The following is a 55,299-nucleotide window of genomic DNA, read 5'->3' as shown; positions in this document are numbered from 1 at the left end:
TTCTACGGCTCGGGTTTGTCGGAGATCCGCCTCGGTGAAGCACTGAAACAATACAAGCGCGACGACTATGTGCTGAGCAGCAAAGTCGGCCGGGTGATTCTCGATGAAGTCGAAGACGCCGCTGCCCGCGATCTGGGCGAGAAGAGCGGGGTGTTCGAACACGGTCGCCCGAACAAGATCGTCAACGACTACAGCGCCGACGCGACCCTGCGTTCAATCGAGGACAGCCTCAATCGCCTGCAAACCGACCGTCTCGACATCGTCTGGGTGCACGACATTGCTCAGGACTTCTACGGCGATCAATGGCTGGAATATTTCAATCAGGCCCGCACCGGCGCGTTCAAAGTGCTGACCCGTTTGCGTGAAGAAGGCGTGATCAAGGGCTGGGGCCTGGGCGTGAACAAGGTCGAGCCGTGCGAGTTGACGCTGGATCTGACCGAGGCGCAGCCGGACGGTTTCCTGCTCGCGGGGCGCTACACGCTGCTCGACCACGAACGTCCATTGCAACGCCTGATGGAGGCGGCGCTGGCGCAAAACGTTGAAATCGTCGTTGGCGGCCCTTACAGCTCAGGCATCCTGGCCGGTGGCGCGCACTTCGAATACCAGAAGGCCAACCCTGAAATCGTCGCCCGGGTTGAACAGATCAAACGCATCGCTGCGGCTTACAACGTTGATGTGAAAGCCGCTGCCCTGCAATTTTCGCTGGCTCATCCAGCGGTTGCAGCGGTGATTCCCGGTGCGAGCAAACCGGGTCGCATCGCCGAAGACGTGGCCGCACTGTCGGCGACCATTCCTGCTGGTTTCTGGCAGGCCATGCGTGACGCACAACTGGTGTCCGAACGTGCACCATTGCCAATCGATGAGGTGAAAGCATGAAGATTGATCTGAGTGGAAAACTCGCCATTGTCAGCGGCAGCACCGCTGGTATCGGTTTGGGCATCAGCCAGTCGCTGGCTGAATCCGGCGCTACGGTGGTGGTGATCGGCCGCGACACGGCCAAGGTCGAGCAGGCACTGGCGAGCATTCGCCAGAAGGTGCCTGGCGCCCAGTTGCGCGGTTTGACGGCGGATCTGGGCACCGCCGAAGGCGCGGAGAAACTCTTCGCCGCAGAACCGAAAGCCGACATTCTGGTGAATAACCTCGGCATCTTTAATGACGTCGACTTCTTCGACGCGCCGGACAGCGAGTGGGCGCGCTTCTATGAGGTCAACGTGATTTCCGGTGTGCGTCTGTCGCGGCATTATGTGCCGGCGATGGTCGAGCAGGGCTGGGGCCGGGTGATTTTCCTGTCTTCGGAATCCGGGGTGGCGACGCCGGCCGACATGATCAATTATGGCGTGACCAAAAGCGCCAATCTGGCGGTGTCCCATGGCTTGGCTAAACGTCTGGCTGGCACTGGCGTGACGGTCAATGCGATTCTGCCGGGGCCGACCTTCACCGATGGCCTGGAGGAGATGCTCAAGGACGCCGCTGCCGAGTCCGGCCGCAACCTGCGCGATGAGGCCGATGCCTTTGTGCGCAAGGCGCGTCCGACCTCGATCATCCAGCGCGTGGCCGATGTCGAAGAGGTCGCACATCTGGTGACCTACATCGCTTCACCGCTGTCCTCGGCCACGACCGGCGCCGCCTTGCGGGTCGACGGTGGTGTGGTCGACAGCCTGACAATCTGAATTCCTTACGAGAGACGTTTTTATGGCAACTGCATCCGCAACCATCGACATCCCGGCTTCGGCCGATCAGGTCTGGCAATTGATCGGCGGCTTCAACACGCTGCCGGACTGGCTGCCGTTCATTCCCAACAGCGAACTCAGCGACGGCGGGCGTGTACGCACCCTGCAAACCGCCGATGGTGCCGTGGTGATTGAACGTCTGCAAACGTTCGACAACGCCGCCAGGACCTACAGCTATTCGATTGAACAGGCACCGTTCCCGGCCACCGATTACCTGGCGACGATCAAGGTTGAAGCCCAAGGGCAGGGCGCACGGGTCACGTGGTCGGGGCGTTTCACCGCCAAAGGCGTGAGCGATGAGGAAGTGGTGGCGTTGTTCAGCGGCATCTACCAGGGCGGCCTAGAGGCCCTTCGGGCCAATTACCCGGCCTGAAGAACGCCACAATCCAATGTAGGAGCGAGCCTGCTCGCGATGGCGCATGGTCAGTCGATATCTTCTTTGACTGATACACCGTTATCGCGAGCAGGCTCACTCCTACAGGGATTGCATTCCAAGGTAGCGGTCAGGTGTTGGCGATCAGGCTCTGCCGACAATCCAGCACCAGTTTCGCCCCACCCAAGTCACTGCTGCGCACTTCCAGGCTGAAGCCGTGCAAGCTGACAATCGCCGCGACAATCGACAATCCCAGGCCAAAACCACCTTGCGGCTGCCCGCCCTCGGCACGATAGAAACGCTGGAACACCGCCTCGCGTTCGGCTTCGGGAATCCCCGGGCCTGAGTCGTGTACTTCAATCCGCGTGTGCCCGGCATCATTCACCCCACGCAAAATCACCGTGCCGCCGGCGGGCGTGAATTTGATCGAGTTGCTCAGCAGATTCGCCAAGGCCTCGAACAACAACGCCCGATCACCATTGAGCGGCGGCAAGGTCTCCGGCATGTTCAGTTCGAAGCGCAGCTCGCCTTCCTCGGCCAGCGGCAGGTAAAACTCGTGAAGTTCTTCGAGCAGCAACACGGGGTCCAGTTCGACAAACCCTGAACGGCGCTGACGATCCTCCAGCTCGGAAATCCGCAACAACCCCCGAAACCGCGCCATCAGCGTATCCGCCTCGGCCAGCACCAGATCCAGTTGCGCGGCTTCCTGGGAACCTTCACCGGCCTGTTGCTGCATGCGATATAACTGCGCGCGCAAGCGGGTGAGCGGGGTACGCAGATCATGGGCGATGTTGTCGCAGACGCCTTTGACCTCATTCATCAGGCGCTCGATGCGCTCCAGCATCGCGTTGACGATGGCGGCGAGCATGTCCAGTTCATCGCGGCGGTTGGATAGCGGCAAACGCTGGGTCAGGTCGCCGGCCACAATGGCTTGCGCGCGATCCTGAATCGCACGAATGCGCCGCAACGGGCGGCGCCGCAGCAGGTGCCAACCGGCGATCCCCGGAAGAATGGTCAGCGACACGCCCCAGAACAACGCATGCAAAATGATCCGCGTCACGGCGAACAGCGAGCCGTTATCGCGCAGCAGCACCAGCCAGCGACCATCGCGGGTTTGCGTCGCGACGGCATCGCAGCTGTCGGCGGGCAGGGTCGGATCGTCGGAGTCGGCGCATTCGGAAAGCATGTGGATCTTGCCGTCCAGCGGCAGGCCTTCCGGCAGTTGTTGCAAGGCGCCACCGAGGTAGCGGCCCTCGGCGTCGAACAGACCGTAAGCGTCGATGCCGCGAATATCGAAGGTCATGCTCGCGGCGAGCGCTTCATCGAGTTGCTGGCCGCGAAAGTGCGAAAACAGGTGCTGACGTTGCATCAGCGAATGTTTGGCGAGGTTGTCGAGGTAGCCGGAAACCTCGTAGTACATGACCCCCATGAGGATCGCGCTCCACGCCACGAACAGCGAACTGTACAGCGCCAGCAAGCGGCTGCTGGAGGAGCGCCAGCCGTCAGACGGGTTCGGCAATGACATAACCCGAGCCCCGTACCGTGCGGATCAGCGGAACGTTGCCCGCCGCGTCGATCTTCTTGCGCAAACGGCCGATGTGCACGTCGATCAGGTTGGTGCCGGGGTCGAAGTGATAACCCCAGACTTCTTCGAAAATCATCATCCGCGACAGAATCTGTCCGCTGTTGCGCATCAGGAATTCCAGCAATTTGTATTCGGTCGGCAGCAGCGTCAGCACCTGCTCGGCGCGGCGTGCTTCGTGGCTGATCAGATCCAGCTCAAGATCCGCCACCCGCAACGTCGTCGCTTGAGTGGCGCCGCTGTTCTGCCGGCGCAGCAACACTTCGACCCGCGCGGCCATCTCGTCGGTGGCGAAGGGTTTGGTCAGGTAATCGTCGCCACCGGCACGCAAGCCGCGCACGCGCTCGTCGACATCGGAGAGGGCGCTGATCATCAGGATCGGCGTCGCCACGCCCATGGTGCGCAGGGTGGTGACGATGGCCAGACCATCGAGCTCCGGCAGCATGCGGTCGAGGGTAATCAGGTCGTAGTTGCCGCTCACGGCACGGTCGAGGCCTTCGCGGCCATTGTCGACCCAGTCAACGTCGAGGCCGTGGCTGCTGAGTTCGGCGACGATTTCCCGGGCGGTCACGGCGTCGTCTTCGATGGTCAATATGCGAGTCATAGGGCAGGCCTTGATCGGTTCAAACGGAATGGCAGCATTTTGCCAAGAATTTTCCGCGGCGCTTTAAATTAACTTTCATCTTCGGGCTATGGCACATGCAAATGTCGACGCCTGCTGCAATCGATGCCAATGCATAAAACCCGCTGAAATCGGCTGCACTTTGCAAATTGCAACGTCCTAAGAAGTTCATCTTTTATAACTTGTTGAAATTTAATGACTTATTAATTCTTGGCGAATGGCACGGTCACTGCAATTCATGTTTCGACGAGTTGTAACACCATTTTTCATGCCTGGAGCACTACAACAATGAATAGATCCTCTGATGGGTTTTATCCTGCCTACGAAGGAGAGTCGAGCAACGTCTCAGGCGTGTCCTGGGGGGCGATCTTCGCCGGTGCGGCGGCGGCCGCAGCACTGTCGATGATTTTGGTGCTGCTCGGCTTCGGTTTGGGATTCTCTGCGGTTTCACCATGGGCCGGTGAGGGCATCAGCGCCAAGGGCTTGGGTATTACGACGATTGTCTGGCTGGCGGCGACGCAAATCATTGCTTCCGGTCTGGGTGGCTATATTGCCGGTCGTCTGCGAGTGAAATGGGCGAACATGCACGGTGACGAAGTGTATTTCCGCGACACCGCTCATGGGTTCCTGGCGTGGTGCGTGGCCACACTGGTGACTGCGATTCTGGTGGTCGGCTCGGTCAGCAGCGTGATCAGCGGTGGCGTTCAGGCCGGTGCCAGTGTGGTCGGTGGTGCGGCAAGCGCCGTGACCCAAGCGGCCGGAAATGCAGCGGCAAACACTGACAGCAACCAGTACGGTTATTACATCGACAACCTGTTCCGCGATGACCGTCCAGCTTCTGTCAGTGATGACGCTGCACATGGCGCAGTGGCGCGAATCTTTACCCAAAGCCTGGCCAACGGTCAGCTCAGCGCCGAAGACCGCACCTACCTCGCGCAACTGGTAGCGCAACGTACCAACCTGAGTCAGGCGGACGCTGAGCGTCGTGTCGACGAAGTGTATGCCCGCACCCAGAAAGCCATCGCCGACGCCAAGCTGAAAGCCCAACAAGCTGCCGACACCGCCGCCAAAGTCGCAGCCTTGACCTCGCTGTGGATGTTCATCGCGCTGCTGGCCGGTGCCTTCTTCGCCAGTCTAGCGGCAACCTACGGCGGTCGTCGTCGGGATGCGGTCGAGTACGTTGAAGTCGATACCTACACCACTACCACCACTGTGCCTCCAGTCCGTTAAAAAGGGAGAATCACCATGCGCTCATTACTGCTGTTTTTCCTCGGCATACCGATCCCGATCATTATTCTGATCGCCCTGTTCGTGCACTGATTGCTCTATTGGGGCTTTTGCCTCGGCCGCTACTACCCTCGGGTGGTAGCGGCTTTTTGCTTTCTGCGGGGCCAGCGGCGAGAATCGCCGGCGGCAACGGGTCGGCCGTTGCTCGCACGTTTAAGGATGAATGAGTTGAACAAGCGGGAAATCAAGCGGCAACTAATCGAGATGCTCGACGCCGGCCGGTCCAAGACTGAAACCTTCAACGCGCTGTCCGGTGGCAAGGTCAAGGATCGAGTGTTGGCGGCGTGGATCGGGGGGCGCCCGGACCCGACCCTTAGAAAACGACATTCAGGCAAAGTGACCTTCCTGGTGGTGCTGACGGGCATTCTGGGGCTGATCGGTATGCTGGCTGGATTTGTTCAAATCAACGATGGTGGCATCGCTATGGCTTTGGCCATGATGCTGATTATCGGCGTCATTCCGCTGTTGTTTGCGTGGGGCTTCTACAAGGGGATCGCGGTGGTTTACACGATCTATGTCACTTTCACGATCAGCCAGGTTCCGCGCATGTTTGTAGGCTACAGCGAAGAGCCGGTGTCGACTGTGCTCGGCGTGGTTTTCACGCTGGCTATGATGTTCTACGCCGCCTGGGTCAAATCGCTGCTGTTCCCGGATCTCGCCTTGATTGGCGCGAAAAAGATCAAAGGCCAGTTCGTTTTCTCCAACTGATCGTTTAACAATCCGACTGTTTCACTGGCCTGGATCAATATTTCCGTTAGCGCTATCACCTAACGTAAATGTTCCAGGCCTTTGCTGAGGTATGAACTACAGTGCTTCTCGCGCACCTTGTTGCGCTGACGAAGTACCCGCGCCGGCGCGCTAATCACAGTAAAAAATGCGTCGACGAGGTGTAGTGCAGCAAGGAGCTGACACAACCTCAACTGAATCTTCACGGATGAACACCGCAATGCACTGCCTAGAACGAACCTTCGATATCCAGCCCTTGGCGCAGGCGGATATGACCGTCCACATCAACGGTCAACCGGTCACCGCCGCCATCGGCGAAACCGTCCTCAGCGTTATTCAATCCCTCGGTGTGCGCCAGATTGCACGCAACGATCATGACCAGATCAGCGGCGCCTACTGCGGCATGGGCGTGTGCCAGTGCTGCCTGGTGAAAATCAACGGTCGCCACAAACGCCGCGCCTGCCAGACCGTCGTGCGTGACGGCATGCAGATTGAAACCCAGGTCAACCGCGTCGCCGCGCAGGAGGTTGTATGAGCCTGCAACCGGTAATCGTCGGCGGTGGCCCGGCGGGGATGGCGGCGGCCATCGAACTGGCGCGCCACGGCGTACGTTGTACGCTGCTGGAAGAAGCCTCGCGACTCGGCGGCGTGGTCTATCGCGGGCCGTTGCGCGACGGCGTGCAGCTGGATTATCTGGGGCCGCGTTACTCCGAAGCATTGGGCAAACTGCACGGCGAATTCCAGGAGCAATCCGGACTGATCGACGTGCACCTCAACCATCGCGTAGTCGGCGCCGAAGGCACCCGTGCGCTGGTGGTGCTGGACGGCGACGAGCAACTGCACGAGATCGAGTATCCGCAATTGCTGCTGGCTGCCGGTTGCCACGAACGCAGCGTGCCGTTTCCCGGCTGGACCTTGCCGGGGGTGATTCTGCTTGGCGGCCTGCAACTGCAAATCAAGAGTGGCGTGGTCAAGCCGCAAGGGCCGGTGATCATTGCCGGCACCGGGCCGTTACTGCCGCTGGTGGCGACACAACTGCATGCTTCAGGTGTCAAAGTCGCGGGCGTGTATGAGGCCTGCGCGTTCGGCAAGATCGCCCGCGAAAGCCTCGCGCTGCTGAACAAGCCGCAACTGTTCCTCGATGGCTTGAGCATGCTCGCCTACCTGAAACTGCACGGCATCGCGATGAACTACGGCTGGGGCGTGGTCGAAGCCCACGGTGAGGGCGAACTGAAAAGCGTCAGCGTCGCGCCGTACTCGGCCACCTGGGAGCCGGACCTGTCCCGCGTCGAACGCTTTGAAGCGAAGACGCTAGCGGTCGGTTACGGCTTCATTCCGCGCACGCAACTCAGTCAGCAGATGGGCCTGGATCACGGCTTCAGCGATGACGGCTATCTGCGCGCCAATTCGAACATCTGGCAGCAAAGCAACGAGCCGCATGTGCATCTTGCCGGTGACATGGGCGGGATTCGCGGTGGTGAAGCGGCGATGCTCGCGGGCAAGATCGCGGCGACGTCGATCCTGCTGCAACGTGGTGTGCTTGAAGAGGAGCTGGCGCGGGTACGCCGCGACCGGTATCTGGGCAAACTGAAAGCCATCGTGCGTTTCCGCGCGGCAGTCGATCGCTACACCGAACGCGGCATCGGCCAGACTGCATTGCCGGCCGCCGACACGGTGATCTGCCGTTGCGAACACGCGACCCGCGCCGATATCGACCGGGCGCTGGAGCAAGGCGTGCAAGACATCGCCAGCCTGAAAATGCGTACCCGCGTGAGCATGGGCGATTGCCAGGGTCGCATGTGCGTCGGCTATTGCAGCGACCGTTTGCGCCAGGCCACCGGGCGCAAAGATGTCGGTTGGCTGCGCCCGCGCTTCCCGATTGATCCGATCCCTTTTTCCGCGTTCCAGAATGTCGGCACGGAGGCCGCTTCCCATGAGTAAGTTCTACGACGTGATCATCGCCGGCGGCGGTGTGATCGGGGCGTCCTGCGCCTATCAATTGTCCAAACGCAAAGAGCTCAAGGTTGCACTGATCGACGCCAAGCGCCCGGGCAACGCGACCCGTGCGTCGGCCGGTGGGTTATGGGCGATCGGCGAGTCGGTAGGGCTTGGCTGTGGGGTGATTTTCTTTCGCATGATGTCGGCTAACCGCAAGCGTGAAACCCAAGGCGCGGCGGTGGCGGTGGACGCCAGCACACCGCACATTCTGCCGGAGTCGTTTTTCGATTTCGCCTTGCAATCCAACGCGCTGTACCCGGCGCTGCACCGTGAGTTGAAAGACAACCACGGCATGGATTTCAAGTTCGAAAAGACCGGGCTGAAATTCGTGATTTATGACGACGAGGATCGGCTCTACGCCGAGCACATCGTCGGCTGCATTCCGCATCTGGCCGATCAGGTGCGCTGGCTCGATCAAGCCGCGCTGCGCGAAGCCGAACCGAGCGTCAGCCATGAAGCACGCGGGGCGCTGGAGTTTCTCTGCGATCACCAGGTCAGCCCGTTCCGCCTCGCCGATGCCTACATGGAAGGGGCGCGGCAGAATGGCGTCGACATCTTCGTCAACACCAACGTCACCGGCGTGTTGCACCACGGCACGCGTGTGACCGGCGTACAGACCACCGAGGAGGGCGTGTTCCACTGCAAGACGCTGATCAACGCCGGTGGTGCCTGGGCGGCGGATTTGAGCGAGTGGGCCACCGGCATTCGCATTCCGGTGAAGCCGGTGAAAGGCCAGATTCTGCTGACCGAGCGCATGCCGAAAATCCTCAACGGCTGCCTGACCACCAGCGATTGTTACGTGGCGCAAAAGGACAATGGCGAGATCCTGATTGGCAGCACCACCGAAGACAAAGGTTTCGACGTCACCACCACCTACCCGGAAATCGCCGGGCTGGTGCAGGGCGCGGTGCGTTGTCTGCCGGAGCTCAAAGACGTCAACCTGAAACGCACTTGGGCCGGGTTGCGTCCGGGCTCGCCGGATGAGTTGCCGATCCTCGGGCCGATGCGTGGGGTGGAGGGTTATCTGAATGCCTGCGGGCACTTCCGCACCGGGATTCTGACCTCGGCGATTACCGGCGTGTTGCTGGACAAACTGGTCAACGACGAGCCGTTGCCGCTGGACATCACGCCGTTTCTGGCGGATCGGTTTGAGACTGCCCCGGTCAAGCAGGAACTCGAGCTGGAAATGGCCTGACCTGAGTCCACCACCATCCCCTGTGGGAGCGAGCCTGCTCGCGAAGGCAATCTGTCAGTTGTCGAAGTGTTGGCTGACACAGCACTTTCGCGAGCAGGCTCGCTCCCACATTGGGATTTGAGTAAGACTCAGGCCTTGCGCGATTCCTCTTCCAACTGATCCGACTCAAACAACCGCGCCAGTTCCGCCCGGGCTTCCTGGGCGGTTTGCAGGACTTTGGCGGCGTCATCGTAGACCGCGTGTTGTGCCTCCAGCACCTGTTCGTCGTGGTGTTTGAAGCGCTTGATTCGCGCATCGGCCTGCGCCTGGGTCAGGCCGAGGCCGACCAGCGTGCGCCGGCTCATTTCCAGACTGGAGTAATAAGTCTCACGAATCGCTTCAGCGCCGACATCCACCAAGCGGTGAACGTGCTGACGGTTACGTGCCCGGGCGATGATTTTCATGTGCGGGTAAAGCTTGCGGACAATCTCGGCGGTCTTGATGTTGGTCTCCGGATCATCCGTGGCAATCACAAAATATTCCGCCTCGCCGACCTTGGCCGCATTGAGGATTTCCGGGCGCATCGGGTCACCGTAGAACACCGGCACACCGCCGAAGCTGCGCGACAGTTCGATGGTTTCCACCGAGGTGTCCAGTGCCACGAACTTGATGTTCTGCGCGCGCAGAATACGCGCAACGATCTGGCCCATCCGCCCCATGCCGGCGATCACCACGCGCGGGGCGTCGGTGTCGATCTCGCGGAACTTCTCCGGCACTTCCACCGGTTGCACCTTGGGGCTGACCAGTCGCGCGCAGATCAACAGCAACAATGGCGTCACCGCCATCGAGAGAGTGATGGTCAGCACCAGCAAGTCGTACAAACGCGGTTCGAACAGACCCTGATCGCGACCGATCTTGAACACCACAAAGGCAAACTCACCGCCCGCTGCCAACACGATGCCGAGGCGTATGGCACTGATCTTGTTCAGCCCGCCGGCCAGACGCCCCACCAAAAACAACAGCGGCAGCTTCAAGCCAATCAACAGCAGCGTCAGCCCGAGCACGGTGATCGGCGCACTGAGCAACAGACCGAGATTGGCGCCCATGCCGACGCTGATGAAAAACAGCCCGAGCAGCAGGCCTTTGAACGGTTCGATCTGCGCTTCCAGCTCATGGCGATACTCTGAATCCGCCAGCAGCAAACCGGCCAGAAACGCCCCCAGCGCCATTGACACACCGACCAGATCCATCAACCACGCCGTGCCGATCACCACCAGCAACGCCGTGGCGGTCGACACTTCCGGCAAGCCGGTTTTCGCCACCACGCGGAACACCGGACGCAACAGATAGCGCCCGCCGACCACAACCACGGCAATGCCGCCGAGCACCTGCAAACTGTGACGCACATCGTCAGCGGTGCTGGTGTGGTGATCGACACCCGCGAGCATCGGCACCAGCGCGATCAACGGGATCGCAGCGATGTCCTGGAACAGCAGAATCGCGAAGGCCAGGCGTCCGTGGGGGCTGGTCAGTTCCTTGCGTTCGGCCAGGCTTTGCAGGCCGAATGCGGTGGACGACAGCGCCAGACCGAGGCCCAGCACAATCGCACTGTTCAGCGGCTGCCCGAAGACCGACAACGCCAGCACGCCGATCACCGAGGCGGTCAGCAGCACCTGTGCCAGACCCACGCCAAACACCGATTTGCGCATCACCCACAACCGTCGCGGCGACAGCTCAAGGCCGATGATGAACAGCAGCAACACCACGCCCAACTCAGAGATATGCGCCACGCTCTGCGGATTGCCGATCAGGCCCAGCACCGACGGGCCGATGATGACCCCGGCAAACAGATAACCGAGCACAGCGCCCAGTTGCAGACGTTTGGCCAAGGGCACGGTGAGCACGGCGGCGAACAGAAACACGACAGCGGCTTGTAACAGATTGCCTTCATGGGGCATTGATTGACTCCTGACAGCGGTACGGCGGGGGTGACAAGGATAAGGGCGATCTTCATCGAGCCTGTAATAAAATGCATCAATTGGTTACATTTATAGCCTCAGCGAATCAATCTTTCGAGTCTCCGCCATGGCCATCAACTTCGACCTCAACGACCTGCAAGCCTTTCGCGCGGTGGTCGAGCAGGGCAGTTTTCGCAAGGCCGCCGACACCGTGCGCCTGTCGCAGCCAGCACTGAGCCGGCGCATCGAGAAACTCGAAGACGCCCTCGGCGTGAAGCTGTTCGAACGCACCACGCGCAAGGTCAGCCTGACCCAGGCCGGGCGGGGTTTCATGCCGAGTGTCGAGCGCTTGCTGGATGATCTCGACGTGGCGTTGCTCGGTATCAGCGAAGTAGCTTCGACCCGCTTGGGTCACGTCACGGTCGCCTGCGTACCCTCGGCGGCGTACTACTTCATGCCGCGCGTGGTCGCCCATTACCACCGGCAATTCCCGCGGATCAAAGTCAAAGTGCTCGACTCCAGCGCCCACGATGTATTGAGCGCCGTGGTCAATGGCGAGGCGGATTTCGGTTTGAGTTTTTTGGGCACACAGGATGCCAAAGTCGACTTCGAGCCGCTTGTGCAGGAGTGCTACGTCGTCGCGTGCCGCCGTGATCATCCGTTGGCCGGGCGTAGCAGCGTGACGTGGGACGAGTTTTATCAGCAGGATTACATCTCGCTGGACAAAACCTCGGGCAATCGTTTTTTGCTTGATCAGGCGCTGAGCAGCGTGGTGCCGCAGCGCCAGAGCATCTGCGAAACCCGGCATGTGACGACGATGATTGGTCTGGTGGAGGCGGGGTTGGGTGTGGCAGCTGTGCCGCTGATGGCGCTGCCGGGACCGGATCATCCGATCCTGACGCGCGTGCCGCTGACCGATCCGCAAGTGATGCGCAGTGTCGGCATCATCAAGCGCCGGGGTCGCACATTGACCCCGGCGGCATTGGAGCTGGAGCGGCTGGTGGTGGAAATGAAAGTCCAGCCGCCAACGATCAGCGCTTGACCGAATCCAGCCCGGTAGCCTGCACGTCAGCCTGGGCGGCGGGTGCGGCGAGGTAGGCGAGCAACGCTTTGGCTTCGGCTGGATGCTGCGCGCCGACCGGAATCCCGGCAGCGAAGCGCGTCACTGATTGCACCGATTCCGGAATCTTCGAGACAAAACTCACCCCCGGCACCGGCAACAATTCGCTGACCTGTTGGAAGCCCAATTGATAATCACCGGTGGCGACCACCGAACCCACCGGGATTTTCGCGATCATCTTGGCCTTCGGCTTGAGTTGATCTTCGATCCCGAGTTTCTTGAACAACTGCTCCTCGATGTACACGCCGCTGGCGCTGTCGGAGTAGGCCACCGACTGCGCGTCGAGCAGGGTTTTCTTCAAGGCTTCGACGTTGCTGATGTCTGGCTTCGGCGTGCCTTCGCGCACCACCAGGCCGATCCGCGAATCAGCTAGCTCAACCCGCGAAGCCGGATCGACTTTGCCTTGCTTGATCAGATCGTCGAGGGCGTAGCCGACCATGATCACCACGTCTGCGTGTTCACCGCGTGCGAGACGATTGGGGATCGCCTCCGGTGCCTTGCCCATCGATGGGCCGAGCTGGGTGTCGAGCGTATTGCCCGTCGCGGCGGCGAATTTCGGCCCGAGGATTTTATAGGCAGCAGTGAAGCCGCCCGAGGTCATCACCCGCACCTCTTCGGCGTGCGCCAAAGCGCTGAAAGCCAAAAGGGCGAGGGCGGTGAGGTTGAATAGTTTTTTCATGTTGAAGGCTCCTTATGCCGCAACGGGTTGCAGACGGCCGCCCGCGCGGCGATAGAGGTACAGCGTGGCGAGCAACGCACACAGCGCACCGATGCTCATCCAGTAACCCGGCGCGGCTTTGTCGCCGGTGTACTGGATCAGGAAAGTCGACATTGCTGGCGTGAACCCGCCGAAAATCGCCGTGGCCAGGCTGTAGGCCAGCGAGAAACCCGCGACCCGGACTTCCACCGGCATGATCTCGGTGAGCGCCGGAATCATCGCGCCGTTGTACAGGCCGTAGATAAACGACAGCCACAGCAACGACAGCAACATGTGGCTGAAGCTCGGCGCCTGCACCAGGTACGACAGCGCCGGGTAAGTCGTGGCCAGCGCCAGCAGCGACATGGCGATCAGCACCGGACGACGGCCGATGCGGTCGGACAACATGCCGCCAATCGGCAACCAGAAGAAGTTCGATACACCGACCAACAGGGTCACCAGCAACGCATCGGACGTGCTCAGGTGCAGCACGGTTTTGCCGAAGGTCGGCGCATACACAGTGATCAGGTAGAACGCCGTGGTGGTCAGCGCGACCATCAACATCCCGCCGAGCACCACGCCCCAGTTTTGACCCAACGTGCGGAACACTTCTTTCATGCTCGGACGATGTTTGCGTGCGGCGAACTCTTCGGTTTCCGCCAGATTCCGGCGCAGGAAAAAAATGAACGGCACAATCATGCAACCGACGAAAAACGGAATGCGCCAGCCCCAATCGGCAACCACCTCTGGCGCCATCCACGCATTCAGCGCGTAGCCCAACGCGGCGGCAACGATGATCGCTACTTGTTGGCTGGCCGACTGCCAAGCAGTGAAAAAGCCTTTGCGACCGGGCGTGGCGATCTCGGAGAGGTAAACCGAAACGCCGCCCAGTTCTGCACCGGCCGAGAAGCCTTGCAGCAAGCGCCCGATCAACACCAACGCCGGGGCTAACAAACCGATGGTTTCGTATCCGGGCACCAGCACAATCAATATCGTGCCGCTGGCCATGATCGACAGGGTGACGATCAAACCCTTGCGTCGACCGACGTCATCGATGTACGCACCCAGCACGATGGCCCCCAGCGGACGCATCAAAAAGCCTGCGCCGAACACTGCAAAAGTCATCATCAGGGAGGCGAATTCACTGCTCGCCGGAAAGAACACCGCCGCGATCTGCGTGGCGTAGAAACCGAACAGAAAGAAGTCGAACTGTTCGAGGAAGTTGCCCGAGGTCACCCGGAAAATGGCGCCGGCCCGCGAGCCGCCGTGTGGGATTGAGGCTGTCATAGAAAAGTACTCCACCGCTTTTATGACGTGCGCTACGGGAGGGCGGCGCACGGTTTTTATTGAGGCGGATGGTGGCGCAGGTGTAACAATATGTTAATTGCATTGTTGGCATGGATTGATGTGCAAAGCGGATCAATCCCTTCAGGCAATTGATAAACCTGTGGGAGCCAGCCTGCCTGCGATGGCGGCGTGGCTGACGACGGCTATCTTCTGATCCACACGCGCAAAAACAAGGAATGTTTCCAGATCTCAGCAGTCGGAGTTCAGGTATCAGCCATCTCAAGAGGTTCACCGATGAACAGCAAAACCCTAATCGCCAGCCTGGCCTTCGTCGCCGGCATTGCCGGGATCAGCCCACTTGTTCAAGCGGCGCAAACCTCAAGCGAACCCGCCGTGCAATCCCCGGTCAGCGACCGTGAGCTGAAGGTCAATGACCGTGCTCCCGACGTTTATCAGCGCAGCGAGAAAGCGTTGAAAAACTGGAAGCAGAAAGGCTTGAAAGCACCGGTCGAACAGGCGCAGTGGGTGCAAATCAACGACAAGTACGTGATGGTGATGATCACCAACGGGACGATTGTCGAGATGCAACCGGTCGAGCGTTAAGTCCGCGATTCAAAAGCCTTGCGCCTTTAAATGCGCAGGGCTTTGCCCTCCCAACCGATACTGATTATTCCCACTGCGCTTGGCCTCATACATTGCCAGATCGGCGATGTGCAAAAGCCTGTCCATGGTCGACGCATGATCGGGAAACATCGCGACGCCCAGACTGGTTCCGATGTGGCGCTGGTCGTTGCCGATGCTGATCGGTGGGGACAGTTCGATGAAGATTTTTTGACAGATACTGCGGGCTTCATCCTGCAGGTCAAGGCCCGGCGTCAGTCCTTGCAGTACCACCACGAATTCGTCGCCGCCGATACGCGCGACGGTGTCGGTCGCACGCAGGATGCGTTGCAGGCGTGTGGCGGTGGTGATCAATACGCGGTCGCCAGCGGCGTGACCGTAGCGGTCGTTGATGTTTTTGAACCCGTTGAGATCGACAAACACCAGCGCCACCCGAGTGCTGCTCTGGCGCGCCTGATCCAGCGCTTCCGACAGCCGCTCCTCCAGCACCAGACGATTGGGCAGGCCGGTCAACGGATCGAAATGGGCTAGATGCTGGAGGTAACTGGCGGAGGCTTTTTCTTCAGTGATGTCGCGCACTACGCCCATCATTTTGATCACTGCGTCGTGGTCGTTTTTCACCACATTGCCGGTTTCCCTTAGCCAGCGAATCGTGCCGTCGCGCCAGACCACGCGGTACTCCTCGTCGTGATTTTCCCCGGTTTCCAGGCAGCGCAATTCACCGGCGCGAACCCTGACGCGGTCGTCCGGGTGTACGCAGGAACAGAACAATGCATAGGACGGAGTGATTTCGCCGATCTTGAAGCCAAACATGCCGTAGATCGCGTCCGACCAATACAACCGATCGGTGTCGACCTCCCAGTCCCAGGTGCCGATGCGCGCAAAATACTGGCTGCGCTTGAAGCGCTCGACGTCGCCGTCCTGATGAATGTTCTGGCCATCGGCGGCGCGGGTCAGCAGCTCACGGTACTCGTCGAGCTGGTTGCACAAACCGCGCTCGCGCCAGATTAGCAGGACGATGACGGCAAGCATCACCGTGCCGATTGCAAGACTTATCCAGAGTTGGGTCATTCGGGAGCTGCCGGCATGGCGAAGCGATCCGTGAAGTAATGGCGGTTGGCTATCTTAATAGTTCTGATACGGGTTCGGATACAGCGCCTATCTTCGTAAATGGGTTGCGAACTACCGGCAATTCTGGGAAAACGGCGGCCGGCCGAACATATAGAGTGAATGTCATGAATGATGAACTGCAGGTAATCGATCTTGAGGTGGGCGAGGGCAAAGCCGTCGTCAAAGGCGCGCTGATCACCACCCACTACACCGGCTGGCTGGAAGACGCCACCGAGTTCGATTCTTCCCACAGCCGTGGCAAACCGTTTCAGTGTGTGATCGGTACTGGGCGGGTGATCAAGGGTTGGGATCAGGGACTGATGGGCATGCAGGTCGGTGGTAAACGCAAACTGCTGGTGCCGGCGCATTTGGGATATGGCGAGCGGACGATGGGCAAAATTCCGCCGAATTCGAATCTTGTGTTTGAGATTGAGTTGTTGGAAGTGCTGACACGGGAGGATTGAGGTGGGCGGGGACCGTTTTGGCCCTGAGAGGAGCGAAGCCCCTCATCATTTGGTTGAGCGTGCTGGCGGCGGGTCAGCGTTCTTTCAGGCCCATTGCAGCGGTTGGCCCATCGGGAAGCAGATGTCTACCTCCAGCTTTGCTGCGGCTGACAGATTGACCAGCGCATCCAAAGAGAACTTGTCGATTTTGCCATTGAGTACGTCGTTGAGTCGCGGCTGAGTAATGCCCAAGCGTTGAGCAGCTTCTTTTTGAGGCAGCTCCCACGCTCGAATGGTCTCGCAAAGCGTGCGCATAAGCTTGGCCCGCAGGCGCATATTGGCGGCATCTTGCGGCGTGTCTTCCAGTGCATCCCAGACATTTGAATAGCGCTGGAAGCGCGGATGATGTTCCTTCATGACTTAAGCCTTCCTGGAGTCTGGCTTTCAGATATTCGTGAGCAGAAAGAACGCCTTCGCGAGCAGGCTCGCTCCTACAGTTGATTGCGGTTGAGTACACCGCAGATCAATGTGGGAGCGAGCTTGCTCGCGAAGAACGATCACGCGGTCAATCAGGCCGCGTGGGCCATCTCGGCTAGTGTGTCGGCCACGGTTCTTTGCAGTGATGGGAAGCGGCGTGTCACACGGTGCAGTGCGGGCAGCACGGCGTCGACTTCCAGCTCATCGAGTTGGGCGAGGGCGGTGACGGCGGAGGCGACGATGGTTTCTCGTTCGCTTTCGAAGAGCACCAGGCAGGCATTCTGCGCCCAGCGTCTGTCCCGTTCGTTGAAGCCCATGGCAATCAATGCCGCGACGACCTGTGCATCTGTTTTATGGGTCATGGTCATTGCCTCGGGTCGAGTTTGTCGAGGGCGCGGTTGACCGCGAGTTCGCCGAGCATGACGATTTGCTGGATACCGAGAACGGTGTTGCGGTAGGGCGAGTCGAGCAGGGCGGCGAAGTCGCTGAGCATGACGCTGGCCGAAGCCATGGATTCGCAGGCGTGGGCCATGAGGTCTTCGGTGCCTGTGTTCGGGTCAACGAGGAACATGGTGCTGGGTTTGCGTGGTGGTGAAGGCGGTGTGGGTTTCAGATAGTGATCGAGGGCGCGTTCGGCGGCTTCGTGAAGTTTTCTGGAGCCCGGGGTGGAATAGGGGGACGTTGGATTTGGATCGATTTCCGCGCCTGTTTCAGGCGGATTTGGCGTTATTTTGAACATGTGCTGGGAAACCTCAATGAGGCTGACACCGTTTTGCGACTAAACATTAGGTGGCAGCTATACGCAGGTTAGTCGACCGGCATCCCAAGCTTTACCGGCGCGCTCGAAAGCGCCCTGCGCACAGCCGCCATTGAGTGCAGGCATGGAAATACCCGACTGAATAACAGCTTGCGAACTTGAGATAACACCGAGCGACTAAACCCGATCACTGACCCTTCAGTGACGCGAACCAAGTTACCGGCGACCCCCAAGCCGCACAAGCCGGCGGATTCTGGCGTAGTTGTAGGCAAAGGCGCAAGGCGCTGTAGCCTCATGGCTGATGCCAAAATGATGCTGCGTTTTACCGGGCCTCTTCGCGAGCAGGCTCGCTCCTACAGGGGGAACGCATTCCAAGATGTAGGAGTGAGCCTGCTCGCGATGGGGCCTTCAAAATTCACTCAAGAACTGACCTTCACCCCACGCCCAAACCGCTCCCGATACACCGACGGCGGCACCCCGACCACGCCACGAAACGCCACCCGGAAACTCTCCACCGACCGATAACCACAGCGTTCGGCAATTTGCTCGGTGTGTTGATCCGTACTCTCCAGCAACTCTCGCGCCCGGGCCAGGCGTTCATGCTGCAACCACGCCTTGGGCGACTGACCGCTGGCCTCGCTGAACCGTCGTAAAAAAGTGCGCTGACTCATCGCCGCTTCACTGGCCAGATCGCGCACCTCCAGTGGTTCATGCAAGCGCTCGCGCGCCCACTGCATCACCCGCGACAGGTCATTGCGCGGCGTCGCGCTCACCGGTGTCGGAATGAATTGCGCCTGACCGCCGGTGCGCTGCGGCGACATCACCAGTCGTCGCGCCACCGAATTGGCCACCTGCGTGCCGAAGTCCCGCGCCACCAGATGCAGGCAGGCGTCAATGCCGGCCGCGCTGCCGGCCGAGGTGATCAACTGGCCCGAATCGACATAAAGCACATCGGGATCAACCGCAATCGCCGGAAAGCGTTGCGCCAGTTCAGTGGTGTAACGCCAATGAGTGGTGGCGCCGTGGCCGTCGAGCAGGCCGGTGGCTGCCAGCACAAATACCCCCGAGCAGATCGACAACAGTCGCGCTCCCCGGGCATGGGCCTGGCGCAGTGCGTCGATCAATTCGGGAGGCACCGCAGCATTACGGTCGCGCCAGCCGGGAATGATGATGGTGCGGGCCTCGGCCAGCAGTTCCAAACCGCCATCGGCCAATACCTGAATCCCGCCCATGGCGCGCATCGGCCCTTGATCGACCGCAGCAATCGCATGCTCGTACCAAGGAAAATCGAACTCCGGCCTGGCCAGACCGAAGATCTCCACGGCAATGCCGAACTCGAAAGTACAGAGGCCGTCGTAGGCCAGAATCGCGACCAGATTGGATGATGTGGGCATTTGGCGGAAAATTCCCGGTGAGTGTCTTGTGCGCCACTGTAGCGGCAAGCGGCGGCTCGATAAAGTCTGTCCACACCCATTCAGATGTAGGAGCAATACCCCATGACCAGTCTGGTTCGCGAAATTCCTGCCGCCCCGTCAGCGATTGCCCTGATGCATTTCAGCAACCGTCTGACCTTCGAAACCGATTGTTCCGACGTATTCAGCAGCCAAGAGGCCGGTGAGGTCGACTTTGTGCTGGTCGATGTGCGCGGACCGTTGGCTTTCGAACGTGGCCATGTGCCGGGCGCGATCAATATGCCGGGGCGTTTGCTGACGGCTGAAGCACTGGCGAGTTATCCGAAAACCACGTTGTTCGTGGTCTATTGCGCCGGCCCGCATTGCAACGGTGCCAACAAGGCCGCGGTGAAACTGGCAGCACTGGGTTACCCGGTCAAGGAGATGATCGGCGGCGTGACCGGATGGCTGGACGAAGGGTTTGCGTTGAGCGCTGCGCAATCAGCAAGCGCACCTATTGGATGTGAATGCTGACTGACTTTTCAGGTTTTTTGATCAAAAGCAGGGCTTGTCCTACAGCCTTTGCACCACGACGGCGCACCGATTGACACCGCTCAGCTGGTGCGCCGATCTTCTGTAAGTATTTGTCGCTTAAAAACAATCTGCCCTGTGCGCGCCGCCATAGACTGCCGGCCACTTCGGTTTTTTGCCTGTAAATGGCCATGACCGGACGCTGACTCGAAAGCTGCCAATAAAAGCCTCCGCACACAGGAGTTATAAATGAAGAAGCTAGTGATGTTTGGTGCCCTGGCACTGTCGATGTTGTCCCTGACCGCTGTGGCCGAAGACGCCAAGCCGATCCGCATCGGTATCGAAGCCGGATACCCGCCGTTCTCGATGAAAACCCCTGACGGCAAACTCGCCGGTTTCGACGTGGATATCGGCGATGCGCTTTGTGAGCAGATGAAAGTCAAATGTACCTGGGTCGAGCAGGAATTCGATGGCCTGATCCCGGCGCTGAAAGTGAAGAAGATCGACGCGATCCTGTCTTCGATGACCATCACTGACGACCGCAAGAAAAACGTCGACTTCACCATCAAGTACTACCACACCCCGGCTCGCTTCGTGATGAAGGAAGGTTCCGGCGTCAAAGACCCGCTGACCGAACTCAAAGGCAAGAAAGTCGGCGTACTGCGTGCCAGTACTCACGACCGCTACGCCACCGAAGTGCTGGTGCCGGCCGGGATCCAGTTGGTACGTTACGGCTCGCAGCAGGAAGCCAACCTGGACATGGTCTCGGGTCGTATTGACGCGATGCTGGCCGACTCGGTCAACCTGAGCGACGGTTTCCTGAAAACCGACGCGGGCAAAGGCTTCGAATTCGTCGGCCCGACCTACGAAGACGCCAAATACTTCGGCGGCGGCGCCGGGATTGCAGTGCGCAAGGGCGATACCGCTCTGGCTGAGCAATTCAACAAGGCCATCACCGAAATCCGCGCCAACGGCAAGTACAAGCAAGTGCAGGACAAGTACTTCGACTTTGACGTGTACGGCCATTAATAGGCTGTAGAAAAAAGTGGCCCCGTTTACGCGGTGGCCACTTTTTTTGTGCCCATGATTTATCCTGCATCACACCTTTCCAATGCAGGAGCTGCCGCAGGCTGCGATCTTTTGATCTTGATCCTGAAAAACAAGATCAAAAGATCGCAGCCTGCGGCAGCTCCTACAGAGTTCGCGGAGTTTTCTTATGCAACGCATCGACCATGTTCTGCCCTGGAGCCACTTGGGCAGCGAGCGCTCCCTCAGCGTGTTCCGTTATGGCGCCGGCACCCGCAAGGTGTACATCCAGGCCAGCCTGCACGCCGATGAACTGCCGGGCATGCGCACCGCCTGGGAACTCAAACAACGCCTGAACGCACTCGAAGCACAAGGTCGTTTGCAAGGCGTGATCGAGCTGGTGCCGGTGGCCAACCCGATCGGCCTGGACCAGCATCTGCAAAGCGCTCACATGGGCCGCTTCGAACTGGGCAGCGGCAAGAATTTCAACCGTGGGTTTGTCGAACTCAGCGCGCCGGTGGCGGCGTTGATCGGTGATCAATTGGGCGCCGATGCCGACGCCAACATCGCGCTGATCCGTCAGACCATGGGCCGGGTCTTCGATGATCTGCCAGCACCGGCCTCGCAACTGGAAGCGCTGCATCGCTTGCTCCTGCGTCATGCTTGCGACGCCGACATTACCCTCGACCTGCATTGCGATTTCGAGGCGTCGATTCATCTTTACGCGCTGCCGCAACACTGGCCGCAGTGGCAATCGCTGGCGGCGCGGATCAATGCGGGCGTGGCGTTGCTGTGTGAAGATTCCGGCGGCAGTTCGTTTGACGAGTCTTGCTCGACACCGTGGCTGCGTCTGGCGCGCGCCTTCCCGGACGCGGCGATCCCGGCGGCCAACCTTGCGACCACTTTGGAGCTGGGCAGCATGGGCGACACTCGGGTTGATCAGGCCCAAGCCAATTGCGAGGCGATTCTCGGGTTTCTGGCGGAGCAGGGTTTCATCAGCGGTGAATGGCCGGCGGCGCCGAGTGAGTGCTGTGAAGGCATGCCGTTCGCCGGCACCGAATACCTGTTTGCCCCGCACCATGGCGTGGTGAGTTTCCTGCGCAATGCGGGCGAGTGGGTCGAGAAGGGCGATGCGATTTTTGAGGTGGTGGATCCGTTGAAGGATCAGTTGACCACCGTGCGTGCCGGAACCAGCGGGGTGTTGTTTGCGCTGGATCGCGGGCGTTATACCGAGCCGGGGATCTGGCAGGCGAAAGTGGCGGGGCGGCTGCCGTTTCGCACGGGCAAGCTGACTAACGACTGACAGCTCTGCGGCGGATCTGAAGGCCTCATCGCTGGCAGTACCTCAATATTTGGATCCCTGCTTCAGAGTGTTAGGCTCCCCCCGAACCCGACACCCTGTGAAGGAAGACTTAAGTTGAAGGTGTTTGCTCTGTTGACCCTCCTGGCGTCCACCGCCGTCCATGCTCAAACCACCCTGCAATCCGATCTGCCACTCAAGTACATCGAACAGGTTCACCCGGATGCCGATCCGCGTCCGCTGGTGATTTTCCTGCACGGCTACGGCAGTAACGAGGCCGATCTGATCGGCATGAAATTTCAGCTCCCGGCGCAGTACAACTACCTGTCGGTGCAGGCGCCGCTGGCGTTGGGCGAAGGGCGTTTCCAGTGGTTTCGCAAGAAAGGCGAAGGCGCCTACAACGGTGAGACCGATGATCTGAAGGCCAGCGGCCAGAAGCTCCGGGATTTTGTCGCGCAAGCGGCGAAGAAATATCACGCGGCCCCGGACAAGGTGTACCTGATCGGTTTCAGCCAGGGCGCGATGATGACCTACGAGGTAGGCCTGCGACCACCGGTGGCGGTGGGAGGCATTGCGGCGTTGAGCGGGCGTTTATTGCCGGTGTTGAAAAGCGAGCTCAAGACCGAGCAACAACCGTTGCCACTGAACATCTTTATCGGTCACGGCACCGCCGATGATCGCGTGCCGTATCGCGACGGCACCGAGGCCAATGCGTTGCTACAGAAACTGGCTTACAAACCGCAATTTCACGCGTATCCCGGCATCGGCCACAGCATCACTGCGGCCGAATTGCGCGACTTGAACGCCTGGCTAGAGCAACTCAACCCTTGAAGATCATTTTTCCTTGAGGATGGCTTTCACCAGCGCATCGTGACCGGCCTTGTCGCTGACCCGGGAGATCACCTGGACCAGCGCCATGCGCGTTCCCGAACCGGCCATCAAGGTCGTGTTGAGGGTCTGGCCGCCGCCCTGCGTGGCAGTGCTGTCGACCTGGCGCAGGCCAAGGCCGGTGCCTTTTTGGGTCAGGCTTTTTTCGCTGAGTTTGTTGAAGTCCGGCAATGCTTTGCGCTGCGCCTCGATGAAGTCAGAGACGCTGCCGTCGAGAAACTCGCTGTCGTTGTCCTTGACGTTGTTGCCTTCGGGAATCTGGTTTTCGGCGGCGATGACCACGGTTTTAGTGGTCTGGTTGGTGTACATCGTGCCGGTGGCACCGGTCGGGCTGGCCGGCAGCGGATCGGCGACGAAGCCTTTGGGCAGCACAAAGGTGAACTTGCCGCCCAGCATCGAGACCTTCTCGGTGGCCGCTTTTTCCTTGGCCTTGGCCGCCTGAGCGTTGATGGCGCCGAGGCCGGCCACGGCCGCCAGTAACAGGACGACGGCTTTCTTGCTCAACAATGTCATTCGAATCTCCGGGGAATGGTCGGGGCAGGCGGGCGATCATCCCATGCAGAGCCGTGGCACTCCAGCGCGGCTCGTCCGGGTTACTGCGCTTGTTGCTGTTTCACTGCCGGGCGCGCCAGCAACTGTCGGGTCACGCCGAGCATGGCCACCGACACGGCGACGCCCATGGCAAATCCGCTGAGGCCCAGACTCGGCAAGGTCAGCGCCAACACCAGGCAAAACGCCGAAAACGAATACATTCCGGTCGCCGTCGCCCGCAACAACGCGGCAGTGAACTCAGGGCCGCGGGTCTGCTGGGAAAACACCGCCATCACACTGCCGAGCACCGGGAACACCGCCAGCAGGCCGCTCCAGCGTTCGCCGACAGTGCTGGCCAACATGGTCACCACCAGCGTCAACGCAGCGCCGGCGATCATCCGCCAGATCAGTTTGTCCGACTTCGGCGCCGGGCCGTTCAGCACTGGTTGCACCTTGGGAAACAAGTAGGGTGCCGCCAGCAAAGCAACGGCTGCCGCCGCCACCGAGAACGGCAGCGATGCCGGAATCAACGACAGCACCAGCGCCAACACTGCCCATACTGCCAGGGAAAGGCTCAGCGCCCACGGCCAGTTCGCCCGTTGCGCGACCTGCGCGTAAGTGATGCAGAACGCAATCATCGCGAACATTGCCGACAATGCGGCCACCGCCGATTGCGCAGCAAATTGTGGCCCTTGTTCGATGGCGAGGAAAAACAGAATCGGCCCGACGACCACAGGCAACCCCGACAACCACCCGGCCACGCTCGGCCCCCAACGCTTGCCGGCCAGTGAGATCAGCAGCAGAAAACCGGGAATCAGCAGCAGTTTGAGGATCAGCACGCAAGTGTCTCCGTCGGGTGATAGGCGGCAACGGTAGCATTGCCATGAACGTTTTGCTGCGTATATGAGTGATTTTTGTATACAAAGTATCGAAGTCATACAGGCTATGCTTTGCCTGTCAGGGTTTACCGGAGTCAATGGCGTGATGAACAGAAAAAAGAGTGTCTTGCGTGGGTGCTGCGCCATCGGTTTTTGGGCCTTGCTGGTTGCGCCAGCGTGGGCCAACTGGCAGGCCGAAGTGCCCGGCGCCAGGATCATCGGCAGCGGCGATTTCAGTGTGTTTGGTTTCGATGTTTATAACGCCAGGTTGTGGAGTACGGCGCAGCCTCTGGCGGATGGGCAGCCTTTCGCGCTGGAGTTGATCTATCGCCGACAGATTTCTCGCGACGATCTGGTCGAAGCCAGCGTTGATGAAATCAAACGTCTGAATGGAGCCTCCGTCACCCCGGCACAACTGGCCGGCTGGCAGACGCAGATGCAGCAGGCGTTCGTCGATGTCCAGGCGGGCACCCGCATTACCGGGGTGTATTTACCGGGGCAGGGCGCACGTTTTTTTGTTGGCCAGCAGTTGCAGCATGAGATCGCCGACCCGCAGTTCGCCCGGGCGTTTTTTGATATCTGGTTGAATCCACGTACGCGCAATCCTGAACTGCGCCAGCAGTTGCTGGGTGTGACAGGGTCTTGAACTTTCATCAAAGGGGCTGAAACGTCTAAGCTGCGTCTTTCGACTTGTTTCTGGATGTGTGCGTGAAATTCAGTTTGCCCAAAATCGCCACCGCGCCGTTTTGCCCGCCGGAAGTGGCAGGCAGTGTTGCGGTAGATCCCAATGCCGCGTTTTTCAAGCGCGTGCTGCGTTTTGCCGGCCCCGGTTTGCTGGTGTCGATCGGCTATATGGATCCGGGCAACTGGGCGACGGCCATCGAGGCCGGCTCGCGTTTTGGGTACAGCCTGCTGTTTGTGGTGTTGCTGGCGAGTCTGGCGGGCATGGTTGTGCAGTGTCTGTGCTCACGGCTGGGCATTGCCACCGGGCGCGATCTGGCGCAATTGTCCCGCGAACGCTACAGCACTCCAACCGCGCGGCTGCAATGGGTGTTGGCGGAGATCTCGATCATCGCCACCGATCTTGCCGAAGTCCTCGGTTGCGCGCTGGCGTTCCACTTGTTGCTTGGCTGTTCGCTGACCTTCGGCATTGCCCTCACGGCGTTCGACACATTGTTGGTGCTGGCGCTGCAGAACCGAGGGTTCCGTCGACTGGAAGCAATCATGCTGGTGCTGGTCGCCACCATTGGCGTGTGCTTTTTTGTTGAACTGGTGTTGATCAAACCGTACTGGCCGGACGTCGCCCAAGGCTTCAAACCCTCCCTGTCAGCCATCAGCGATGCCGCGCCGTTGTACCTGGCAATCGGCATTCTCGGGGCCACGGTGATGCCGCATAACCTCTACCTGCACACGTCCATCGTGCAAACGCGGATGATCGGCAAGGATCTGGCGAGTAAACAGGACGCGGTGAAGCTGGCGCGCATCGACACCATCGGCTCGCTGGCGCTGGCGCTGTTGGTCAACGCGGCGATCCTGATCCTCGCGGCGGCTGCGTTTCACCAGTCCGGGCATACCGACGTGGTGGAGATTCAGGACGCTTACCACTTGCTTGATCCGCTGGTCGGTGGCGCGCTGGCCAGCGTGCTGTTCGGCGTGGCGTTGCTCGCGTCAGGGCAGAGTTCGACCTTCACCGGCACCATCGCCGGTCAGGTGATCATGGAGGGCTATCTGAATCTGCGCATTCCCTGCTGGCAACGGCGCCTGATCACTCGTGGGCTGGCGTTGATTCCGGCGTTTATCGGCGTGTGGCTGATGGGCGATAACGCTGTGGGCAAGCTGCTGGTGATGAGTCAGGTGGTGTTGAGTTTGCAACTGCCGTTTGCCCTGTATCCGCTGATCCGCATGACCAACGACAAGCAACTGATGGGGCCGTTCGTGAACCGCTGGCCGACCCGGGTGCTGGCCTGGGGGTTGTTTGTGCTGATCAGCGGCGCCAATAGCTGGTTGATTTTGCAGTTGGCGGTTTAACCGATAATTTTTGGGGTCGGTCAGGCCCCCACAAAACTGAATAGTGGAATACGCCCGTTCAGCGAAGGCCGGTAACGCCAGTTCAGGCGATCAAGCTCAATGCCATGATCGAGCATTTTCCTCACCGTCGCGCTGGCAATACTCATTGCCAGCGCTTGCCCCGGACACTGATGCCGACCGCTGCCAAAACTGAAACTGCGGCGGTTTGGACGATCCAGCAGGAAGTGGTCGGGATTGTCATTCAGCGCCGGATCGCGGTTGGCCGAGGCCAGCAACAGCACAATCACAGCGCCGGCCTCGACGCGCACACCGTCTATTTCGCAGGATGCGGCGACAAAGCGTCGGGTGTTCTGCACCGACGGGTCGAAGCGCTGGACTTCGTTCAGCAGGGCTTCAATCGACGCGCCACTTAGCTCGGGGCGGTGTCGCAGCATCACCAACGCGTTGCCGATCAAGCCTGCGGTGGCTTCAAAGGTCTGCGAGCAGAGGCCGATCAGATTGGCGACCAGGGTCTCGTCATCTCCGTCAAAACGCTGCCTGATACCCGCGAGCAAAGCGCTGTTCACATCAGCATCGGCCAACAACTCGATGAACTGACCGCGCAAATGTTGCGCTGCGACGTGGGCTGCGGCCAATTGCAGGTCGTTGCTCAACGGCGACAGGCACGCCGCGAAATCAGCGGTCAGCTCGCTGATGGCCCGACTCTGTGCCGGACTGAATCCGAGCAACGCGGCGACCACGCATACCGGGCCGCGGAACATGGCTTTGTATAAGCCGTCCGCATCCGTAGTGATCAGTCGTGCATTCACGTGCTCGCGGACTTCGTTCTGATCGATCAACGTCAGTGACGGCTCAATGGCGGAGCGCGGGCAGCGCTGGCGTTCGCCGTCGTTCATCCGCATCAACTGGCCAAAGACATTGCCGGCCATGCCTTCGGCAATCGCCTTGGGCACCGGCTCGTGGACTGGACGCACTCGGCAGTCGGCATGCGTCAGTACCGCACAAACCGCGCGGGCGCTGCTGGCTACCCACATTTTCAGTTTGGGGTGAAACGTCAGCCCACCTTCAGCGCGAAGTTTTTCGTAATAGGGGTAGGGATTGGCGTGAGTCGCAGCGATGATCGGGTTCATGGTTCGCAGCCTTGTCGATGGGGAAAGTGTTGCTACTATCTCCAGTCCGTAGCGGCGACGATTCGTCCGGGAGCGAAATATGCACGCAGAACATCAAGATATCGGCGTCTCGCAAGTGGCGGCAGCCATCGCCGAGCCGGCGCGGACCAAAATCCTTTGCTCGCTGATGGATGGCCACGCACGCACCAGCACCGAGTTGGCAGCCGTTGCCGAAGTCAGCGCTTCCACCGCCAGCGCGCATCTGGCCAAACTCAAGGACCTGGCGCTGGTGCGTTTGCACGTTCAGGGCCGCCATCGTTATTACAGCCTGGCCGACAAGCGTGTGGCTCAAGCGCTGGAAGCCTTGATGGTGATCGGCCAGAGCGCCGCGCCGACGTTCAAGCCGCAGACACCGGATCGCCTGCAATTCGCCCGCACCTGCTACGACCATATGGCCGGGACACTGGCGGTGTTGCTGCATGACCGCTTGATCGACGCGGGCTGGTTGTTGGAGACCGACGAGCAGGCGTATCGCCTGAGTGACAGTGGTGAGGCCTTGTTTGCCGGGCTGGGTATCGAGGTGCAGGACTTGAGCACTTTGCGCCGCAAGTTCGCCTGCCCGTGTCTGGACTGGAGCATGCGTCGGCCACATCTGGGGGGGTCGCTGGGCGCGGCATTGCTGCAAACGGCGTTGAAGCGTAAGTGGGTGACGCAGGACCTGGACAGTCGGGCGTTGGCGCTGACGGCGGTGGGGCGCAAAGAAATCGGCGTTCGGTTCGGTGTCGAGTTGCCCGGTGAGGTGAAGATCAAAGGATCGCAGCCTGCGGCCACTCCTACAGGAGTGGGGTATAACCGAACCGTGTAGGAGCTGCCGCAGGCTGCGATCTTTTGATCTGGCTTTGCACCTTGTGTCGATTCGATAGACTCGTTACTGTATATGCAACCAGTATCGAGCATTAGCCATGCAAATCATCGACAAGCTCAGCATTCTCGCCGACGCCGCCAAGTACGACGCCTCCTGCGCGAGCAGCGGTGCGCCCAAGCGTAGCTCCGAGGGCAAGAGCGGCCTGGGCTCGACCGATGGCATGGGCATTTGCCACAGCTACACGCCGGACGGGCGTTGCGTTTCGCTGCTGAAGATTCTGCTGACCAATTTCTGCCTTTACGACTGCCAATACTGCGTCAATCGCCGCTCCAGCGATGTGCCACGGGCACGCTTCACCCCCGAAGAAGTCGTGGCGCTGACCATGGACTTCTACCGGCGCAACTGTGTCAGCGGCCTGTTTCTCAGCTCCGGCATCATTCGCTCGGCGGACTACACCATGGAGCAACTGGTGCGCGTGGCGAAGCTGTTGCGCGAAGAGCACGAGTTTCGCGGTTACATCCACCTCAAGACCATTCCCGATGCCGACCCTGCACTGATAGAACAGGCCGGGCGTTACGCTGATCGCCTGAGCGTCAATATCGAACTGCCCACCGATGCCAGTCTGCAAACCCTGGCGCCTGAGAAAGACATCGGCTCGATCAAGCAGGCCATGCAGACCATCTTCACCGGCGAGCAGACCGTGCTCAACGAGCCCCGCGCGCCAAAGTTCGCGCCGGCCGGGCAGAGCACGCAGATGATCGTCGGCGCCGATGACACCGACGACAGCACGATCCTGCACGGCGCCCAGGCCTTGTACGGCAATTTTCGCCTGCGTCGGGTCTACTATTCGGCGTTCAGCCCGATCCCCGACAGCCCGAAAAGCGTGCCGCTGGCCGCACCGCCGCTGATGCGTGAACACCGTTTGTATCAGGCTGATTTTCTCCTGCGCAGTTACGGCTATAGCGCCGGTGAACTGCTCAAGGGTCCGGGGAATCTGGCGCTGGATATCGACCCGAAACTGGCGTGGGCGCTGCAGAACCGCGAGGTGTTCCCGCTGGATCTGAACCGCGCCGAGCCCGCACTGATCGCACGCATCCCCGGCATTGGCCTGCGTACCACAGAACGTCTGGTGGAACTGCGTCGACAGCGGCGGATCCGCTACGAAGACGTTGCACGTATGCGCTGTGTGCTGGCCAAGGCCAAGCCGTTCATCATCACCAGTGACTATCACCCGCAGCAGGCTGAGGTCACCAGTCATATGCTTTATCAGCAATTGCGCGACCGGCCGCAGCCGCAGCAGATGGGGTTGTGGGGATGATCAATCTTGATTGCGACGACCTGTTCGATACCTGGCGCCAACAGGCACGCTGGCTACTCAGTCATGAGGTCGACCCGAGTCTGGTGAGTTGGGCTTCGGAGGGCGTCAGCGACTTGTTTGCCAGCGATCATGAAGTGCCCGAGGGGCACGGCCCGTTTCAGGCCCGCATTCCGCGTGCGTTACTCGACACCCTGGAGCAAGCCGCGCGCTATCGAGGCGATCAACGCTGGAGCCTGCTGTATGAAGTGCTGTGGCGAGTCAGTCACGGCGACCGCACGGCAATGATGGCCGGCGACAAACTGGGCAGCGAATTGCAGCGGCGAATCAAACAAGTCAGCCGCGAAGCCCATCATCTGCATGCATTCGTGCGTTTCATCGAACGCCCTAAAGATTCGCCAGGCCCACAATATGTGGCATGGCACGAACCCGCCCACGACATCCTGCACAGCGCCAGCGAGCATTTCGTCGCCCGCATGGGCCGTCACCGCTGGCTGATCGCCACACCGCGCGACGGGGTTTATTACGACGGCGAACAACTGATCCATGAGCGCCAATGCCCCGTTGAATGGCAGCAAATGGCGCAGAACGTCGATGACCCGCATGGTGATCTGTGGTTGACCTATTACAGCCACATCTTCAACCCGGCGCGGTTGAATCCGAAAGTGATGCAAGGGCATTTGCCGGTGCGGTTCTGGAAGAACTTGCCGGAGGGGGAGTTGATCCCCGGGTTGATTACTCAGGCGCGGATGGGCAAACAGCAGAACGGGCAGGCGAGCGGGATTGCCGGGCGCACCGGTAAACGTATTGCCCTGAAGGACAGCGAACGGAGCGGACAATAAAAAGCCCCCATCGATTACTCGATGGGGGCTTTTGTGCGTCTGGCCGTCAGATCAAACCTTGACGATCCAGCCCGCTGGCGCTTCGATGTCGCCGGTCTGCACACCAGTCAGCTCTTTGTAGAGCTTCTGGGTGACCGGGCCGACTTCGGTTTCGCTGTGGAACACATGCAGATGGTCGTTGTAGCTGATGCCGCCGATCGGGGTGATCACCGCAGCAGTACCGCAGGCGCCGGCTTCCTTGAAGTCCGACAGCTTGTCGATGAGCACGTCGCCTTCAACCACTTCCAGGCCCAGACGCGATTTCGCCAGTTCGATCAGCGACAGACGGGTGATACCCGGCAGTACCGATGGCGAGTTCGGTGTGATGAACTTGTTGTCGTGGGTGATCCCGAAGAAGTTGGCCGAACCTACTTCCTCGATTTTGGTGTGGGTCATCGGGTCCAGATAGATCGCGTCGGCGAAGTTGGCTTTCTTCGCTTTCGAGCCCGGCATCAGACTGGCAGCGTAGTTGCCGCCGACCTTGGCGGCGCCGGTGCCTTGTGGGGCGGCGCGGTCGTAGCTGGAAATCTGGAAATTGTGCGGGGTCAGGCCGCCCTTGAAGTAGGCGCCAACCGGAATGCAGAAAATCGAGAAGATGAACTCGGGGGCGGTGCGCACGCCGATGTTGTCACCCACGCCGATCACGAACGGACGCAGGTACAGCGCGCCGCCGGTGCCGTATGGCGGAATGAAGCGCTCGTTGGCACGAACCACTTCTTTACAGGCTTCGATGAACTGCTCGGTGTCGACCAGCGGCATCAGCAGACGCGCGCAGCTGCGTTGCATGCGCAGGGCGTTCTGGTCCGGGCGGAACAAGTTGATCGAGCCGTCCTTGCAACGATAGGCCTTCATGCCTTCGAAGCATTGCTGGCCATAGTGAAGGGCAGTGGAGCCTTCGCTGATGTGCAGCACGTTATCTTCGGTCAGGGTGCCTTTGTCCCACTCGCCATCGCGAAAGTACGACAGATAGCGTTTGTCGGTTTTGATGTAGTCAAAACCCAGCTTGTCCCAATTGATGCTTTCGTTACCCATGACACCCTCTATCACTGAACAACCGTCGAAACGGTTCAAGGCTTCTGACGTTTTTTGGATGGGCACAACAATACTTCATTCTTGAGCGGTTTCGCAGCCCGGACTATCGGATGACAGACAGATAATTCGTGTTGCCCTCAGGAATTCGCGAGCAGGCTCTCTCCCACAGGTAGAACCCATTTCAAATGTGGGAGCGAGCCTGCTCGCGAAGGGGCCTTCATGGCCATCCGCAAAAGTCCTGAATTACAGATGCAACGCATGCCCCAAAGCACGCAACGCCGCTTCTTGCACCGCCTCACCCAAAGTCGGATGCGCATGAATGGTGCCGCCGATGTCTTCCAGGCGCGCGCCCATTTCGAGGCTTTGCGCAAACGCCGTGGACAATTCCGAAACCCCGACACCCACCGCCTGCCAGCCGACAATCAGATGATTGTCCCGACGAGCGACCACCCGCACGAAGCCGCTTTTTGACTCCAGCGTCATCGCCCGTCCATTGGCGGCAAACGGGAAACTGGAAACGATGCAGTCGAGCCCGGCAGCCTTGGCCTCGTCCGGCGTCTTGCCCACCACCACCAGTTCCGGGTCGGTAAAGCACACGGCGGCGATGGCGGTCGGGTTGAATTCGCGGGTTTTGCCGCTGATCAACTCGGCAACCATTTCGCCTTGAGCCATGGCGCGGTGAGCCAGCATCGGCTCGCCGCTGAGATCGCCGATGGCATAGACATTGCGCATGCTGGTCTGGCAACGGCTGTCGATCTTGATCGCCGAGCCGTTCATTTCCAGACTCAGTGCTTCGAGGTTCCAGCCTTGGGTGTTGGGTTTGCGACCAACGGCCACCAGCACCTGATCGGTTTCCAGATTGAGGGTGTCGCCGTTCGGATCACGCACCTGCAGCGTACCGTCGAAGCCCAAAACACTGTGCTTGAGATACAGCTTCACGCCCAGTTGCTTCAATGCGTCATGCACCGGTTGGGTCAGTTCCGCGTCATAGGCGGGCAGGATGCGATCCTGCGCCTCTACCACACTGACCTCGGCACCGAGCTTGCGGTAAGCAATGCCCAATTCCAGGCCGATGTAACCACCGCCAACCACGATCAGGCGTTTTGGTACGCTTTTCGGCGCCAACGCTTCGGTGGAGGAGATGATCGGCCCGCCGATCGGCAGGATCGGCAAATTGACGCTGGTGGAACCGGTGGCAAGCACCAGGTGCTCGCACTGGATGCGGGTGTCGCCGACTTCCACGGTTTTGCCGTCGATGACCTTGGCCCAGCCATTGATGACCTGAACCTTGTTCTTCTTGAGCAGCGCGGCGACGCCAGTGGTCAGGCGATCAACGATGCCGTCCTTCCACTCAACGCTTTTGCTGATGTCCAGCGTCGGCGCCGAGACGCTGATCCCCAGCGCCGAATGCTGACTGTGATGCTGAGTCTGGTGAAACTGTTCGGCCACATGAATCAGCGCTTTGGACGGAATGCAGCCGATGTTGAGGCAGGTGCCCCCGAGCGATTGGCCTTCGACCAGAATGGTCGCAATGCCCAACTGCCCGGCGCGAATCGCCGTGACATAACCGCCGGGGCCGCCGCCGATGATCAGCAGCGTGGTGTTCAGAGTTTGCATGCCATCACTCCACAAACAGGGTCGCGGGTTGTTCGAGCAGGCCACGAATGGCCTGGATGAAGAGCGCCGCGTCCATGCCGTCGACCACGCGGTGATCGAAGGAGCTGGAGAGGTTCATCATCTTGCGGATCACCACCTGGCCTTTAACGACCATCGGGCGTTCGACGATTTTATTCACGCCGACGATCGCCACTTCCGGCAGGTTCAAAACAGGCGTGCTGACAATGCCGCCCAGCGCACCGAGGCTGGTCAGGGTAATAGTCGAGCCTGACAGCTCATCGCGGCTGGCCTTGCCATTGCGCGCGGCATTGGCCAAACGTGAGATCTCCGTCGCGCTGTCCCACAGGCTGCGTGCCTCGGCGTGGCGAACCACTGGCACCATCAAACCGACATCGCTTTGCGTGGCGACGCCTACGTGTACCGCGCCGAGACGGGTGATGACCTGGGCTTCGTCGTCATAGCGGGCGTTCATTTGCGGGAAGTCACGCAGGGCAACGACCAGAGCGCGCACGAGGAACGGCAGCAGGGTCAACTTGCCACGGCTCGCACCGTGTTTTTCATTCAGGTGGGCGCGCAGCTCTTCAATCGCGGTGACGTCGATTTCTTCGACATAGCTGAAATGCGCAGCACGCTGGGTGGCGTCCTGCATGCGCTGGGCGATCTTGCGGCGCATGCCGATCACCTGAATCTGCTCTTCGTCATTACGCTGGGCGTAAGCGGCGGATGCAGGCGCAGAGGCGTTCGACTGACCTTGCGCCAGATAGGTGTCGAGATCTTCGTGCAACACGCGACCGGCCGGGCCGGTGCCGCGTACCAGACGCAACTGAATGCCCAGATCCAGCGCATGCTTGCGCACGGCCGGGGAGGCTAGTGGACGTTCATCCGCTTCACGAGCAACCATCGGGCCTTGGCAAACAGTCGCCGGACGCGGCGCGGCGGCGACAGGTTTGCTCTCGACCGAAGCTTCAGCTTTCGGCGCAGCAGGCGCCTCTTTTACAGGAGCCGGCGCAGAAGACTCTTTCAGGTTGCCGGCACCTTCAACTTCAATGCTGATCAGCACACTGCCCACCGCCATGACTTCACCCGGCTGACCGCCCAGCGCAATGACCTTGCCATGGACCGGCGACGGAATATCGACCATCGCCTTGTCGGTCATCACGTCCGCCAGCACCTGATCTTCAACGACCAGATCACCAACCTTGACGTGCCACTGCGACAGTTCTACTTCTGCGATGCCTTCGCCAATGTCCGGCATCTTGATAACGTGCGTGCCCATTCAGACCTCCATGACCCGTTTCAACGCCGCGCCCACTCGGGACGGCCCAGGGAAATACGCCCACTCTTGCGCGTGCGGGTAGGGGGTGTCCCAGCCGGTGACGCGTTCGATCGGCGCTTCCAGGTGATGGAAGCAATGCTCTTGCACCAGCGATACCAGTTCGGCGCCGAAACCGCAGGTGCGGGTGGCTTCGTGCACCACCACGCAACGACCGGTTTTCTTCACGGAGTTGACGATGGTTTCCAGGTCCAGCGGCCACAGGCTGCGCAGGTCGATGACTTCGGCGTCGACGCCGCTTTCTTCAGCCGCGACTTGCGACACATAAACGGTGGTGCCGTAGGTCAGCACGGTCACGTCCTTGCCCGGACGGGTGATCGCGGCGACGTCCAGCGGCACGGTGTAGTAGCCGTCCGGAACCTGTGCGGCGGGGTGCTTCGACCACGGGGTAACAGGACGGTCGTGATGGCCGTCGAACGGGCCGTTGTACAGGCGTTTTGGCTCGAGGAAGATCACCGGATCATCGTTTTCGATGGAGGCGATCAGCAGGCCTTTGGCGTCGTAGGGGTTGGACGGCATGACGGTGCGCAGACCGCAGACCTGGGTGAACATCGCTTCGATGCTCTGGCTGTGGGTCTGGCCACCGTAGATACCGCCGCCGCAAGGCATGCGCAGGGTCATCGGTGCGGTGAACTCGCCGGCCGAGCGATAACGCAGACGCGCCGCTTCGGAAATGATCTGGTCGGAGGCCGGGTAGACGTAGTCGGCGAACTGGATTTCAGCCACCGGACGCAGACCGTAAGCGCCCATGCCGACGGCAACGCCGACGATGCCACTCTCGGAGATCGGAGCATCGAACACTCGCGAGGCGCCGTACTTGGTCTGCAAGCCCTCGGTGCAACGGAACACGCCGCCGAAATAACCGACGTCCTGACCGAACACCACCACATTGTCATCACGCTCAAGCATCACATCCATGGCCGAGCGCAGGGCCTGGATCATGGTCATGGTGGTCGTGGTCATGGCGGTTTCCAACTGAATATTGTTGTTGTGATCGTTCATGTCAGATCCCCAACTGCTGACGCTGGCGCTTCAAGTGCTCCGGCATCTCTTTGTAGACGTCTTCGAACATGGTCGCGGCGCTTGGAATCTGACCCCCGGCGAGGGTGCCGTACTGTTCGGCCTGTTTCTGCGCGGCAATCACTTCGGCTTCGAGCTCGGCGCTGACGGCGGCGTGTTCTTCGTCCGACCAGTGGCCGACCTTGATCAGGTGCTGTTTCAGGCGAGCAATCGGATCGCCCAGCGGGAAGTGGCTCCAGTCATCGGCTGGACGATATTTGGAGGGATCGTCGGAGGTCGAGTGCGGGCCGGCGCGGTAGGTGACCCATTCGATCATGGTCGGGCCGAGGTTGCGGCGGGCGCGTTCGGCGGCCCAGGCAGACGCGGCGTACACCGCGTAGAAGTCGTTGCCGTCGACTCGCAGCGAGGCGATACCGCAACCAACACCGCGTCCGGCGAAGGTGGTGGCTTCACCCCCGGCAATGGCCTGGAAGGTCGAAATCGCCCATTGATTGTTGACTACGTTGAGGATCACTGGCGCACGGTAGACGTGAGCGAAGGTGAGAGCGGTGTGGAAGTCCGATTCGGCGGTGGCGCCGTCACCGATCCATGCCGAGGCGATTTTGGTATCGCCCTTGATCGCCGACGCCATGCCCCAGCCCACCGCCTGAATGAACTGGGTGGCGAGGTTGCCGGAAATGGTGAAGAAACCGGATTCCTTGACCGAGTACATGATCGGTAACTGACGGCCTTTGAGCGGGTCGCGCTCGTTGGACAGCAGTTGGCAGATCAAGTCGACCAGTGGAACGTCGCGAGCCATCAGGATGCTTTGCTGGCGATAGGTCGGGAAGCACATGTCGTCGATGTTCAAGGCCAGGGCCTGGGCGCTGCCGATGGCTTCTTCGCCAAGGCTTTGCATGTAGAACGACATTTTTTTCTGGCGCTGGGCGACCACCATGCGGTTATCGTAGATGCGCGTCTTGAGCATGGCGCGCATGCCCTTGCGGAGGATCTCGACCGGAACGTTCTCGGCCCAAGGGCCGAGAGCGTTGCCCTGATCGTCGAGCACGCGGATCAGGCCACGGGCCAGGTCGGCGGTGTCGGCAGGTTCTACGTCGATGGAAGGTTTGCGCACCGTGCCGGCATCGGTCAGATGCAGGTAGGAGAAGTCGGTTTTGCAGCCTGGGCGGCCCGAAGGTTCAGGGACGTGCAGACGCAGCGGTTCATACGCTTGGGTCATGGCTTCTACGCTCGATCTTGTGAATTTCTTGTAGTGAGCTGGCAGTCATTCTTCGATAAAAGAAATCTTGTCCTACAACAATCATAGGCCCGGGCAAGAAGAATATTTATCTCTGTTTCGTTGCGCTGGCGGTCATTTGCAGATAGAAATTCTGCATAAACATAAAAAACAGGTGGTTTTGTCTCATGCGCAAACTGGACCGTACCGACATCGGCATTCTCAACAGCCTTCAGGAGAACGCACGCATCACCAACGCTGACCTTGCGCGCTCGGTGAACCTGTCGCCAACGCCGTGCTTCAACCGGGTCAAGGCGATGGAAGAATTAGGCCTGATTCGCGAACAGGTGACCCTGCTGGACGCCGATCTGCTGGGGCTGCATGTGAACGTGTTCATTCACGTCAGCCTGGAGAAACAGGTCGAGGAGGCGTTGCAGCATTTCGAGGAAGCGATTTCCGATCGCCCCGAGGTGATGGAGTGCTATCTGATGGCCGGTGACCCGGACTATCTGATCCGGGTACTGGTGCCGACCATTCAGTCCCTGGAGCGCTTCATGATGGACTTTTTGACCAAGGTTCCAGGGGTGGCGAACATCCGCTCGAGCTTCGCCTTGAAACAGGTGCGTTACAAGACGGCGCTGCCGTTGCCGGCGAATGGTTTGACGTTGGGCACCTAGCGCTGACGCTTTTCGCCGCCTCTGGATCAACACCTTATTGCGGCGAAAGAGCAGAATCTCCTGATGTTTCCTGATCAGTCCACTTTTTGTAGCATCCGGATTTGAGATCAGCATACCCCGAAGCATTACTTCCGCTTTGTTTGGTCGTCGCGGTGATCTCGCGGTCAACCAGCCAATGACATCTGAGTTCGGCGCGAGTAATGCCTACGTAAGCTAAACGCAGTGCCTCATCTGATTGAGCGTTGTCATAAGGCGCTGGAGATTTGTCGCCCAGATTGGTGAGGTTGTAAATGTCGTTGCGTTTGGATTTCGTCGGGTTATAGAAGCAATCACCGATAACGAAAACAGATTGCGCCTGCAATCCTTTGGACTTGTGAAAGGTCATCAGTTTGACGTTGCGCTGTTTTTTTTGCGCTTCGTGCAATAAGCCTCGTAGGGCGGTTCTGTATGCTTTTTCAACATCGCCAACGCGAAACACCATCAGTATGCTATGACCGTCGTCATAGGCTTTCCTGACGAGTCGCAGAATCGTTTCGTCCGGTTCGATGATTTTTTTATCTTTAGCCACATAGTGCATGTATACGGGCGTCTTTTGATTAACGACTTTTTCGTTCGCTGCAATCCCGTGCTTAGCCTTATCGGTTGTGGTGGGACGGACAACTTGTTCGGCAGCATCAATGATTGTCTGATGGGAACGGTAGTTATTCTGCATGTACAGAGTGTTGCGCGTGTGGGCGAGGAAATGCTTATGGAAGTCCATCAGATACTGAGGTGAACTACCGCGCCAGCCATAGATACTTTGCCAGTCGTCGCCGACTGCCATCAGGCTATTGCCCAATCCGGGCAGGCCTTGATTACGATTACGGATCTCTTTGCAGCATTGCCGGACCCAGGAAATGTTCAGGCCGGAAACGTCCTGGAACTCATCAATCATGAGGTGCCGCATGCCGTCTAGCTCGGCTGTTGGAATGCGCTTAATATTTTCCGTATTGTGTTCGCCAAACAGTGCGAATGCCTTATTAAAGGTGATCAATTTTTTGGGCGACATGCTTTCCAGATAATCATGAAAGCCGCGCCAGTAGATCTGCAAGGCGAGGTAGAAAGGCTGACGTGGGTCGCCCGGCGTAAAATCTAACGAACCGATCGCCTGGACCACATCCAAACCCAGGTTCTCGATGTAGTTGCCTTCGGCAAAGAACACTTCGGTCAGCTTCGTTTCCTTGATAGTCGTGCCCGGCAAGTGATAATCAAAACCGGCATCCTGAACGATCATGTGTTCGGCATTGCCCATCAGTGTCTTTGCGGCCATGACGTTATTGATGAGAATGTATTTTTTCCCCCGATAACATTCTCCAATCATTGCCTGGCGGCTCCAACTCTCTTGTTTGAGATTCACTGTCTGGCCTTCGCGCCTGGGAATTTCGGCCGACTGGTTTTTCGTGTCCGGCCAACCAAGAATTACCAGTGTTTCGAGCCCTTCCAAGTAGCCATGGGCTATGAAGGGTTTTCTCTCGATGCTGAAGGTTCGACGCTCGGCCACACCCGGAATTGGCCATAGACCCAACTCCACCCATGCAGCCTCAATTTCATCGCAGACGGCTTCATCCTTTTCGGACATCTTGCCGAGAATTTGATTCTTTTTGTTTCGCATGGACTCGGACATAGGATCCGGCTTGACGAAGACGATCGATTTGTAGAGATCCAGGATGTGTTTTTTGAACGTCCGGTCTTTCTCGTAAAGGCTATTGAATACTTGGGAAAGAACCAATCCTTGCTCAGTCGTGATTTTTGACGAGAAGGGGGTTTCCAACTCGTCCTCATCCTCACCTGATTTTTTTGCGCCCAAGAAATCGAAATAGTCGATAGGCGCATCCGAGAACGCTTTCATGAAGCCGAATACTTTGCTATGAAATGTGCGCACCAAACTCTTGGTTTGATCTTCACTCAGGTCTTTGCCCCATGATTTGAAAATCCTCACCATTTTTTTCTGCAAGTCTTTTTTAGACTCAGTGGTGAAGGTAGTCACCTGCATGTGATGAAGCGGGATGCCCAGGTGAAAGTGTTTAAGCACAACACGCAAGGCCAACGTCGTGGACTTCCCGGAACCGGCGCCAGCGATCACTGATGTACAGGTCGTGTCGGCAAAGATCATTGCCCACTGCTGATCGCTCGGTTGTTCTTTCTCATCAAGTTTTTCCCACACCTCGTCGCGCATTTTCTGCTTGATATCATCGGTGATGGGCATGAGTTCATTGTCAAAAAGGCAGTGATCCTCTCCTGGCAAGGATGCGGCCGAGCGCAGGTCGTTGATCTCTAGAATGGCGCGCCCCTTTGCGTAACCGTCGGCGTAGCCGAGATCCTTTCCGGCAAGCAGGCCTGCGTCATTGCCAACCTTGATTCCTTCTTCTCTACCCTCGATGAAGGATCGCCTGTCAATGGCTTTGAGTGCCTCAAGGACTTTGGACGACAAGTAGGCGATTGCGCGACGGGAAATAGAGAGATGGCGATTGAATGTTTCAGGTTCCAGTTCAGGGGATTGCCCGTGTGGAGAAGTTTGACTCATGGTTTCCCTGCAAAAAGTCTTCTCGACGAAGTGTGACTTCGACGATGTCCGTGTTACTGCTCACCCGCGCGATTTTAATCGCAGGGTGTCTACCGGAGCGGTTTAGGTTTCCGGATATTACACGGTAGTGGCATTTTGGCTAGGCTACAGTCCAGAGCGCTCCTTTAAATCAGGGAGCGAGTAATCATCAGGGCAGTTGAACTCACATTTTGTTGATCGGAATCCTCAGGTACGTCACACCATTGCCTTCCGCCGGCGGCAGATTCCCCGCCCGCACATTCACCTGAACCGCCGGCAGCAGCAGTGTCGGCATGCCTAGCCCAGCATCGCGGCGTTTGCGCATCTCGACGAACGTGGCCTCATCGATCCCGTCATGCACATGGATATTGCTTTTGCGCTGCTCGCCGACGGTAGTCTGGCACTGAGCCTGGCGGCTTTCGGGTGGGTAGTCGTGGCAGACGTAGAGTTTGACGCTGGCCGGGAAGGCCAGCAGTTTCTGAATCGAGTTGAACAGTTGATGAGCGTTGCCACCGGGGAAGTCGCAGCGTGCAGTACCGACGTCGGGCATGAACAGCGTGTCGCCGACCAGAATCTGTTCGCCGTCGATCAGGTACGCCATGTCTGCCGGAGTGTGGCCGGGGACGTGCAGGGCGGTGGCCTTGAGATTACCGATCCTGAAAGATTCGTTGGGTGCGAACAGATGATCGAACTGCGAGCCATCGACGCAGAATTCCGGCTCCAGATTAAACAGTGCCTTGAAGACGTTCTGCACTTTGCTGATCGACTCGCCAATCGCGATCTTGCCGCCCAGTTCCCGGCGCAGATACGGCGCAGCGGACAGGTGATCGGCATGAGCGTGGGTTTCCAGTAGCCATTGCACTTGCAGGTGATGCTCGCGAACGAACGCGATGATCCTGTCAGCTTGCGCCGTGCCGGTGCGGCCGGCGGCGCCGTCGTAATCGAGCACCGGATCGACGATTGCGCATTGTCCGCCATCGTCTTCATAGACCACGTAGCTGTAGGTCGAGGAGGCGGGGTCGAGGAAAGCTTCAATCAGCGCGGGCATGGACATGAACCTGTGCAGGGGTAGAAAAGTCGGTTGCAACACTTTATGTAAAAACATAATGTTCGCAGCTTAAGTGACGTTGAAGGCATCCTGCAAATGCAATCCAGTCTGACCGAATGTGAAGTCGCCCAATTGCGCGCCTCGGCCTCCAAGGCCTGCGCGTTGCTCAAGGCCATGGCCAACGAGGATCGCCTGTTGATTCTGTGCCAGCTGACACAGGGCGAGCGCAACGTCGGCGAGCTGGAAAAAATGACCGGTGTACGCCAGCCGACGCTGTCTCAGCAATTGGGTATTTTGCGCGATGAAGGGCTTGTCGCGACCCGTCGTGACGGCAAGTACATTTTTTACGGCCTCGCCAGTCCTGAAGTCATCCAGGTGATGAAAACCCTCTCCGGGCTGTATTGCGGTGCCGTCCTGAAAAGCCTGGGTCACCAATAAATGTCAGCCAGCACACCATTCAATTGCAGGAGTGCTGGCAAGAACAATCCGTGCGCGCAGCCATAAGGAACAAGCAATGAACGATCAACACTGGGGCCCATCCATCAGTGCAGATATCGTGGTCATCGGCGGCGGCACTGCCGGCATCGGCTTCGTCGCCAGTCTGCTCAAGCGCGATCCGCACTTGAAGATCACTGTGATCGAACCAAGTGCCCAGCATTACTACCAACCGGCATGGACGCTGGTCGGTGGTGGCGCCTACGACGTAAAAGACACTGTAAGACCGATGACCAAAGTGATGCCGCGTCAGGCCAACTGGATTCAGGCAGCGGTGACCGCAATTGATCCCGACAACCGCCAACTCACCCTCAATGATCAGCGCACGGTCAGCTATCAAAATCTGATCGTCTGCCCGGGCCTGCGCCTGGCCTGGGAAAAAATCGAAGGCTTGCAGGAAAGCCTCGGCCAGCACGGCGTTACGTCCAACTACAGCTATCAGCACGCGCAATACACCTGGGATCAGGTGCAGAAACTGCGCGGCGGCAAGGCGCTGTTCACCCAACCGGCGATGCCGATCAAATGCGCGGGGGCGCCGCAAAAGGCGTTGTACCTGTCGTGCGATTTTTGGCGAAAAAACGGCGTGCTGAACAAGGTCGAGGTGGAGTTCAACCTGGCCGGTGCTGCGCTGTTCGGCGTGGCGACGTTCGTACCGCCGCTGATGAAATACATCGAAAAATACAACGCGCAATTGGCCTTCAACTCGAATCTGGTCAAGGTCGACGGCCCGGCGAAAACTGCGTGGTTCGAGGTCAAGGACGCTGATGGCAACGTCACTCGCCAGGCGAAAACCTTCGATCTGCTACACGTCGTGCCGCCCCAGGTTTCGCCGGATTTCATCGCGCAAAGCCCTTTGGCCGACGCTGCCGGCTGGTGCGAAGTCAATCCGCATAGCCTGCAGCATCCGCGTTATCCAGAGGTGTTTGCGCTCGGCGATATCTGCGGCACCAGCAATGCGAAAACCGCTGCGGCAGTGCGCAAGCAAGTTGTCGTGGTGGCCGCGAACCTGCTGGCCCTGCGCAATCACCAGCCGCTGCCGCTGAAGTACGACGGTTACGGTTCCTGCCCACTCACGGTGGAGAAGGGCAAGGTGATCCTTGCCGAGTTCGGTTATGCCGGGAAGTTATTGCCGACCTTTCCTCTGGACCCGACCGTACCGCGCCGTTCGGCCTGGTGGCTGAAGGCGACGCTGCTACCGTGGTTCTACTGGAACGGCATGCTCAAAGGCCGCGAATGGCTGACCGGTTTGTCGAAGGTTGACTGAGAACTCCCTATGTTGCTGGCAAGTCTGTTTGGCGTGGTGATGGGGCTGGTTCTTGGGCTGACCGGGGCCGGTGGCGGAATTCTCGCGGTGCCGGCGCTGGTGCTCGGGCTCGGCTGGACGATGACGCAGGCCGCTCCAGTAGCGCTGTTCGCTGTGGGCAGTGCGGCGGCCGTCGGCGCCATCGATGGGTTGCGCCATGGTCTGGTGCGTTATCGCGCGGCACTGTTGATTGCAGCGCTCGGTGCGGTGTTTTCACCGCTGGGGATCTACTTCGCGCATCAGTTGCCCGAGAAGATCCTGATGATTCTGTTCAGCCTGCTGATGGTCATGGTCGCCTGGCGCATGTTGCGGCGTGAGCGTCAGGCGCAAGGTCCGAGTGACCACGGTCACGCCAGTTGGGGGCAGAAGAACTGCATGCTCGATGAAGAGACCGGGCGCTTCGACTGGACCGCCAAATGCACCGCGACCCTTGCGGCGTTAGGTGCGGTCACCGGGGTGGTGTCCGGATTGCTTGGTGTTGGCGGCGGTTTCCTGATCGTGCCGGCATTCAAGCAACTGACCGACGTGCAAATGCGCGGCATCGTTGCAACGTCGCTGATGGTAATCAGTTTGATCTCGGCGATCGGGGTGATCGGTGCGTTTCATGCCGGGGTGCGGATCGACAGCCAGGGCGCGGCGTTCATTGTTGCCAGCGTCGTCGGCATGATCATCGGTCGCAAGCTTTGTGCGCGGGTGCCGGCTCGGGCATTACAGGTTGGGTTTGCCAGCGTGTGTCTGGTGGTGGCGGGGTATATGTTGTTGCGGGCGTGAGGTAAACCTTGTGGTGAGGGAGCTTGCTCCCTCACCACAGTTACAGTGTTACAACACCAAATGCGGCAACCACAGCGAAATCGCCGGAACGTAAGTCACCAGCATCAACACCAGAAACAGCACGGCATAGAACGGCAGCAGCGCCTTCACGGTGCTTTCGATGCTGACCTTGCCCACCGCCGAACCGACAAACAACACCGCACCTACCGGCGGCGTTATCAGCCCGATCCCCAGGTTGACCAGCATGATCATGCCGAACTGCACCGGGTCGACGCCGATGCCGAGAATCACCGGCATCAGGATCGGTGTCAGGATCAGGATCAGCGGCGCCATGTCCATCACCGTGCCGAGCAACAACAGCATGACGTTGATGCACATCAGGATCACGTAGCGGTTGTCCGACAGGGTCAGGAACAGCGTGGTGATCTTCGCCGGGATCTGCATCAGGGTCATGATGTAGCCGAAGCTGGCGGCGAAGCCGATCAGGATCATCACGATCGAAATCGTGCGCACTGTGCGGTGCATCAGTTTTGGCAGCTCACTCCACTTGTAGTCGCGGTAGATGAACATGGTGACGAAGAATGACCACAGTACGGCAATGGCTGCCGACTCGGTCGCGGTGAAAATCCCCGAGAGGATGCCGCCGAGGATGATCACCATCGCCATCAAGCCCCACATCGCTTCGCCGCAGATTTTCAGGGCTTCACGCAGCGGGATAACTTCACCTTTGGGGTAGTCGCGTTTGCGCGCAAAGATCAGGCACAACACCATCAGACACGCGCTCATCAGCAGGCCCGGCACGACGCCAGCCATGAAGAGCGAAGCAATCGATACCGTGCCGCCGGCCGCCAGCGAGTAGAGCACCGAGTTGTGGCTCGGCGGCGTCAGCAGCGCTTGTACCGAACCGCTGACGGTTACCGCCGTGGAGAAGTCCCGTGGATAGCCTTTGCGTTCCATTTCCGGGATCAGTACCGAACCGACCGAGGCGGTGTCCGCCACCGAGGAACCGGAAATCGCGCCGAAAAACGTCGAGGCCATGATGTTGACCAGCGACAGGCCACCGCGCACAAACCCCACCAGCACTCCGGCGAACGCCACCAGCCTGCGCGACATGCCGCCTTCGGCCATGATCGCCCCGGCCAATACGAAGAACGGAATCGCCAGCAGCGAAAACTTGTTCACCCCACCGGCCACCTGAATCATCAAGGCCTGGAACGGGATGTCGATCCACCACGCGCCGATCAGCGCCGACAGGCCGAGGGCGTAGGCGACCGGCATGCCGATCAGGATCAATGCGATAAAACTGCCCAGCAGAATAAAAGCGTCCATCAGGCAGCCCCTTCGTTTTCTTCAACCAGATCGAACCGCACCACGCGGCGATTGCTCTGATCACCGAGCAAGAGTTTTTCCAGCACGAAAATCAGCGTCAACGCGCCGCCAATCGGGATCGGCATGTAGGTGATGCCGACGCGCAAAGTGGGCAGGGCGCTCATGAACTGGTTCCAGGTCGACAGGCACAGCTTGGTGCCCCAGATGGTCATGAACAGGCAGATGGTTGCCATCAGCAGTTGCGAAACGATGCTCATGGTTTTTCGCAGGTTGGGTGGCAAACGGTCGGTGACCATCGCCACGGCCATGTGCGCACCGGCGCGGTAACTGGCGGCGGCGCCGATGAAGGTGAAGACCATCATCAGCAGGATGGCGGTGGGCTCCGGCCAGCTCGAACCGGTGCCGAGGACGTAACGGGCGAAAACGCCCCAGGGAATGATCAGGGAAATGGTCAGCACCGACAGACCGGCGACCCAGATGCAGGCCATGTAGATCCGGTCATTGATGCTCAGCAGCAAATTCTTCATCGGGTTCCACCGTAACCGGGCAGGCACAGACATCCAGCGAGGTCTGTGCTGCCGGGCCTTTCGTTGAGGGCAGGGAGGGTTACTGAACGGCTTCGATGCGCTTGATCAGATCGGCGTAGGGCGCGCCGTACTTCTCGCGGATTGAGGCGGTGGCCTCGTAGAAAGGTTTCTTGTCGACGGTGATGAATTCGACGCCGGCGGCCTTGAGTTTTTCTTCGCTGCTGGCGGATTTCGCATCCCACAGTGCGCGCTCTTCAAGCTGGGCAGCCTTGGCGGCTTTCTTCACCAGCGTCTGTTGGTCGGGGGTGAGTTTTTCCCAGGTGATCTTCGACATCACGATCGGCTCGGGCAGGATCAGGTGCCCGGTCAGGCTATAGAATTTGGCGTTCTGGAAGTGGTTGTGTTCCAGCAGGGTCGGCGGGTTGTTCTCCGCGCCGTCGATGACGCCGGTTTGCAGGGCGCTGAAGATTTCGCCGGTGTCCATGGCGATGCCGTTGCCGCCCATGGCGTTGATGGTCTCGATGAACATCGGGTTGCCTTGCACGCGGATCTTCATGCCCTTGAGGTCTTCGAGTTTGCGCACTGGTTTTTTGGTGTAGATGTTGCGCGTACCACCGTCCATCCACGCCAAGGCCACCAGGCCGAATTCGGAGTTGGTGATCCGGTCGAGAATCGCATCGCCGACTTCGCCATCGATCACCGCGCGCATGTGCGCCTGGTCGCGGAAGATGAATGGCATGTTGAATACGTTCACGTCAGGCACCACCGGGCCGACGATACCCAGGCTGACACGGGTCATCTGGATTGCGCCGACCTGTGCCTGTTCAATCACCTCTTTTTCCGAGCCGAGCACGCCTCCGGGGAAATACTTGAAGGTGAGATCGCCATTGGTTTCCTTGGTCAGGGCTTTGCCCATGCTTTCCTCGGCAACCACGGTCGGATAACCGGCGGGGTGGATATCGGCGAACTTGATTTCCAGCGCCTGGGCGGCGCTGGTGAAGGTAAACATCAGCGGGAGTGCAGCGGCGAGCAACGTGCGTTTGAAGTCCATGGGGGGTGTCTCCAGTCTTGTTATTTTTGTGTTCAAGGCACAGCGGTGCAGCAGAGGCGGGTTAAAGCAAATCGTCAAACAAGGGTTCCGGCAGGCCTTTGACGCCGGGTGTCAGCGCGAATACGCCGCCGGCCAGAGACTGCGGATCGTGATCGTCACCGGGGCGAATCGAGGCGACGAACAGGGTGTCCATTGCACTGCCGCCGAAGGCGCACATGGTCGGTTTTTTCACTGGCACCGCCAGCGAGTAGTCGAGTCGTCCGTCGGGGGTGAACCGGTGGATGAGACCGGCGTCGTTGGCGCAGATCCAGTAGCAACCGTCGGCGTCCACGGCCGCACCGTCGGGGCGACCGCAGTAGTGATTCATGTCGACGAGGACGCGGCGGTTGGACGGTGTGCCGCTGGCGGTGTCGTAGTCGAAAGCCCAGATCAGTTGCACGTTGGGGTGCGAGTCGGACAGGTACATCGTCTTGCCGTCGGGACTGAAGCCGAGGCCGTTGGGCACGACGAAACCGTCGAGTTGCGCTTCAACCGGCCCCGACTGACCTGCGCTATACCGATAGAGCCGGCCTTCGGGCGCATTCAGGCCCATGTTCAGCACCATGCTGCCGGCCCAGAACCGTCCCTGACGATCGCAGCGGCCATCGTTGAGGCGCATGTCGTCTCGGCGGTGTTCAACCCGTGCGAGCCGTTCGGTATCGAGGCTGCCATCGTTGTGCGGGTGCAGATGGAAAAAACCGCTTTCCATGCCGGCGATCCAGCCGCCACGGCTGTGGCGAGCAATGCAGGCGAGCATTTCAGGGGCTTTCCAGGCATGGACATGGCCGGTGTCGGCGCTCCAGCGTTGCAGGCCGCCATTGGGAATATCCACCCAATACAGGGCGTTTTCCTGCGCGACCCAGACCGGGCTCTCACCGACCGCGTTGCGGGCGTCGACGATCAATTCGGCTTGCATACTCATTCCCTTGGTTTTTATTGGAGGGGGATCAAGTGGACAGCAGAGCGGTCAGTCGCCGAACGGACCAGCCGCAACGAAAGCACCACCCTGATAGATCCGCGCCGGGTCATCGGCCGCCGGCATCGGCTGCGCTTCGACTTTTTCGCGGAACACTTCTGAGCTGTCCTTTGCTTCGAACCCGAGGTGGCTGGCGAAGCGGTTGTCCCACCACACGTCCTTGTTGTCGGACATGCCGTAGACCACGGTGTGGCCAACGTTTGGGGTATAGAGGGAGCGTTCGAGCAGTTGGGTGAGGTCGTCGAAGCTCAGCCAGGTGTGCATCATTCGGCGGTTCTGCGGTTCGGGGAACGAAGAGCCGATGCGGATGCTGACGGTCTCGATGCCGTAGCGATCGAAATAGAAACTGGCCATGTCTTCGCCGTAGGACTTGGACAAACCGTAGTAACCGTCGGGGCGGCGGGCGGAGCTGGCGTCGAGTTGTTCGTCCTGTTTGTAGAAGCCGATGACATGGTTGGAACTGGCGAAGATCACCCGTTTCACACCATGGCGGCGTGCGGCTTCATAGATGTGGAAGACGCCGCAGATGTTGGCGCCGAGGATCTCTTCAAACGGCCGCTCCACGGATACGCCGCCGAAATGCAGGATCGCATCGACACCTTCGACCAGTTGATGCACGGCCTGTTTGTCGGCGAGGTCGCAGACGACGACTTCTTCGCGATCATCGATGGCCGGGGTGAGGGCGGCGATGTCTGAAAGTCGCAGCACGTTGGCGTAGGGGCGCAGGCGTTCGCGCAGAACTTTGCCCAAACCACCGGCGGCGCCGGTAAGCAGCAGTCGATTAAACGGGGCGCGGGGAGTAGAGGTAGACGTCATGGCAATCCCTTACACGTTTTGTTTTTAGGTTTGTTGTAGGTTGTCGTATGACTGAGCTGAAGTATCGGTAGGGTTTCTGGATCTTGTCAACGCGACTTTTGGTGTAAATGACGGAAGGGCTGATCCATTCTCCTGCTGCGCGCTTCTGTGGCGAGGGGATTTATCCCCGATCGGCTGCGCAGCAGTCGTCAGCGTTTTTTCTGAAAAACCAAGGGGGCTGCTGCGCAACCCGTCGGGGATAAATCCCCTCGCCACAGGTCATCGGTTTGCCAGAGGTTTGCGCTTGTACTAACTGTTACAACAACGAAATCGGATAGCTGATAAAGATCCGGTTCTCATCAAACTCGTTGGTGCTGAAGTCCCGGCGAATCGTCGCGTTACGCCATTTCACATTGAGGTTTTTCAACGCGCCGCTTTGCACGGTGTAGGCCAGTTCAGATTCGCGGCCCCATTCCTTGCCGTCTGTGATTGTTCCCGTGTGCACGTTATCGCCGCTGATGTAGCGGTTCATCAGGGTCAGCCCGGGAATGCCAAGCGCGACGAAGTTGTAATCGTGGCGCAACTGCCAGGAGCGCTCCTTGGCGTTGTCGTAACTGGCGTTGTAGCTGTCGTTGGCGAGGGTGCCACCGCTGGTGCCGTTGACCCGCATCCACGCGCTGTCGCCGGTGAGTTTTTGCAGGCCGACGTAGAAGGTGTTGCCGCCGTACTTGGCCGAGAGCATGGCAAACGCGGTCTTGTTGTCGAGGTCGCCGGCCTGGGCACTGCCGTCTTCCTTGCCGGTGAAGAAGCCGAGGTTGGCGCCCAGGGTCCAGTCGCCCAGCGGTTGGCTGTGGCTCAGATTGAAGTACTGCTGCTGGTAGATGTCGGTGAGTTCGGCGTACCACACGCCGATCATCGTGCGCTTGTCGTTGAAGGTGTATTCGCCGCCACCGAAATTAAAACGATCCGAGGTGAACGCACCGCGGCCGTTCATCGACATGTCCTCCATGCTCGCGTCGTTGCGCGGGCTGTTACCGCGGAACTGACCGCCATAGAGACTCAGGCCGTTGATCTCGGTGGAGGTGATCTGCCCACCACGAAAGGTCTGGGGCAGGGAGCGGCCATCGTCCGAGCGCAAAATCGGCAGCACTGGCATCCATTCGCCGACCTTCAGTTCTGTCTTGGAAACCTTGGCCTTCAGCGCCACACCCATGCGTCCGAAATTGTCGGCCGGCCGCCCGTCATCGTGGATCGGCAGCAACTGCGTGCCACCGGTGCCTTTGCCGCCATCGAGCTTTTGCGAATACAGCCCCAGGATGTCCAGACCGAAACCGACGGTGCCTTGGGTGAAGCCGGATTTGGCATCGAGGATGAAGCTCTGCGTCCACTCTTCGGCTTTGCCCTGCGGGTAGGCTGGGTTGACGAAGTTGCGATTGAAGTAGGCGTTGCGCAGATTCAGCGTGGCTTTGCTGTCCTCGAGAAAGCCTTCGGCATCGGCGCTCATCGGCAAGGCGAGTGCAAGGCTGCTGCAACCGATCAGGCTTAGCGTGGAGCATGGGCGGGTGATTGAGAAGCGGGAATGGCGGACGGAATTGCAGACGAATGTGCTCACTGTAACGCTCCCTTATTGTTCTTGTTTTTATTAGTGTTGTGCGTTGTCGTACAACATCGGAGGCGATATTTACGGAGCTTTCGGGGAATGTCAACTGGAAGTTATACGATGACTTCGCGGGCCTGGCAGCCCTCAATGCCCTCATCGCTGGCAAGCCAGCTCCCACAGGGATATGGGTTTACCGGCAGTTTTGCGGCAAACTTCAGCAACTTCCAGCTCAAGGCCTTTTAATGGATCGATACGCCCCGCGCGACTGGCAGCCTCACGAGAAGCCCAGTCTGCCCGGTTCCCCCTCGACGCCGCTGCATTCCAACCCCAAGCGCCTGGCCTATGCGCTGGTCGGGTTGCTGGTGGCGTTGACCGGTGGGTTGGGTAATTCGCTGGTGGTCGCCAACCTGATTTATCTGCAAGGCGCGATCGGCGCGACCACGGCGGAAATGGCCTGGCTGCCGGCGGCATACGTGATGACCAATGTGTCGATGAACCTGCTGCTGGTGAAGTTCCGCCAACAGTTCGGTTTACGCGCATTCACCGAGGTGTTTCTGGTGCTGTATGCGCTGGTGACCTTCGGCCATTTGTTCGTCAACGACCTGAACTCGGCGATTGCCGTGCGGGCGGCGCACGGTATGGTCGGCGCGGCGCTCAGTTCACTGGGCTTGTATTACATGGTGCAGGCGTTCCCGGCCAAGTGGCGGATGAAGGCGCTGGTGCTGGGTCTGGGTGCTTCGCAACTGGCTTTGCCACTGGCGCGTTTGTTCTCCGAGGACTTGCTGCAGATCGCCGAATGGCGCGGTTTGTATCTGTTCGAATTGGGCATGGCGCTGCTGTCGCTGGGTTGCGTGTTGCTGCTCAAGTTGCCGCCCGGCGACCGTTTCAAAACCTTCGAAAAACTCGATTTCCTGACCTTTGCCATTCTCGCCAGCGGCGTGGCTTTGCTCTGTGCGGTGCTGTCGTTGGGGCGCATCGATTGGTGGTTTGAGCAAGACTGGATCGGTGTCGCGCTGGCCGCCTCGATTGTGTTGATTCTTGCCGGACTCGCCATCGAACATAATCGCAGCAACCCGCTGCTGATGACCCGCTGGCTCGGCAGTGGTGTGATGATTCGTCTGGCGTTGGCGGTGGTGCTGATTCGCATGGTCACGTCCGAACAATCCACCGGCGCCGTGGGTTTCATGCAGTACCTCAACATGAGCAATCAGCAGTTGCACAGCCTGTACGTGGTGATGATGATCGGCAGCGTCGCCGGCCTGCTCACCAGTGCGCTGACCATCGACCCGAAACACTTGCTCCTGCCGTTGATCATCTCGCTGGCGCTGATGGCGACCGGCTCGGTGATGGACAGTTATTCGAACAACCTGACTCGCCCGGAAAACCTGTATTTCAGCCAGTTCCTGTTGGCGTTCGGCAGTACGTTCTTCCTTGGGCCAACCATGGTGCTGGGCACGCGCAACGTGCTGACCAATCCGCGCAATCTGGTAAGTTTTTCCGTGCTGTTCGGGATCTGCAATAACCTCGGCGGACTGCTCGGCTCGGCGTTGCTCGGCACCTTCCAGATCGTGCGTGAGAAGTTTCATTCCAGCCATATCGTCGAGCACCTGACGTTGTCCGATCCGCTGGTGGCGGCGCGCGTGCAGAGTGGTGGATCGGCTTACGGTTCGCTGCTGGCTGACCCGAGCTTGCGCAATCTGGCGGGCATTCGCAGTCTGTCGAACGCGGCGACTCGCGAAGCCAATGTGCTGGCCTATAACGATGTGTTCATGCTCATCGCGGTGATCGCGGTGCTGACCATGATCTGGATTTCCATTCGTGCGCTGTGGCTGATGAGCACCACCAAAGCCGTCGCCGCTACCCCCGTTCAGCCTTCCGTAACTAATAGCGGTGCCATTTCTTCATGACCGAGCCGACCACGACCACCACCAACGCCATCGCCGCCACGCCCGAGGGTGTCGCGCCGCCGTCATCGCCGAACACCGAGCCGCGCTCGCTGCGGGTGCGAATTATCTCGTCGCTGGGTTTTGCCGCGATTGCCATCGTCGGTGTGCTGATCGTGCTCTACGCCTGGCAACTGCCGCCGTTCAGCAGCGCGGTCGAGACCACCGAAAACGCCTTGGTGCGCGGGCAGGTGACGATCATCGGCCCGCAGCTTGCAGGTTATGTCTATGAAGTGCCGGTGCAGGATTTCCAGTTTGTGAAGGCCGGCGATTTGCTGGTGCGTCTGGACGACCGCATCTATCAGCAGCGCCTCGATCAATCACTGGCGCAACTGGCGGTGCAGAAAGCCTCCCTGGCCAACGTGGTGCAACAACGTAACAGCGCTGAAGCGACGATCAAATTGCGTCAGGCGGTGGTGGCCGACAGCGAAGCGCAGTTGCGTAAAAGCGAGGCGGACTTGCGGCGTAACAAGGAGCTGGTGCGTGACGGCTCGGTGTCCAAACGTGAGATGGACGTGGCGCTGGCGGCCAATGCGCAAGGCGTTGCTGCGGTAGCGCAAGCCAAGGCCAATCTGGAAATCGCTCGGCAGGATCTGCAAACAGTGATCGTCAATCGCGGTTCGCTGGAAGCGGCGGTGGCCAGCGCCGAAGCGGCAGTGCAACTGGCGCGCATCGACCTGTCGAACACACGCATCGTCGCCCCGCGCGACGGCCAGCTCGGGCAGATCGGCGTGCGCCTCGGTGCCTACGTTAATTCCGGGGCGCAGCTGATGGCGTTGGTGCCAAACCAGAAATGGGTGATCGCCAACATGAAGGAAACCCAAATGGACAACGTGCGGGTCGGGCAACCGGTGCGCTTCACCGTTGATGCGTTGAACCACCGTAAATTCACCGGGCATGTGCAGCATATTTCGCCGGGCACCGGCTCTGAATTTGCCCTGTTGCAGGCGGACAACGCCACCGGCAACTTCGTCAAAATCGCCCAGCGGGTGCCGGTGCGGATCACCATTGATGAGGGCCAGCAGGAAGAGGAACGACTACGGCCGGGGATGTCGGTGGTGGTGAGTATCGATACGGCGGCAGGCGATACGCAGCCACATTAAGTTTTTTTGCTTTTCAGGCTGTGATCATCGGGGGCAGGGTGCCGAGCAGCGACACAGCCGCGACAGCACCAATCCCCAGCAACCACTCCAGCACCACACTGCGCCTGAGCGCGGCCATCCGCTGTTCGCAGTCGTCGATCCGCATACGATTGAACAGCGCCAGCCCGAGCATCCCCAGCACGATCATCGCCTTGATCAACAGAATCAGCGCAAACCCCGTGAATAGCGGTGTCGGCCACCACTGGCCGGTCAGCACGCGAACGTTGAGCAACCCGGTGATCAGCAGGCCTGCAACCAGCGCATATCCGATCCCGCTGAAGCGTCGCAGAATCTTGCGCATCGGTTCACTGGGCCGGCGCAAAATCATCATCAGCAGCAACAACCCGCCAAGCCACGCCGCCACGCAGGTCAGGTGGATGATCTGGTTGAGAATCAACAGTTGGCCGCTGAGACCATCAAGCATCGCGCCATGTCCGACCGGCGCCAGTGTCGCCAACAGCAGCGCGCTCAAGCCCAGGCGCAACGGCAGGTTCGAACGCCATGGCGTAAACAGCAACGCCAGCAACACTGCGTTGATCAACAGGTGCCAGCGCCAGACCTGACCAAAAAAGGTATTGCCCAACACCAGTGCAACCGTGTCCGGATCAAAAGCTGCCGCCGCCGAACCGGCCATGCTCGCGGTGATAAGCAACGCCCAGGCCATGCCACTGGCCAGCGCAACGGCAGCAAGCCAAGGTGCCAGCCGCGAAATACCAACGTCCAGCGCTGGCGCTCCACCCTTGAGCAGCAATGGCCTGAACAACCACACCCCGAACAGCATCAACACCACGGTGAAATGCAGGAACCGGCACAGCACCAGCGCTTCGCTCATGAATTACTGGCCAACCTTGAATTGGTAGGCGCCTTCGCTTTTATGTGTGTCGACCGACACGGCGTGCCATTCGACTTTGTATTCGCCGGCAGTCAGCGGTGCGGCGGGGGTGACGATCAGGGTTTTCTTGTCTTTGCCTTCGGTGGTCAGCGGTTTGACTGTGACTGGCGCGCCATCCTTGGTCAGGGTGACTTTGGTGAAGGTTGCTTCAACGCCTTCGGAGAAGGTCAGGCGCAGATCCGCCGGTGCCGTGACGGAGCTGTCGGCCGCCGGGGTCTGGCTTTTCAGGTGGGCGTGGGCAAATGCCGAGGATGCGGCCAACAGCGAGGCGAGCAGGGCAGTGGTGGTCAGGACATTCTTGAACAGCATCGCGGGTACCTCTGAGGCAGAATCGAAGAAGCCGCCAGTTTAGCCATCCGTCCTTGCCGGTACGATGTTTTGTTTTCAGCGGTCGCCCCGGTGGCAGAGCGGATGCTAGTCTTGCGCAACGTTGTTGTCAGGGAGCCCACATGGGCAATCACAAGATCGAGATTCGTCGCAGTAACGTCGAAAAAATCCTCCTCGCCGCGGAAAAGGTTTTCGCCGAAAAAGGCTTCGGCAGCACCGCCATGGCCGACATCGCCGCCGAAGTGCAACTGCCGCGCTCCAACCTGCATTACTACTTTTCAACCAAGAGCGAGCTGTACAGCGCGGTGCTGTTCGATCTGCTGGAAGTGTGGAAACAGGACGCGCTGTGCTTCGAGATGTTCGACGATCCGCGTGTGGTGCTGAGCAGCTACATCCGCGCCAAGATGAACCACTCGCGCAGCCGACCTTACGGCTCGAAAGTCTGGGCCAATGAAATCATTCATGGCGCGCCTACCCTCGGCGAGGCGCTGGATGCCAGCCTGTATGACTGGGCGAAGATGAAAGAAGCGAAGATCCGCCAGTGGGTCGAGGACAAGCGCATCCTGCCGGTGGAACCGTCGAGCCTGCTATACATGATCTGGGCCTCGACCCAGCACTACGCCGACTTCGATCATCAGGTGAATATCTTGAATGATCACCAGCCGCTGTCGGACATGCAGTTCGAGCGGGCGGTGCAGACGGTGACCAGTGTGATTTTGCGCGGGATCGGGTTAGAGCCATAAGCCTTTCCCCTGATCGTTCCCACGCAAAGCGTGGGAACGATCAGTCAGAGAGCTACATGGTAGGGATTCCTCGGATCATGATTCCAATCCAGAAACGGCTTGCCCGTCTCCATCGGCACCATCTCGATGCAATCAGC

Annotated in this window: 56 protein-coding genes (2 of these 56 running past the window's edge); 27 read left to right on the top strand and 29 right to left on the bottom strand. The window is 59.5% G+C overall.

Annotation, left to right across the window (positions count from 1 at the left end):
* The 3 genes in view from ACA069_RS17225 to ACA069_RS17215 are tightly spaced (at most 22 nt apart) and all read left to right on the top strand, a layout consistent with a single transcriptional unit that may run on beyond the window.
* A protein-coding gene (locus tag ACA069_RS17225) for an aldo/keto reductase (protein WP_497614535.1) crosses the window boundary here: on the top strand, positions 1-876 show its 3' portion. It extends 147 nt beyond the left edge of the window; the window shows 876 of its 1,023 coding nt (coding positions 148-1,023); the start codon falls outside the window, past its left edge; its stop codon occupies positions 874-876.
* Positions 873-1,670 (top strand): SDR family NAD(P)-dependent oxidoreductase, encoded by a 798-nt coding sequence (locus ACA069_RS17220; RefSeq protein ID WP_401267587.1) that lies wholly within the window; start codon positions 873-875, stop codon positions 1,668-1,670. Before ACA069_RS17225 ends, ACA069_RS17220 begins: the two co-directional genes overlap by 4 nt.
* A gap of 22 nt (positions 1,671-1,692) precedes the next feature.
* Positions 1,693-2,103: an SRPBCC family protein gene (locus ACA069_RS17215; protein WP_401267590.1), complete on the top strand. Its 411-nt coding sequence runs from the start codon at positions 1,693-1,695 to the stop codon at positions 2,101-2,103.
* A 130-nt stretch (positions 2,104-2,233) separates the two neighbouring features.
* Here the strand turns inward: ACA069_RS17215 and ACA069_RS17210 are convergent, their stop codons facing one another.
* Both ACA069_RS17210 and ACA069_RS17205 read right to left on the bottom strand, forming a co-directional pair.
* Positions 2,234-3,628, bottom strand: a complete 1,395-nt coding sequence (locus ACA069_RS17210; RefSeq protein WP_187678399.1) for a sensor histidine kinase — start codon at positions 3,626-3,628, stop codon at positions 2,234-2,236.
* Complete coding sequence (locus tag ACA069_RS17205) at positions 3,606-4,289, bottom strand: response regulator transcription factor (RefSeq protein WP_187678398.1); 684 nt, start codon at positions 4,287-4,289, stop codon at positions 3,606-3,608. Before ACA069_RS17205 ends, ACA069_RS17210 begins: the two co-directional genes overlap by 23 nt.
* Before the next feature lie 306 nt (positions 4,290-4,595).
* Between ACA069_RS17205 and ACA069_RS17200 the strand changes: the two genes are divergently transcribed.
* The 5 genes from ACA069_RS17200 to hcnC all read left to right on the top strand — a co-directional run bounded on the left by ACA069_RS17200 (position 4,596) and on the right by hcnC (position 9,513).
* Complete coding sequence (locus ACA069_RS17200) at positions 4,596-5,537, top strand: hypothetical protein (protein ID WP_187678397.1); 942 nt, start codon at positions 4,596-4,598, stop codon at positions 5,535-5,537.
* Between the two features lie 225 nt (positions 5,538-5,762).
* Positions 5,763-6,302 carry a hypothetical protein gene (locus ACA069_RS17195; protein ID WP_401267596.1) on the top strand — a complete coding sequence of 180 codons (540 nt, stop codon included), beginning with the start codon at positions 5,763-5,765 and terminating at the stop codon, positions 6,300-6,302.
* 238 nt (positions 6,303-6,540) lie between these two features.
* On the top strand, positions 6,541-6,855 hold the full coding sequence (locus tag ACA069_RS17190; protein ID WP_095190222.1) for a (2Fe-2S)-binding protein: 315 nt from the start codon (positions 6,541-6,543) through the stop codon (positions 6,853-6,855).
* On the top strand, positions 6,852-8,261 hold the full coding sequence (hcnB, locus tag ACA069_RS17185) for a cyanide-forming glycine dehydrogenase subunit HcnB (protein ID WP_497614532.1): 1,410 nt from the start codon (positions 6,852-6,854) through the stop codon (positions 8,259-8,261). Before ACA069_RS17190 ends, hcnB begins: the two co-directional genes overlap by 4 nt.
* The gene (gene hcnC / locus ACA069_RS17180) at positions 8,254-9,513 is read left to right on the top strand and encodes a cyanide-forming glycine dehydrogenase subunit HcnC (protein WP_401267603.1); all 1,260 of its coding nucleotides are present in this window, start codon (positions 8,254-8,256) and stop codon (positions 9,511-9,513) included. The genes hcnB and hcnC overlap by 8 nt, the downstream gene beginning before the upstream one ends.
* A 128-nt stretch (positions 9,514-9,641) precedes the next feature.
* On the opposite strand, the gene ACA069_RS17175 is transcribed toward hcnC, so the two are convergent.
* Positions 9,642-11,450 (bottom strand): monovalent cation:proton antiporter-2 (CPA2) family protein, encoded by a 1,809-nt coding sequence (locus ACA069_RS17175; RefSeq protein WP_187678393.1) that lies wholly within the window; start codon positions 11,448-11,450, stop codon positions 9,642-9,644.
* Positions 11,451-11,577: 127 nt separating this feature from the next.
* Here ACA069_RS17175 and ACA069_RS17170 point away from each other — a divergent pair, with 127 nt between their 5' ends.
* Entirely contained in the window at positions 11,578-12,492 is a 915-nt protein-coding gene (locus tag ACA069_RS17170) for a LysR family transcriptional regulator (RefSeq protein ID WP_187678392.1), read from the top strand.
* On the opposite strand, the gene ACA069_RS17165 is transcribed toward ACA069_RS17170, so the two are convergent.
* Both ACA069_RS17165 and ACA069_RS17160 read right to left on the bottom strand, forming a co-directional pair.
* Positions 12,482-13,249 carry a substrate-binding domain-containing protein gene (locus ACA069_RS17165; RefSeq protein WP_401267607.1) on the bottom strand — a complete coding sequence of 256 codons (768 nt, stop codon included), beginning with the start codon at positions 13,247-13,249 and terminating at the stop codon, positions 12,482-12,484. The genes ACA069_RS17170 and ACA069_RS17165 overlap by 11 nt on opposite strands.
* 12 nt (positions 13,250-13,261) lie before the next feature.
* A complete protein-coding gene (locus tag ACA069_RS17160; RefSeq protein WP_497614529.1) occupies positions 13,262-14,554 on the bottom strand; it encodes an MFS transporter in 1,293 nt (430 codons plus the stop codon).
* A gap of 294 nt (positions 14,555-14,848) precedes the next feature.
* Between ACA069_RS17160 and ACA069_RS17155 the strand changes: the two genes are divergently transcribed.
* Positions 14,849-15,157, top strand: a complete 309-nt coding sequence (locus ACA069_RS17155) for an RcnB family protein (RefSeq protein ID WP_497614527.1) — start codon at positions 14,849-14,851, stop codon at positions 15,155-15,157.
* Positions 15,158-15,166: 9 nt separating this feature from the next.
* Here ACA069_RS17155 and ACA069_RS17150 read toward each other — a convergent pair whose 3' ends face one another.
* A complete protein-coding gene (locus ACA069_RS17150) occupies positions 15,167-16,246 on the bottom strand; it encodes a diguanylate cyclase domain-containing protein (RefSeq protein ID WP_497614525.1) in 1,080 nt (359 codons plus the stop codon).
* Between the two features lie 164 nt (positions 16,247-16,410).
* Between ACA069_RS17150 and ACA069_RS17145 the strand changes: the two genes are divergently transcribed.
* A complete protein-coding gene (locus tag ACA069_RS17145) occupies positions 16,411-16,749 on the top strand; it encodes an FKBP-type peptidyl-prolyl cis-trans isomerase (protein ID WP_401267615.1) in 339 nt (112 codons plus the stop codon).
* 84 nt (positions 16,750-16,833) lie between these two features.
* Here ACA069_RS17145 and ACA069_RS17140 read toward each other — a convergent pair whose 3' ends face one another.
* From ACA069_RS17140 to ftrA, 4 genes are all read right to left on the bottom strand, one after another.
* Positions 16,834-17,145: a helix-turn-helix domain-containing protein gene (locus ACA069_RS17140; protein WP_497614523.1), complete on the bottom strand. Its 312-nt coding sequence runs from the start codon at positions 17,143-17,145 to the stop codon at positions 16,834-16,836.
* 152 nt (positions 17,146-17,297) lie between these two features.
* Positions 17,298-17,567: a hypothetical protein gene (locus ACA069_RS17135; protein ID WP_187678384.1), complete on the bottom strand. Its 270-nt coding sequence runs from the start codon at positions 17,565-17,567 to the stop codon at positions 17,298-17,300.
* Between the two features lie 2 nt (positions 17,568-17,569).
* Positions 17,570-17,944, bottom strand: coding sequence for a DUF6124 family protein (locus ACA069_RS17130; protein WP_497614521.1), 375 nt, complete (start codon positions 17,942-17,944; stop codon positions 17,570-17,572).
* A 437-nt stretch (positions 17,945-18,381) separates the two neighbouring features.
* A complete protein-coding gene (gene ftrA / locus ACA069_RS17125; protein WP_497614519.1) occupies positions 18,382-19,356 on the bottom strand; it encodes a transcriptional regulator FtrA in 975 nt (324 codons plus the stop codon).
* Between the two features lie 102 nt (positions 19,357-19,458).
* On the opposite strand from ftrA, the gene ACA069_RS17120 reads away from it, so the two are divergent.
* From ACA069_RS17120 to ACA069_RS17105, 4 genes are all read left to right on the top strand, one after another.
* Positions 19,459-19,887, top strand: a complete 429-nt coding sequence (locus tag ACA069_RS17120; RefSeq protein ID WP_401267624.1) for a rhodanese-like domain-containing protein — start codon at positions 19,459-19,461, stop codon at positions 19,885-19,887.
* A 246-nt stretch (positions 19,888-20,133) separates the two neighbouring features.
* Entirely contained in the window at positions 20,134-20,913 is a 780-nt protein-coding gene (locus ACA069_RS17115) for an ABC transporter substrate-binding protein (protein WP_497614517.1), read from the top strand.
* A 187-nt stretch (positions 20,914-21,100) separates the two neighbouring features.
* Positions 21,101-22,213 (top strand): succinylglutamate desuccinylase/aspartoacylase family protein, encoded by a 1,113-nt coding sequence (locus tag ACA069_RS17110; protein WP_497614515.1) that lies wholly within the window; start codon positions 21,101-21,103, stop codon positions 22,211-22,213.
* Positions 22,214-22,327: 114 nt separating this feature from the next.
* The gene (locus ACA069_RS17105) at positions 22,328-23,041 is read left to right on the top strand and encodes an alpha/beta hydrolase (protein WP_497614513.1); all 714 of its coding nucleotides are present in this window, start codon (positions 22,328-22,330) and stop codon (positions 23,039-23,041) included.
* A 3-nt stretch (positions 23,042-23,044) separates the two neighbouring features.
* On the opposite strand, the gene ACA069_RS17100 is transcribed toward ACA069_RS17105, so the two are convergent.
* Together ACA069_RS17100 and ACA069_RS17095 are read right to left on the bottom strand one after the other, a co-directional pair.
* Positions 23,045-23,611 carry a DcrB/PsbP domain-containing protein gene (locus ACA069_RS17100; RefSeq protein WP_187681112.1) on the bottom strand — a complete coding sequence of 189 codons (567 nt, stop codon included), beginning with the start codon at positions 23,609-23,611 and terminating at the stop codon, positions 23,045-23,047.
* A gap of 80 nt (positions 23,612-23,691) precedes the next feature.
* On the bottom strand, positions 23,692-24,468 hold the full coding sequence (locus ACA069_RS17095; protein WP_187681111.1) for a hypothetical protein: 777 nt from the start codon (positions 24,466-24,468) through the stop codon (positions 23,692-23,694).
* A 145-nt stretch (positions 24,469-24,613) separates the two neighbouring features.
* On the opposite strand from ACA069_RS17095, the gene ACA069_RS17090 reads away from it, so the two are divergent.
* Both ACA069_RS17090 and ACA069_RS17085 read left to right on the top strand, forming a co-directional pair.
* Complete coding sequence (locus ACA069_RS17090) at positions 24,614-25,153, top strand: chalcone isomerase family protein (RefSeq protein ID WP_187681110.1); 540 nt, start codon at positions 24,614-24,616, stop codon at positions 25,151-25,153.
* A 113-nt stretch (positions 25,154-25,266) separates the two neighbouring features.
* Positions 25,267-26,535, top strand: coding sequence for an Nramp family divalent metal transporter (locus tag ACA069_RS17085; protein ID WP_410458021.1), 1,269 nt, complete (start codon positions 25,267-25,269; stop codon positions 26,533-26,535).
* A 20-nt stretch (positions 26,536-26,555) separates the two neighbouring features.
* On the opposite strand, the gene ACA069_RS17080 is transcribed toward ACA069_RS17085, so the two are convergent.
* The gene (locus ACA069_RS17080; protein WP_497614510.1) at positions 26,556-27,665 is read right to left on the bottom strand and encodes a cytochrome P450; all 1,110 of its coding nucleotides are present in this window, start codon (positions 27,663-27,665) and stop codon (positions 26,556-26,558) included.
* A 79-nt stretch (positions 27,666-27,744) separates the two neighbouring features.
* On the opposite strand from ACA069_RS17080, the gene ACA069_RS17075 reads away from it, so the two are divergent.
* The 3 genes from ACA069_RS17075 to ACA069_RS17065 all read left to right on the top strand — a co-directional run bounded on the left by ACA069_RS17075 (position 27,745) and on the right by ACA069_RS17065 (position 30,666).
* Positions 27,745-28,509: an ArsR/SmtB family transcription factor gene (locus ACA069_RS17075; protein ID WP_497614508.1), complete on the top strand. Its 765-nt coding sequence runs from the start codon at positions 27,745-27,747 to the stop codon at positions 28,507-28,509.
* Between the two features lie 97 nt (positions 28,510-28,606).
* Positions 28,607-29,827 carry a putative DNA modification/repair radical SAM protein gene (locus ACA069_RS17070; RefSeq protein WP_497614506.1) on the top strand — a complete coding sequence of 407 codons (1,221 nt, stop codon included), beginning with the start codon at positions 28,607-28,609 and terminating at the stop codon, positions 29,825-29,827.
* Positions 29,824-30,666, top strand: coding sequence for a TIGR03915 family putative DNA repair protein (locus ACA069_RS17065; protein WP_187681105.1), 843 nt, complete (start codon positions 29,824-29,826; stop codon positions 30,664-30,666). The genes ACA069_RS17070 and ACA069_RS17065 overlap by 4 nt, the downstream gene beginning before the upstream one ends.
* Positions 30,667-30,717: 51 nt before the next feature.
* On the opposite strand, the gene ACA069_RS17060 is transcribed toward ACA069_RS17065, so the two are convergent.
* The 5 genes from ACA069_RS17060 to ACA069_RS17040 form a co-directional block, all read right to left on the bottom strand.
* Positions 30,718-31,737, bottom strand: coding sequence for a branched-chain amino acid aminotransferase (locus ACA069_RS17060; protein WP_187681104.1), 1,020 nt, complete (start codon positions 31,735-31,737; stop codon positions 30,718-30,720).
* Positions 31,738-31,980: 243 nt separating this feature from the next.
* Positions 31,981-33,354, bottom strand: coding sequence for a dihydrolipoyl dehydrogenase (lpdA, locus tag ACA069_RS17055; RefSeq protein ID WP_497614503.1), 1,374 nt, complete (start codon positions 33,352-33,354; stop codon positions 31,981-31,983).
* A gap of 4 nt (positions 33,355-33,358) precedes the next feature.
* Positions 33,359-34,630, bottom strand: a complete 1,272-nt coding sequence (locus tag ACA069_RS17050) for a dihydrolipoamide acetyltransferase family protein (RefSeq protein WP_497614501.1) — start codon at positions 34,628-34,630, stop codon at positions 33,359-33,361.
* Entirely contained in the window at positions 34,631-35,689 is a 1,059-nt protein-coding gene (locus ACA069_RS17045; RefSeq protein WP_489880983.1) for an alpha-ketoacid dehydrogenase subunit beta, read from the bottom strand. It abuts the gene before it with no gap.
* A 1-nt stretch (position 35,690) separates the two neighbouring features.
* Positions 35,691-36,926, bottom strand: coding sequence for a 3-methyl-2-oxobutanoate dehydrogenase (2-methylpropanoyl-transferring) subunit alpha (locus ACA069_RS17040; protein ID WP_489880982.1), 1,236 nt, complete (start codon positions 36,924-36,926; stop codon positions 35,691-35,693).
* A gap of 185 nt (positions 36,927-37,111) precedes the next feature.
* On the opposite strand from ACA069_RS17040, the gene bkdR reads away from it, so the two are divergent.
* Positions 37,112-37,600, top strand: a complete 489-nt coding sequence (gene bkdR, locus ACA069_RS17035; protein ID WP_008059350.1) for a Bkd operon transcriptional regulator BkdR — start codon at positions 37,112-37,114, stop codon at positions 37,598-37,600.
* A gap of 34 nt (positions 37,601-37,634) precedes the next feature.
* Here the strand turns inward: bkdR and ACA069_RS17030 are convergent, their stop codons facing one another.
* Complete coding sequence (locus ACA069_RS17030) at positions 37,635-40,163, bottom strand: UvrD-helicase domain-containing protein (RefSeq protein WP_497614497.1); 2,529 nt, start codon at positions 40,161-40,163, stop codon at positions 37,635-37,637.
* A gap of 202 nt (positions 40,164-40,365) precedes the next feature.
* Positions 40,366-41,229: an MBL fold metallo-hydrolase gene (locus ACA069_RS17025; protein WP_497614495.1), complete on the bottom strand. Its 864-nt coding sequence runs from the start codon at positions 41,227-41,229 to the stop codon at positions 40,366-40,368.
* Between the two features lie 96 nt (positions 41,230-41,325).
* On the opposite strand from ACA069_RS17025, the gene ACA069_RS17020 reads away from it, so the two are divergent.
* From ACA069_RS17020 to ACA069_RS17010, 3 genes are all read left to right on the top strand, one after another.
* Positions 41,326-41,667, top strand: coding sequence for an ArsR/SmtB family transcription factor (locus ACA069_RS17020; RefSeq protein ID WP_497614493.1), 342 nt, complete (start codon positions 41,326-41,328; stop codon positions 41,665-41,667).
* Positions 41,668-41,743: 76 nt separating this feature from the next.
* The gene (locus ACA069_RS17015) at positions 41,744-42,988 is read left to right on the top strand and encodes an NAD(P)/FAD-dependent oxidoreductase (protein WP_497614491.1); all 1,245 of its coding nucleotides are present in this window, start codon (positions 41,744-41,746) and stop codon (positions 42,986-42,988) included.
* Between the two features lie 9 nt (positions 42,989-42,997).
* A complete protein-coding gene (locus tag ACA069_RS17010; protein WP_187681095.1) occupies positions 42,998-43,798 on the top strand; it encodes a sulfite exporter TauE/SafE family protein in 801 nt (266 codons plus the stop codon).
* 48 nt (positions 43,799-43,846) lie between these two features.
* Here ACA069_RS17010 and ACA069_RS17005 read toward each other — a convergent pair whose 3' ends face one another.
* The 6 genes from ACA069_RS17005 to ACA069_RS16980 all read right to left on the bottom strand — a co-directional run bounded on the left by ACA069_RS17005 (position 43,847) and on the right by ACA069_RS16980 (position 50,127).
* Complete coding sequence (locus ACA069_RS17005; RefSeq protein WP_187681094.1) at positions 43,847-45,127, bottom strand: TRAP transporter large permease; 1,281 nt, start codon at positions 45,125-45,127, stop codon at positions 43,847-43,849.
* Positions 45,127-45,654: a TRAP transporter small permease gene (locus ACA069_RS17000; protein ID WP_187681093.1), complete on the bottom strand. Its 528-nt coding sequence runs from the start codon at positions 45,652-45,654 to the stop codon at positions 45,127-45,129. Before ACA069_RS17000 ends, ACA069_RS17005 begins: the two co-directional genes overlap by 1 nt.
* 79 nt (positions 45,655-45,733) lie before the next feature.
* A complete protein-coding gene (locus ACA069_RS16995) occupies positions 45,734-46,705 on the bottom strand; it encodes a TRAP transporter substrate-binding protein (protein ID WP_497614489.1) in 972 nt (323 codons plus the stop codon).
* Between the two features lie 61 nt (positions 46,706-46,766).
* On the bottom strand, positions 46,767-47,660 hold the full coding sequence (locus ACA069_RS16990) for an SMP-30/gluconolactonase/LRE family protein (protein ID WP_497614487.1): 894 nt from the start codon (positions 47,658-47,660) through the stop codon (positions 46,767-46,769).
* A gap of 51 nt (positions 47,661-47,711) precedes the next feature.
* Positions 47,712-48,536, bottom strand: coding sequence for an NAD-dependent epimerase/dehydratase family protein (locus ACA069_RS16985; protein ID WP_497614485.1), 825 nt, complete (start codon positions 48,534-48,536; stop codon positions 47,712-47,714).
* Positions 48,537-48,831: 295 nt separating this feature from the next.
* Positions 48,832-50,127, bottom strand: coding sequence for an OprD family porin (locus ACA069_RS16980; protein ID WP_497614483.1), 1,296 nt, complete (start codon positions 50,125-50,127; stop codon positions 48,832-48,834).
* Positions 50,128-50,357: 230 nt separating this feature from the next.
* Here ACA069_RS16980 and ACA069_RS16975 point away from each other — a divergent pair, with 230 nt between their 5' ends.
* Positions 50,358-52,022 (top strand): MFS transporter, encoded by a 1,665-nt coding sequence (locus tag ACA069_RS16975; RefSeq protein WP_187681195.1) that lies wholly within the window; start codon positions 50,358-50,360, stop codon positions 52,020-52,022.
* Complete coding sequence (locus ACA069_RS16970; protein WP_187681194.1) at positions 52,019-53,161, top strand: HlyD family secretion protein; 1,143 nt, start codon at positions 52,019-52,021, stop codon at positions 53,159-53,161. The genes ACA069_RS16975 and ACA069_RS16970 overlap by 4 nt, the downstream gene beginning before the upstream one ends.
* Positions 53,162-53,174: 13 nt before the next feature.
* Here the strand turns inward: ACA069_RS16970 and copD are convergent, their stop codons facing one another.
* Together copD and copC are read right to left on the bottom strand one after the other, a co-directional pair.
* Complete coding sequence (gene copD / locus ACA069_RS16965) at positions 53,175-54,032, bottom strand: copper homeostasis membrane protein CopD (protein WP_497614480.1); 858 nt, start codon at positions 54,030-54,032, stop codon at positions 53,175-53,177.
* 3 nt (positions 54,033-54,035) lie between these two features.
* On the bottom strand, positions 54,036-54,401 hold the full coding sequence (copC, locus tag ACA069_RS16960; RefSeq protein ID WP_497614479.1) for a copper homeostasis periplasmic binding protein CopC: 366 nt from the start codon (positions 54,399-54,401) through the stop codon (positions 54,036-54,038).
* 140 nt (positions 54,402-54,541) lie between these two features.
* On the opposite strand from copC, the gene ACA069_RS16955 reads away from it, so the two are divergent.
* A complete protein-coding gene (locus ACA069_RS16955; protein ID WP_187681191.1) occupies positions 54,542-55,162 on the top strand; it encodes a TetR/AcrR family transcriptional regulator in 621 nt (206 codons plus the stop codon).
* 44 nt (positions 55,163-55,206) lie between these two features.
* On the opposite strand, the gene preA is transcribed toward ACA069_RS16955, so the two are convergent.
* Positions 55,207-55,299, bottom strand: the final stretch of a protein-coding gene (gene preA / locus ACA069_RS16950) for an NAD-dependent dihydropyrimidine dehydrogenase subunit PreA (RefSeq protein WP_497614476.1). Its footprint extends 1,182 nt past the window's final position; the window shows 93 of its 1,275 coding nt (coding positions 1,183-1,275); the start codon falls outside the window, past its right edge; the stop codon is at positions 55,207-55,209.

It is taken from the genome of Pseudomonas sp. LBUM1652, from assembly GCF_059716105.1.
Note: the sequence above shows the minus strand (reverse complement) of the source record. Positions and strands in the feature narration are given on the sequence as shown.

Bases quoted from the DNA above. Each gene is read 5' to 3' on its own strand.
- ACA069_RS17165 (WP_401267607.1), bottom strand. From the start codon at position 13,249: ATGAAAAAACTATTCAACCTCACCGCCCTCGCCCTTTTGGCTTTCAGC.
- ACA069_RS17120 (WP_401267624.1), top strand. From the start codon at position 19,459: ATGACCAGTCTGGTTCGCGAAATTCCTGCCGCCCCGTCAGCGATTGCC.
- copC (WP_497614479.1), bottom strand. From the start codon at position 54,401: ATGCTGTTCAAGAATGTCCTGACCACCACTGCCCTGCTCGCCTCGCTG.
- ACA069_RS17015 (WP_497614491.1), top strand. From the start codon at position 41,744: ATGAACGATCAACACTGGGGCCCATCCATCAGTGCAGATATCGTGGTC.
- ACA069_RS17060 (WP_187681104.1), bottom strand. From the start codon at position 31,737: ATGGGTAACGAAAGCATCAATTGGGACAAGCTGGGTTTTGACTACATC.
- ACA069_RS17155 (WP_497614527.1), top strand. From the start codon at position 14,849: ATGAACAGCAAAACCCTAATCGCCAGCCTGGCCTTCGTCGCCGGCATT.
- ACA069_RS17040 (WP_489880982.1), bottom strand. From the start codon at position 36,926: ATGACCCAAGCGTATGAACCGCTGCGTCTGCACGTCCCTGAACCTTCG.
- ACA069_RS17150 (WP_497614525.1), bottom strand. From the start codon at position 16,246: ATGACCCAACTCTGGATAAGTCTTGCAATCGGCACGGTGATGCTTGCC.
- ACA069_RS17065 (WP_187681105.1), top strand. From the start codon at position 29,824: ATGATCAATCTTGATTGCGACGACCTGTTCGATACCTGGCGCCAACAG.
- ACA069_RS17215 (WP_401267590.1), top strand. From the start codon at position 1,693: ATGGCAACTGCATCCGCAACCATCGACATCCCGGCTTCGGCCGATCAG.
- ACA069_RS16995 (WP_497614489.1), bottom strand. From the start codon at position 46,705: ATGGACTTCAAACGCACGTTGCTCGCCGCTGCACTCCCGCTGATGTTT.
- ACA069_RS17005 (WP_187681094.1), bottom strand. From the start codon at position 45,127: ATGGACGCTTTTATTCTGCTGGGCAGTTTTATCGCATTGATCCTGATC.
- ACA069_RS17160 (WP_497614529.1), bottom strand. From the start codon at position 14,554: ATGACAGCCTCAATCCCACACGGCGGCTCGCGGGCCGGCGCCATTTTC.
- ACA069_RS17045 (WP_489880983.1), bottom strand. From the start codon at position 35,689: ATGAACGATCACAACAACAATATTCAGTTGGAAACCGCCATGACCACG.
- ACA069_RS17000 (WP_187681093.1), bottom strand. From the start codon at position 45,654: ATGAAGAATTTGCTGCTGAGCATCAATGACCGGATCTACATGGCCTGC.
- ACA069_RS17190 (WP_095190222.1), top strand. From the start codon at position 6,541: ATGCACTGCCTAGAACGAACCTTCGATATCCAGCCCTTGGCGCAGGCG.
- ACA069_RS16985 (WP_497614485.1), bottom strand. From the start codon at position 48,536: ATGACGTCTACCTCTACTCCCCGCGCCCCGTTTAATCGACTGCTGCTT.
- ACA069_RS17075 (WP_497614508.1), top strand. From the start codon at position 27,745: ATGCACGCAGAACATCAAGATATCGGCGTCTCGCAAGTGGCGGCAGCC.
- hcnC (WP_401267603.1), top strand. From the start codon at position 8,254: ATGAGTAAGTTCTACGACGTGATCATCGCCGGCGGCGGTGTGATCGGG.
- ACA069_RS17090 (WP_187681110.1), top strand. From the start codon at position 24,614: ATGAACAGAAAAAAGAGTGTCTTGCGTGGGTGCTGCGCCATCGGTTTT.
- ACA069_RS16975 (WP_187681195.1), top strand. From the start codon at position 50,358: ATGGATCGATACGCCCCGCGCGACTGGCAGCCTCACGAGAAGCCCAGT.
- lpdA (WP_497614503.1), bottom strand. From the start codon at position 33,354: ATGCAAACTCTGAACACCACGCTGCTGATCATCGGCGGCGGCCCCGGC.
- ACA069_RS16955 (WP_187681191.1), top strand. From the start codon at position 54,542: ATGGGCAATCACAAGATCGAGATTCGTCGCAGTAACGTCGAAAAAATC.
- ACA069_RS17115 (WP_497614517.1), top strand. From the start codon at position 20,134: ATGAAGAAGCTAGTGATGTTTGGTGCCCTGGCACTGTCGATGTTGTCC.
- ACA069_RS17140 (WP_497614523.1), bottom strand. From the start codon at position 17,145: ATGAAGGAACATCATCCGCGCTTCCAGCGCTATTCAAATGTCTGGGAT.
- ACA069_RS17080 (WP_497614510.1), bottom strand. From the start codon at position 27,665: ATGAACCCGATCATCGCTGCGACTCACGCCAATCCCTACCCCTATTAC.
- ACA069_RS17220 (WP_401267587.1), top strand. From the start codon at position 873: ATGAAGATTGATCTGAGTGGAAAACTCGCCATTGTCAGCGGCAGCACC.
- ACA069_RS17145 (WP_401267615.1), top strand. From the start codon at position 16,411: ATGAATGATGAACTGCAGGTAATCGATCTTGAGGTGGGCGAGGGCAAA.
- bkdR (WP_008059350.1), top strand. From the start codon at position 37,112: ATGCGCAAACTGGACCGTACCGACATCGGCATTCTCAACAGCCTTCAG.
- ACA069_RS17100 (WP_187681112.1), bottom strand. From the start codon at position 23,611: ATGACATTGTTGAGCAAGAAAGCCGTCGTCCTGTTACTGGCGGCCGTG.
- ACA069_RS17025 (WP_497614495.1), bottom strand. From the start codon at position 41,229: ATGCCCGCGCTGATTGAAGCTTTCCTCGACCCCGCCTCCTCGACCTAC.
- ACA069_RS17110 (WP_497614515.1), top strand. From the start codon at position 21,101: ATGCAACGCATCGACCATGTTCTGCCCTGGAGCCACTTGGGCAGCGAG.
- ACA069_RS17175 (WP_187678393.1), bottom strand. From the start codon at position 11,450: ATGCCCCATGAAGGCAATCTGTTACAAGCCGCTGTCGTGTTTCTGTTC.
- ACA069_RS17130 (WP_497614521.1), bottom strand. From the start codon at position 17,944: ATGTTCAAAATAACGCCAAATCCGCCTGAAACAGGCGCGGAAATCGAT.
- ACA069_RS17170 (WP_187678392.1), top strand. From the start codon at position 11,578: ATGGCCATCAACTTCGACCTCAACGACCTGCAAGCCTTTCGCGCGGTG.
- ftrA (WP_497614519.1), bottom strand. From the start codon at position 19,356: ATGCCCACATCATCCAATCTGGTCGCGATTCTGGCCTACGACGGCCTC.
- ACA069_RS17200 (WP_187678397.1), top strand. From the start codon at position 4,596: ATGAATAGATCCTCTGATGGGTTTTATCCTGCCTACGAAGGAGAGTCG.
- ACA069_RS17135 (WP_187678384.1), bottom strand. From the start codon at position 17,567: ATGACCCATAAAACAGATGCACAGGTCGTCGCGGCATTGATTGCCATG.
- ACA069_RS17210 (WP_187678399.1), bottom strand. From the start codon at position 3,628: ATGTCATTGCCGAACCCGTCTGACGGCTGGCGCTCCTCCAGCAGCCGC.
- ACA069_RS16970 (WP_187681194.1), top strand. From the start codon at position 52,019: ATGACCGAGCCGACCACGACCACCACCAACGCCATCGCCGCCACGCCC.
- ACA069_RS16990 (WP_497614487.1), bottom strand. From the start codon at position 47,660: ATGCAAGCCGAATTGATCGTCGACGCCCGCAACGCGGTCGGTGAGAGC.
- hcnB (WP_497614532.1), top strand. From the start codon at position 6,852: ATGAGCCTGCAACCGGTAATCGTCGGCGGTGGCCCGGCGGGGATGGCG.
- ACA069_RS17010 (WP_187681095.1), top strand. From the start codon at position 42,998: ATGTTGCTGGCAAGTCTGTTTGGCGTGGTGATGGGGCTGGTTCTTGGG.
- copD (WP_497614480.1), bottom strand. From the start codon at position 54,032: ATGAGCGAAGCGCTGGTGCTGTGCCGGTTCCTGCATTTCACCGTGGTG.
- ACA069_RS17205 (WP_187678398.1), bottom strand. From the start codon at position 4,289: ATGACTCGCATATTGACCATCGAAGACGACGCCGTGACCGCCCGGGAA.
- ACA069_RS17030 (WP_497614497.1), bottom strand. From the start codon at position 40,163: ATGAGTCAAACTTCTCCACACGGGCAATCCCCTGAACTGGAACCTGAA.
- ACA069_RS17050 (WP_497614501.1), bottom strand. From the start codon at position 34,630: ATGGGCACGCACGTTATCAAGATGCCGGACATTGGCGAAGGCATCGCA.
- ACA069_RS17020 (WP_497614493.1), top strand. From the start codon at position 41,326: ATGCAATCCAGTCTGACCGAATGTGAAGTCGCCCAATTGCGCGCCTCG.
- ACA069_RS17070 (WP_497614506.1), top strand. From the start codon at position 28,607: ATGCAAATCATCGACAAGCTCAGCATTCTCGCCGACGCCGCCAAGTAC.